Genomic DNA, 56,231 nt, shown 5'->3' on the forward strand with positions numbered 1-56,231 from the left:
GGTGTAGCTACGACGGGTGATACGGGACATAAGGGACCTCCAAGTGCGATCAAAGTATCGCTTCTTGGCGTCCGCTGACGGGGGGCCAGATCAGACACTCCCGCGAACCCAACCCGCCCGCCCTCTGACAGTTTCCTGCGGCCGCCCGCCACGGAAGAAAGAAAGAAGAGCAACAGCGGGTCGCGCGCTTCGCTTGCTTGGAGCGGAGCATGGCTCCGCTCTACAGAAAGCACTGCAGGATCAAACAAAAAGGACGCGGCAAACGCCGCGTCCTTTTTGTTTTTCTTCAGTTCGTCAGTAACCCACGCTCTCGCCCACCGTCACCGGGAAATGATCGGAGGCGGGACGGGTACAGATGGCGGGACCGTCCACGGCATGGATGCCGTGGCCGAGCCCCCAGGGACGGGTTTACGGCGTGTCCCGCCATCTGTACCCGCCCCGCCAAGCCATCAGCAACCCAGAGCCGCTTTGGCTTTGGCTTTGGCTTTGGCTTTGGCTTTGGCTTTGGCTTTGGCTTTGGCTCTGGCTTTGGCTTCTGCCCGCAGCAGGCGGACCACCGCGCGTCAGCGCGGCGCCTCCACATCCAACCCGATCGGGCAGCTCACGCCGGTGCCGCCGATACCGCAGTAGCCGTTCGGATTCTTCGCCAGGTACTGCTGGTGGTAGTCCTCGGCGTAGTAGTACGCCGGTGCCGGGTACACGATCTCGGTGGTGATCGGGCCGTAGCCGGCCGCAGCCAGCTGCGCCTGGTAGGCCTCACGGCTGGCCAGCGCGGCCTTGTACTGGGCCTCGTCGGTGGCATGGATCGCCGAGCGGTACTGGGTGCCGGTGTCGTTGCCCTGACGCATGCCCTGGGTCGGGTCGTGGCTTTCCCAGAACAGCTGCAGCAGCCGCTCCAGGCTCACCACCGCCGGGTCGAACACCACCTGCACCACTTCCGTGTGCCCGGTCAGGCCCGAGCAGACCTCTTCATAGGTCGGGTTCGGGGTGATGCCACCGGCATAGCCCACCGAGGTGCTGTACACGCCCGGCTCGGTCCAGAACTTGCGCTCGGCGCCCCAGAAGCAGCCCAGCGCAAAGCGGATCTGCTGCAGGCCGGCGAAACGGTCCTTCAGCGGATGGCTGTTCACGAAGTGCTGGTTGCTGTGCAGCGGCAGCGGTTGGTCACGCCCCGGCAGCGCCTCTTCCGGGCGCGGCAGGCGCTGCTTGAAGGCGCCGATGCCGAGGATGCCCTGGCCAATTCCCAACATGATGCGCTCCTACGCCGGAAGGCCGGCAATGTCGTCTGCATCGGAAATGGGGTCGGACGGGGCCTGGCCCAAGTCCAGCGCCGCTACGATGTCCTCGGCCTGCGGGCGTGCCGCATCGGGGATCCCGACCCGCAACACGCCGAACAGCGGCAGCTCACCCATGCCGCCCAGCAACGACTCGCCGAACACGAAGGCCGGGATGCCAGCATCCTCCAGCGCGTGCTTGACCAGGTGGGCGTCGAACAGGTTGTCGGCCTTGTACACGATGTGCATGCGGCAGCTCCGTGGGACAGGGTTCCAGCATACGCCCGGGGGCTGAATGGTGGTGGTGACGGCGCATGACCATTCCGCCGGCCAGCGGCCGGCGCTACCCAACTGCACGGCGATTCACATTGCGCCGGCCCGCGGCCGACGCTACCGAGAAGAAGGGCTGGTAGTGCCGGCCGCTGGCCGGCATCCCCACGCCCCAGCGGGCAGCCCTGCCCGGTACGCGCTAGACTGTTGGTCTTTCTGCCTTTCTTTTCGCCGACTCATGTCCGAGCACACCCCCGCCAGCCCCGAGACCCCCGCCGACAGCCACGAGAAGCGCGATTTCATCCGCCAGATCGTGCGCGAGGACCTGGCCAGCGGAAAGCACCAGGCGATCAAGACCCGCTTCCCGCCGGAGCCGAACGGCTACCTGCACATCGGTCATGCCAAGTCGATCTGCCTGAACTTCGGCATCGCCGGCGAGTTCAGCGGCGTCTGCAACCTGCGCTTCGACGACACCAACCCGGCCAAGGAAGATCCGGAATACGTGGCCGCGATCCAGGACGACGTGCGCTGGCTGGGCTTTGAGTGGAACGAGCTGCGCCATGCTTCGGACTACTTCCAGGCCTATTACCTGGCCGCCGAGAAGCTGATCGAACAGGGCAAGGCCTATGTCTGCGACCTGTCGGCCGAGGAAGTGCGCGCCTACCGCGGCACCCTGACCGAGCCGGGCCGTCCGTCGCCATGGCGCGACCGCAGCGTCGAGGAAAACCTCGACCTGTTCCGCCGCATGCGCGCCGGTGAGTTCCCGGATGGCGCGCGCACCCTGCGCGCGAAGATCGACATGGCCAGCGGCAACATCAACCTGCGCGATCCGGCGCTGTACCGCATCAAGCACGTCGAGCACCAGAACACCGGCAACGCGTGGCCGATCTACCCGATGTACGACTTCGCCCATGCGCTGGGTGATTCGATCGAGGGCATCACCCACTCGCTGTGCACGCTGGAATTCGAAGACCACCGCCCGCTGTACGACTGGTGCGTGGACAACGTCGATTTCGCCCATGACGACGCGCTGACCCAGCCGCTGGTCGATGCCGGGCTGCCACGCGAAGCGGCCAAGCCGCGCCAGATCGAGTTCTCGCGCCTGAACATCAACTACACGGTGATGAGCAAGCGCAAGCTGATGGCGCTGGTCACCGAACAGCTGGTGGACGGCTGGGAAGATCCGCGCATGCCCACCCTGCAGGGCCTGCGCCGCCGTGGCTACACGCCGGCCGCGATGCGCCTGTTCGCCGAGCGCGTGGGCATCAGCAAGCAGAATTCGCTGATCGACTTCAGCGTGCTGGAAGGCGCACTGCGCGAGGACCTCGACAGCGCCGCGCCACGCCGCATGGCCGTGGTCGACCCGGTCAAGCTGGTGCTGACCAACCTTCCGGAAGGCCACGAAGAACTGCTGACCTTCAGCAACCACCCGAAGGACGAGAGCTTCGGCAGCCGCGAAGTTCCGTTCGCCCGCGAAGTGTGGATCGATCGCGAGGACTTCGCCGAAGTACCGCCGAAGGGCTGGAAGCGCCTGGTCCCGGGCGGCGAAGTGCGCCTGCGTGGCGCCGGCATCATCCGCTGCGACGAAGTGATCAAGGATGCCGACGGCACCATCACCGAACTGCGCGGCTGGCTCGATCCAGAATCGCGTCCGGGCATGGAAGGCGCCAACCGCAAGGTCAAGGGCACCATCCACTGGGTCAGCGCCGTGCACGGCGTGCCGGCCGAGATCCGCCTGTACGACCGCCTGTTCTCGGTGCCGAACCCGGACGACGAATCGGAAGGCAAGACCTACCGCGACTACCTGAACCCGGAATCGCGCCGTACTGTCACCGGCTATGTCGAGCCGGCCGCAGCCAGCGCCGCTCCGGAACAGTCGTTTCAGTTCGAGCGCACCGGCTATTTCGTTGCCGATCGCCGCGACCACACCGAAGCCAAGCCGGTGTTCAACCGCAGCGTGACCCTGCGCGACACCTGGTCGGCCTGAGGACCTGCGCGGGCGCCGGGATGGCGCCCGCACGACCGCGACCATGATCACCGCCCTGTCCGCCCTGCTCTGGTTCATCTCGCAGCATCCGCTGCTGACGTTCTTTTCGGCAATGGTGCTGGCCGGGCTGGTCTCGTGGTGGCGGCGCTTTCCGGGCTACGCCATCGTGGTGTTCCCGCTGGCGATGCTCAACATGTTCCTCGGCCACTTCCTCAACGCCACCTTCCTCAACCTGGTGGGCGAGCGCGGCGAAGCGGTGATCGTCAAGGCCGAGCGAACCAGCTCGACGCTCAACGAACAGTACATCTGGCGCTACGAAGGAGTGCTGCGTACCGCCGAGGGCCGCGATGTGGACGTGGTGTTCCACACCAACACCGCCTCGCTGTGGCCGCTGGAAAACGCCATCCGCATCCCGGCGCGCGACCAGCCGTTCGTGGTCAAGTACACGCCGGGTTTCCCGCGCAACTTCGTCATCCTCACCAACGAATCACCCCACGGCATTGCCCAGGCCCAGGCCAGTGCGCGCGAGCGCGTGGAGGTAGCGGCGCGCAAGCTGCACTTCAGCCCGGGCAATGCCGAGTTCCGCGCGGACTATCGCCGCGAACTCGAAAGCTGGCTGCGCGACCACGGCAACGACCCGCAGCAGCAGTCCGACGCGCAGCGCTATCGCGCCGAACTTGACGCGCTCGACCGCTAGCACCAGGCCCGGCCTGGATGCTCCACCCGATCCATCCACAGGCCCGACATGACCACGACGTCCACCGCCCTCCTCCCACTGCTGCAGCAGGCGCTGCAGGACGCCAGCGTCGCCAGCCGCATCGACGGCAACGCGCTGCTGCTGGACAGCGGACTGCGCCTGACCCCGCATGCGATGGCCGCACACGCGCGCGACAACGGTGGTTGGCAGACCTCCACCGTCATCGAAAGCCAGCATCCGCAGTTGTTCGCCGATGGCCTGTTCGAGTACCAGCATGCAAATGGTGCCGATGAGCAGGCCTCGCTGTTGTCCGGGTTCCAGACCTGGGTGCGGGTGGACCTGGCGACCCTGCAGACCGCGATCGGCGCCGAAGACGCACAGGGCCTGCCGATGATGGGCCTGACCTATCCGGCCGGCGATGAGGGTCAGGAACACCAGCGCACCGTGGTGCTGGGTCCGCTGGCGCATTACCGCGAGCACGAGGTGGACGCCAGCACCTGCAGCGAAAACGATCATGGCTCCTGCCCCTGCTGCCTGTTCACGCGCAGCATGGAGGCCTTCGACGAGCTGCTGAAAGCCCGCCAGTTCCTCGCCATCCGCCTGTTCGCCTCGCGCGATGCCCACGGCCTGTGCGAGGCCGATTGCCGGGTCAACGGCCACGACTTCGCCGCCGCCCTGCCATTGCTGCGCGCGTATGCCGCCAGCTGGCCGCAAGCCGGGCTGGAGTTCCGCAAGCAGTACGTGGTGATCCGCACCGGCTCGCCCGGCTGACCCACCGCCACACCCGATACAGGCCGGTGCGGCTACACTGCGCGCCGGTTTCCCAAGCAACCGCATTTTCTTCCATCCCTACGAGGCACCCCCGCGATGCTGTACGCGCAAGTCCACCTGACCCTTCCCGCCTGGATCCACGACCAGATCGACCTGGATCGTCGATATCCGGGCGATGAGGCCAAGGTCGCGCTGGCGATCGAGCTGTCGCGGCTGAACGTCGAGCACGCCAGTGGCGGCCCGTTCGGCGCCGTGGTGTTCGGCCCGGATGACAAGGTGATCGCCGCCGGCGTGAACCGGGTGATGCCGCACGCCACTTCGCTGGCGCATGCCGAGAACATGGCCTACATGCTGGCCCAGCAACGCCTGCAGACCCCGCGCCTGAACGCGGTGCTGTCGCCGGTCACCCTGGCCACCAGCTCGCAGCCATGCTGCCAGTGCTACGGCGCCACCGTGTGGGCCGGCATCGACCGCCTGCTGATCGGTGCCAGTGCAGCCGATGTCGAGGAACTGACGCCATTCGACGAAGGCCCGCTGCCGGCCGACTGGGTCGGCGAGCTCAACAAGCGTGGCATCGAAGTGGTGCAGGGCCTGAACCGCGACGCCGCGCGCAGCGTGCTGCGTGCGTATGGGGAAAGCGATGGCGCCCGTTACTGAAACCGGCATCGGCCTGCTGTGCCTGTGCCGGCAGGGTTTCGAGCCCGAGCTGGCCGGCGAACTGCAGTTCCGTGCCGGCGAAGCCGGTTTCGCCGGTTATGCGCGTACCCAGCGCAATGACGGCTACGTGCTGTTCATGTGCGACGAGGCCGCGGCGCTGGCACCGCGCCTGCGCTGGCGCGAACTGATCTTCGCGCGGCAGAAGCTGGTGGTGCTGGCCGAGCTGCCACAGCTGGATCCGGCCGACCGCATCACGCCGATGCTGGAGGTGCTGGCCGACGCGCCCCGCTTCGGCGACCTGTGGGTGGAGCATCCCGATTCCGACGCTGGCAAGCCGTTGTCCGGGCTGGCGCGTGCCTTCGGCAACGCGCTGCGCCCGGCGCTGCGCAAGGCCGGCAAGCTCAGCGACAAGCCGAACACCCGCCTGCCGCGCCTGCATGTGGTGTTCGTCAACGGTACCCACGCCTTCGTCTGCGTGGCCGACCCGGCCGACAGCGCGCCGTGGGCACTGGGCATTCCGCGCCTGAAGCTGCTGCCCGAAGCGCCTTCGCGTTCGGCGCTGAAGCTGGACGAAGCGCTGCTGACCCTGCTGACGCCGGAAGAACGCGAGACGCTGGCCAAGCCCGGCATGCGCGCGGCCGACCTTGGCGCCGCCCCAGGTGGCTGGACCTGGGTGCTCACCCGGCAGCACATGCACGTGCTGAGCATCGACAATGGTCCGCTGCGCCAGCACGTGCTGGACACCGGCCTGGTCGAGCACCTGCGCGCCGATGGCTTCCATTGGCATCCGGAGCAGCCGCTGGACTGGATGGTCTGCGACATGGTCGAGCAACCGCGCCGCGTCGCCGAACGCATGGCCACCTGGTTCCGCGAAGGCTGGTGCAGGCATGCGATCTTCAATCTGAAGCTGCCGATGAAGAAGCGCTGGGACGAGACCCGGCTGTGCCTGGACCTGTTCCAGGACCAGGCCGGCAAGCCGCTGGAGGTGCGCGCCAAGCAGCTCTATCATGATCGTGAAGAGATCACCGTGCTGGCCTCGCCGCTGCGCTGATCCGTCATCGGCGGCACAGGTTGCCGGGAGTACGCTCCCGGTACCCTCTGGCAAGGAGCCTGTCATGAACCTTCCCCGTTCCGCCGTGCTGGTGGCCACCCTGCTGGCTTCGGTACCGGCGATGGCCCAGCATGGCCCGTCCACCCCTGCGCAGAGCCAGCCGCTGGGCCCGACCGGCGGCGCCATCCGTCAGCAGCCGCTGGATGCCGGCCGGGTCAGCGGCAGTGTCGATATTCCGCAGCCGGCCGGCGAGGCACAGGTGACCGTGCGCTCGCTGGAACCCAGCAGCGTGGTTGGCCAGTACCGCATCCGCTTCAGCGACCTCGACGTGAATGGCGACGGTTTCATCAGCCGCGAGGAAGCACAGGCCAATCCGGCGCTGGCCGACGAATTCAATTCGCTGGACCGCAGGCACCGCGGCAAGCTGGACCGCACCGACCTGGCCGGCTGGCTGGTGGACTGAAAAAGGGGACGGAGGGGATTAAGTCGTATGTGCACAAACGACTTAATCCCCTCCGTCCCCTTTTTGCTTCAGACGCCGGCGGCGCGCTTCCAGAACGCCTGCACCAGCGGCGGCCATCGGCCGACGCAGCCCAGCGCACGGCCCCGGGCCAGGGTCAGGTGCATCTCGTCGTTGGAAAACAGGCGGTTGATCGCATCGAAGCTGTAGGCGGCGACGTGGTTGTCGCTCCGCCGTTCGCGTGCCCAGCGCTGCAGGCGCTGCGGCGACAGCCGCGGTTGGCCGCGTCGCTCTGCCGAGGGTGCCAGCCACTGCTGCAGGGCGGCGACATCACGCAGCCCCAGGTTCACGCCCTGCCCGGCCAGCGGATGCACCACATGCGCCGCGTCACCCAACGCCAGCACACGACCGGCCACGTAGTGACGGGCCAGCTGGCGGCGCAGCGGGAATGCCGCACGCGATGAGGCCAACCGCAGCTCACCCAGGCGTGCCGCGAAGGCGCGGGTCAGTTCGCGGTTGAAGCTGTCCTCGTCCAGCGCCAGAACACGCGCCGCCTCGTCCTCGGGCAGGGTCCAGACGATCGAGCTGCGGCGTTCGGCCACCGGCAACAACGCCAGCGGCCCGCTTGGCAGAAAGCGCTGCCAGGCCGTGGCCTGATTGGGAAGATCGCTGTCCACGTAGGCCACCACGCCGCGCTGGTGGTAGTCATGCTTTTCAACCTCGATCCCGGCCAGCTGGCGCAGGGTCGATTCGGCTCCGTCGGCGGCCACCGCCAACGCCGCTTCCAGGCGGCGCCCGTCATCCAGGCGCAGCCGCACGCCGTCCTCGTCCTGCTCCAGCGCGTCCACGCGTGCCGGGCAGTGCAGCTGCACACCCGCCGCCGGCAGCGCCGACCACAGGCGGTCCTGCAGCAGCCCGTTCTCGACGATGTAGCCCAGTTCGCGACGGCCGAAGCGATCGGCGTCGAACAGCAGATCCTCGCCACCGGCCGCGTCCCACACCTGCATGCGCCGGTAGGGCCATGCACGGGCCTGCGCGATCGCCGGCCACACGCCCAGGCGGTTCAGCAGCTGTACGTTGTCGGCAGCGAAGGCGAACACGCGCAGGTCCGGCTGTGCGGCCTGCCACGGCGCCGGTTCGCGACCTTCCACCAGCGCCACCGACAGGCCGGCATCAGCCAGCGCCAGCGCACAGGCGGCACCAACCACGCCACCGCCAACGATGGCCACATCAAGACGCGTACGCCGGCTCATGCCGCTTCTCCACGGCACAGCCGCGGCACCTCGCCGCGGAAGCCCATCGCACCACCGACCAGCATCGATTGCACCGAGGCGCGCTGCGCGGCCACCAGGCCGAGGCTGCGCAGCGGCCGCATCAGCGGCGCCGGGTTGCTGGTCAGGCGCGCCAGCCCGCCGGAGAACGCCACCGTCTGCCGGCGGTCCTCTTCGCGGCGCGCGACATAGGCCTGCAGCAGTGCATCGCTGCCGGCATCCTCATGCGCATCCTCCAGCAGTTCGGCCAGGGTCAGCGCATCGCGCAGGCCCAGGTTGAAGCCCTGTGCACCCAGCGGATGGATGGTCTGCGCGGCATTGCCGAGCAGCACCGCGCGCTCTCCGGCCAGCGCGCGCGCCAGCACCTGGATGAGCGGATACGCACTGCGCGGGCCGGATTCGAGCAGGCGGCCTGCGCGCCAGCCGATCGCGTTCTGCAGGCGTTGCAGCCAAGCCGCATCGTCCAGCGCCATCACCGCATCGGCCTGGTCGCGCGCCACACCGTGCACGGTGCCGAAGTGGCGATCACCACGCGGCAGCAGGGCGGTCGGGCCGGTATCGGTGAAGCGCTCCCAGGCGGTGCCGTCCGGCGCGCGCTGGCTGCGCACGCGGGCCACGTACAGGGTCTGCTGGAAATCATGGCGGTCGACCTCGATGCCGAGCGCGCCGCGCACGCCACTGGTCGTGCCATCGGCCCCTACCACCAGCCGGGCCAGCAATACGCGCTCGCCGGTCTCGTCGGCCACCCGCACCTGGCGGTAGCCGTCGACCACCTCGCCCAGGCCCAGGAAACGCATCGGCCGGTAGCGCCGCAGCCGCGGCAGCTCCTGCAGGCGCGCTTCCAGCGCCTGGCCGAAGTCCCGCGCCACCACCACCTGGCCGAACCACGGCCGGTCGTAGTCGGAAGCCTCCAGCTGCACCCGGCCGAAATCGCCGGCGCGGCTGACGTGGATGCGGCGGATCGGGCCCGGCGCCATCGCCAGCTTCTGCATGACCCCCAGCGCGGTCAGCGCATTGACCGTGGCAGCGGCAAAACTGAGGTTGCGCTGGTCGAATACCGCCGGCAGCTCGCCGGCCGGGCTGGCCTCGAGCAGGCCCACATCTCGGCCCAGGCGGTCCAGGGCGATGGCCAGGCTGGCACCGACCAGGCCACCACCGACGATCAGCACGTCATGTCGTTCACTCATGGTGTTCATGATACGCGCTCGCCCTGCCCGAACACCCAACATCACCCGACCTGCGCCAACCGGCGCGGCGGGCTAGAATGAAACCTGAATCCGCTCCGGGCCCGCTGCCATGTCCGCCACCGCCAACCGCGCCTTTGTCCTGTCCGTCCTCGTGCTGTTGCTGGCGGCGACCCGGGTCAACCACTTCGCGGCGATCCCCGATGCCTCCTGGGCGGTGTTCTTCATCGGTGGCTTCTACCTGGCCACGTGGACACGCTGGGCGTTTCCGCTGTTGATGGTGTTCGCCGTGCTGGTGGACTGGATCGTGATCCGCAGCAGCGGCCTGGATTTCTGGCAGCACTACTGCGTGTCGCCGGGTTACTGGCTGCTGCTGCCGGCATACTTCTCGCTGTGGGCCGGCGGCATGCTGCTGGGCCGCAACTACCAGGGCGCACGCTGGCCGGTGCTGGCCAAGGGTACGCTGCTGCTGGTGGCCTCGGTGGCGGTCTGCCACCTGCTGGCGCAGGGCGGTTTCTACTGGACCACCCGCAACGTGGCCGAGCCGACGCTGGCCGGCTGGGCGCAGAACTACGCACAATGGTTCGGCCCCTACCTGCGCACCACCGCGATCTACGTGGCGCTGGCGGCGGCATTGCAGCTGGCCGTGGAGCAGGTACTGAAGCTCCAGCAGGCCCGCCGCGACATCCGGCACTGAGCCGCGCCATGGGTCATCGCCTCTCGCGCATCTATACCCGCACCGGCGACGACGGCAGTACCGGCCTCGGCGACGGCCAGCGCGTCGCCAAGGACGACGCCCGGGTGGCGTCCTACGGCACCGTCGATGAAGCCAACGCTGCGCTCGGCCTGCTGCTTGCCACCGCGCTGCCCGAGGATGTCCGCGCGCTGGTGGTGCATCTGCAGCACCAGCTGTTCGACCTGGGCGCCGAGCTGTGCATCCCCGGCCACGCCGCCATCCACGCCGCCGATGTCTCGGCACTGGAACAGCAGCTGGACCACTACAACGCCAACCTGCCGATGTTGAAGGAGTTCATCCTGCCGGCCGGTGGCGAGGCCGCCGCACGCTGCCACCTGGCCCGCACCATCGTCCGCCGCGCCGAGCGCGAGACGGTCACCCTGGCCCGCCACGAAGCCGTGCGCAGCGAGGCGTTGCAGTACCTCAACCGGCTGTCGGACCTGTTGTTCGTGCTGGCCCGCGTACTGGCCCGCGCCGACGGCCATGGCGAAGCGCTGTGGCAGCCACAGCAGCGCCAGCGCTGAGTCGGCACGATGCTGGTCTTCACCCATCCGTCCTGCCTGCTGCATGATCCCGGCCCCGGCCATCCGGAGTGCCCGCAACGCCTGCAGCAGGTACTCGATGCCCTGCACACCGCGTTCCCCGGCCAGCTGGACTGGCGCGAGGCGCCGCCGGCCAAGTTCGGCGAACTGACCCGGGTCCACGACAGTGCCCTGCTCGACTTCGTGCTGCAGCCGCAGACCGCGCCGCTGCGCCAGCTGGACATGGACACCTGGACCTCGCCGGGCTCGGCCAGTGCCGCCGTGCACGCCGCCGGCGCCGGGGTGGCCGCGGTCGATGCGGTGATGCTGGGCGAGGACCCGCTGGCCTTCTGCGCGGTGCGGCCGCCGGGCCACCACGCCACCAGCAGCACCGCGATGGGCTTCTGCCTGCTCAACAACATTGCCATTGCCGCGGCCCATGCCCGCGACCGCCATGGGCTGGAGCGGATCGCGGTGGTCGATTTCGATGTCCACCATGGCAACGGCACCCAGGACATCTTCCAGCACGACGCCCGGGTCTCGTACTACAGCACCCACCAGGCCGGGCTGTTCCCCAATTCGGGCCTGCGCCGCGACCGCGGTGCCGGCAACCTGATGAACATCCTGCTGCCCCCGGGCAGTGGCGGTTTCCGCTTCCGCAACGTGTGGGCCGACGAGATGCTGCCGGCCATCGACGAGTTCCGCCCGCAGCTGCTGCTGATCTCGGCCGGCTTCGATGCCCACCTGCGCGACCCGCAGGCCGACCTGATGCTGGAAACCGACGATTTCGCCTGGATCACCCGGGAACTGCATGCGCTGGCGCGCCGCCATGCGGCCGGCCGGGTGGTCTCGATGCTGGAAGGCGGCTATGACCTGCAGGCCCTTGCCGAGTGCAGCGTGGCCCATGTCCGGGCCCTGCTGCTGCCCCCTCCCGGCAGCGTCTCCGGATGAACCCGAGCCGGCAGGCTCCGGCGTCCTTCATTGCCCCTATGCAAGGGATGGGGCAAGCTACCGTCCGTTTTCGCCCGAATCCGAACCGCGTGCGCCGAGCCCTCCGCCTGCTTCCCCTGCCTCTGAGCATCGCCATCTGCCTGCCGGCAATGGCCGATGAAAAGCCGCTCAACTGGGGCCTGTGCCCGGCTACCGACGTGATTCCCGCGTTCACCGATGCCCCCACCCCGGTCCCGGGGCAGGACAAGGCCGCCGCCAGCGCTGCGCGCGAGCAGCAGCCGACCGACATCGAGGGTGACCAGCTGCTGGGCACGACCACCGTGCCGCAGTACGAAGGCAACGTGGCCCTGCGCCGCGGCGACCAGTTCGTCGGCACCGACAAGCTCAGCTTCGATACCGAGAGCGGCAACTACATCGCCGACGGCAATGTCCGCTACCAGGACTCCTCGATCCGTATGGTCGCCAAGCGCGCCGAGGGCAACCAGGAAAGCGACACCCACAAGATCACCGACATCAAGTACCAGCTGGTGTCGCGCCGCGGCAACGGCGATGCCGAGTCGGTCGACCTGCAGGGCGCGGTCGGCCAGATGCACCGCTCCACCTACACCACCTGCGACCCGTCACAGCCGGTGTGGAAGCTGTCGGCGCCGCAGATCGAAGTGGACAACGACGAGGGCTTCGGCACCGCCCGCAACGCCGTGCTGCGGATCGGCAAGGTGCCGGTGCTGTGGGCGCCGTACTTCAAGTTCCCGATCGATGACCGCCGCAAGACCGGCCTGCTGTTCCCGCAGCTGGGCATGTCCGGGCGCAACGGATTCGACTACGCACAGCCGATCTACTTCAACCTGGCGCCGAACTACGACGACACGTTGACCCCGCGCTACATGAGCCGGCGCGGCCTGATGCTCGACAACGAGTTCCGCTATCTCTACAACGGCGGCCGCGGTGAACTGCTGACCGCGTTCATGCCCAACGACAAGCTGCGCGACCGCGACCGCGGCCGGGTGATGTTCAGCGGTTACCACAACGTGGACAGCCACTGGCAGGCCCGCGCCAACCTGGCCTGGGTCAGCGACGAGCGCTATGTCGAGGACTTCGCCAACCGCCTGGTCGGGGTGACTGCCTCGAACCTGCAGAGCACCGTAGGCCTGTACGGCACCGGCAGGAACTGGACGGCCGGCATCATGGCCGACCGCTGGCAGCTGACCGACTACACGCTCAATGAAAGCGCGCTGCCGTACAACCGCCAGCCGCGCCTGTACCTCAACTGGGACAAGCCGGTCCTGCCGTGGCTGGAAACCGGCATCTATGCCGAAGCCGTGCGCTTCACCCACGACGACATCAACTTCAAGTACGGCGCCGATGCGGGACCCGACCTGCAGTACACGCGCGATGGTCGCCGGAAGACCGAGGGCTTGAATGTGAGCGGCGGCTCGCGTCTGGACGTGAAGCCGTACGTGTCGTTCCCGATCAGTGGCGCGGCCTGGTACATCACGCCGACCCTGGCCTACCGCTATACCGCCTACCAGCTGGATCGCGGCCTGGCCGACGGCGTGGACGGTATCCGTGGCCAGATCCTGCGTTCGCAGGGCATCGACCCGAACACCGCCACACCGGAACAGCTGCGCGGCAACACCTCGCCCAGCCGCAGCCTGCCGATCGGCAGCATCGACGCCGGCCTGTTCTTCGACCGCGAGACCCGTATCGGCGGCAAGTCCTTCCTGCAGACCCTGGAACCGCGCCTGTTCTACCTGCGCACGCCGTACCGCAACCAGGACGAGCTGCCGATCTTCGATACGCGTGACTTCACCTTCAGCTGGGGCCAGCTGTTCCGCGACTCGCGCTATACCGGCGCCGACCGCCAGAACGATGCCAACCAGCTGACCTTGGCACTGAGTACCCGGTTCATCGACCAGACCACCGGCAAGGAACGGTTCTCGGCTTCGATCGGCCAGATCCAGTACTTCGACGAGTCGCGGGTGACCGTCACCCCGGGCGGCGCGCCGGTGGAAAAGGGCAAGTCGGCGTGGATCGCCGACGGCAACTACATGATCAACGACCGCTGGACCCTGGGTGCCACCTACCAGTGGGACCCGAAGTACAAGCGCGAGGATCTGGCCAGCGTCCGTGCCCGCTACCTGATGCCCAACGATGGCGTGATCAACCTCAGCTACCGCTACCGCATCAACTCGGGCGCCCCGGCCACCGCCAACAAGCACGACCGTACCCTGCTGGAACAGGCCGACCTGTCGTTCCTGTACCCGCTGAATGCGCGCTGGAGCCTGGTCGGCCGCTACTACTACTCGCTGCAGGACAAGGAACCGCTGGAAATCATCGCCGGCGTCCAGTGGGACAGCTGCTGCCTGGCCGTGCGTGCGGTCGCCCGCCGTTACGTCCGCAACCGCGAAGGCGAGATGAACAACGCCATCCAGCTGGAGTTCGTGCTCAAGGGCCTGAGCTCTCTGGGGCAGGACACGGACCGTACCCTGCGCCGTGCTATCCTCGGCTACAACCGCGACGACCTCTATCTCGTGCCGCCGAGCAACACCGGGGCGACCCGGGATGACTACGATCCGAACCTGATCCCATGACCAAGCGCTTCCCCGTTCTTCTCGCCTCGCTGCTGGCGGTGTCCAGCGTGTCCGCCCCCCTGCAGGTGCTTGCCCAGGAGGCGCAGCCGCTTGACCGCATCGCCGCCGTCGTCGATGAGGACGTGATCCTGCAGAGCGAGCTCCAGCGTGCGATCGCCAACATCAAGGCGCAGTATGCCGGCCGCGAAAACCAGCTGCCGCCGGAAGACGTGCTCAGCCGCCAGGTGCTCGAACGCCTGGTGCTGGTCAAGCTGCAGGTGGCCCGCGCCCAGGGCAGCGGCATCCGTGTCAGCGACCAGGAGCTGAACCAGGCGATGAACGCCATCGCCCAGCAGAACGGTTCGAACCTGGATGCCCTGCGCCAGCGCCTGGCCCAGGACGGTATCGATTTCAACGATTTCCGCGCGTCGGTGCGTGACGAGATCACCGTGCAGCGCCTGCGCCAGAGCTTCGCGCAGAGCCGCATCAGCGTCAGCGAGGGTGAAGTCGACGCCGCGCTGAAGCAGCAGGCCACGGTAGGCAACCAGTACCATTTGGCGCACATCCTGATCGCCCTGCCCGACGGTGCCAACGCCGACCAGATCGCCACCGGCCAGAAGAAGGCCGATGGCGTGAAGGCCCTGCTGGACAAGGGCGAGCTGGACTTCAACGCGGCGGCCGTGCGCTATTCGGACAGCCCGAACGCACTGGAAGGCGGCGATCTGGGCTGGCGCAGCCTGGATGAAATCCCGCAGGCCTTTGCCCAGTTGATGGAAAGGATGAAGCCGGGCGAGGTGGTCGGCCCGATCCGCGGCCCGAGCGGCTTCCAGCTGCTGAAGCTGGTGGAAGTGCGTGACAGCAGTTCCGCCGCCGGTGAGCAGACGGTCACCGAGTACCACGGCCGCCACATCCTGGTCCGCGTGGACGACAACCAGACCGATGCCGCTGCCAAGGCCAAGATCGATACCCTGCGCGCCCGCATTGCTGGCGGCGCCGACTTCCAGACCGTTGCCAGGGAGTCCTCCGAGGACAACAACAGCAAGGGCCAGGGCGGTGATCTCGGCTGGTTCCCGGCTGACGCGTTCGGTCCGGCCTTCGGCCAGCAGGTGAGTGGCCTGCAGGATGGTGGCGTCAGCCAGCCGTTCCGCACCGACGCCGGTTGGCACATCGTGCAGCGCGTGGCGACCCGCCAGACCGACGTGACCACCGACAACCAGCGTGCCCAGGTCCGCGAGACCATCGGCCGTCGCAAGCTGGAAGACGAGTACAACCGCTTCCTGCAGGAACTGCGTGGCGAAGCCTACGTCAGTTTCCGCAGCGGCGACCGCGCGGAAAACACCGCCACTCCGCCGCAGTCCTGACCGATGCGCCCCGAGCTCGCTCTGGTACCGGGCGAGCCCGCCGGGATCGGCCCGGAGCTGTGTGTCCGCCTCGTCCAGCAGCCGCGTGAAGATTGCCGGCTGCTGGCCTTCGCCGACCCGGACACCCTGCGCGCGGCCGCGGCCGCGCTGAACCTGCCCCTGCAACTGCTGCCCGAGGACGCCGAAGCACGCGTCCCGGGCGATCTGCGCCTGCGCGCCGTCCGCAACGCGGCGCCCAGCCACTTCGGCCAGGCCGATCCGGCCAATGCCAGCGCGGTCATCGGTGCCCTGCTCGGCGCCGGCCAGGCCTGCCTGTCCGGTGAGCTGCACGGTGTGGTGACCGGCCCGGTGCACAAGGCGGTCATCAACGAAGGCGGCATTGCCTACAGTGGCACCACTGAACTGCTGGCCGACCAGGCCGGAGTGAAGGTGGTGATGATGCTGGCCAATCACATTGTCCGCGTGGCGCTGGCCACCACCCACCTGCCGCTGCGCGAGGTGGCCGATGCGATCACCGCGCCCAGCCTGGAACACACCCTGCGCACGGTGCATGCCGCGCTGCGCCGCGAGTTCGGCCTGCCTGCGCCGCGCATCGCGGTGCTCGGGCTGAACCCGCATGCCGGCGAAGACGGCCACCTGGGCCGCGAAGAACTGGACCTGGTCATCCCGCTGCTGCAGCGCCTGCGCGCGGAGGGCATGGACCTGGTCGGCCCGCTGCCGGCCGACACCGCCTTCCTGCCGGCCAAGCTGGCCGGCTTCGACACCGTGCTGGCGATGTACCACGACCAGGGCCTGCCGGTGCTGAAGTATTCCGGCTTCGAGCAGGCGGTGAACCTGACCCTGGGCCTGCCCTACCCGCGCGTGGCGGTCGACCATGGCACCGCGCTGGACCTGGCCGGCCGCGGCATCGCCGATCCTTCCAGCCTGCAGGCGGCAACGACGCTGTGTGCGCAGCTGGCGCGGCAACGTACACTGAGCGCATGAATTCCCCGCATTCCCCCTCCGGCCCGGTGTTCACCGCACCGGCCAAGAAGCAGCTTGGCCAGCATTTCCTGGCCGATCGCCACTACATCGACAAGATCGTGATGGCGGTCAACCCAAAAGAGGGTGACCGCCTGGTCGAGATCGGACCCGGCCAGGGCGCGATCACCCTGCCGCTGCTGCGCGTGCACCCGAAGCTGACGGTGATCGAGTTCGACCGCGACCTGATCGCGCCGCTGACCGCCGCCGCCGAGCCGCTGGGCGAGCTGACCATCGTCCACCGCGACGTGCTGCGCGTGGACTTCACCGAACTTGCCGACGGCCAGCCGATCCGCCTGGTCGGCAACCTGCCCTACAACATCTCTTCGCCGATCCTGTTCCATGCGCTGGAGCATGCCGCGGTGATCCGCGATATGCACTTCATGCTGCAGAAGGAAGTGGTCGACCGCATGGCGGCTGGCCCCGGCAGCAAGGTGTATGGCCGCCTCAGCGTGATGCTGCAGGCCTACTGCCAGGTGACCTCCCTGTTCGTGGTGCCGCCGGGCGCGTTCCGGCCGCCGCCGAAGGTCGATTCCGCCGTGGTGCGGCTGGTGCCGCGTGACCCGGCCTCGATCAGCATCAACGACCACACGCGCTTCGCCGAGGTGGTCAAGGCCGCCTTCGGGCAGCGCCGCAAGACCCTGCGCAATGCCCTGAACAATGTGGTGTCCGCCGAGCAGTTCATCGCTGCCGGCGTGCGTCCCGATGCCCGCGCCGAACAGCTGGACGTGGCCGAATTCATCGCTTTGGCCAATGCCTCCTGATTACACTGCCGGTATGGAAGACGCTGACGTATATGCCATCTCCGTCGAAGTCGCGCCGCGCTTCCTCGACGATCAATCCGCGCCGGAAGACGGTCGCTTTGCGTTCGCCTACACGATCCGCATCCACAACCAGGGGCGGGTCGCCGCACGCCTGGTCGCACGCCACTGGCGCATCACCGATGCCAATGGCCGTGTCGAGCATGTCGATGGCGACGGGGTGATCGGCGAGCAGCCGCGGCTGCGCCCCGGTGAAGACTTCCGTTACACGTCCGGTGTCATGCTGGGAACCGATCACGGGACCATGCAGGGGCACTACGACATGGTCGCCGACGATGGCACCGAATTTGCCGCGCCGGTCGCACCGTTCGTGCTGGCCGTGCCGCGTACCCTGCACTGACACGGAGGCCGAACGATGAGTGTGTGGGCGATCGGCGACCTGCAGGGCTGCTACGACGTTACCCAGCGGTTGCTGGAGAAGATCCGCTTCGACCCGGCCCAGGACACCCTGTGGTTCTGCGGCGACCTGGTCAACCGTGGCGGCCAGTCGCTGGAAACGCTGCGGCTGGTGCATTCGCTTCGCGAGCACAGCGTGGTGGTGCTGGGCAACCATGATCTTTCGCTGCTGGCCGTCGGTGCACGCACCGAAGAGGAGCAGCGCAAGGTCAACCCGGACCTGCTGCGCATCGTGCAGGCCGAGGACCGCGACGAACTGCTGGACTGGCTGCGCCTGCAGAAGCTGGTGCATGTGGATCGCGAGCTGGGCTGGATGATGGTGCACGCCGGCCTGGCGCCGAAGTGGACCACGCAGATGGCAGAGAAGCACGCTGCCGAAGTCGAGGTGCAGCTGCACGGCGCCGGCTACCGCAAGCTGTTCCGCAACATGTACGGCGACAAGCCAAGCTGGGCGCCGAACCTGTCCGGCTACGACCGTTCGCGCGCGATCATCAACGTGCTCACCCGCATGCGCTACTGCACCCCGCGCGGGCGCATCGGCATCGAGGACAAGGGCACCCCCGGCACGCAGGAACAGGGACTCTACCCCTGGTTCGAAGTACCGGGCCGGGTCGAGCGCGACCTCAAGATCGTCTGCGGCCACTGGTCGGCGCTGGGCCTGACCATCACCCAGGGCGTGCACGCCATCGACACCGGCGCAGTCTGGGGCGGCAAGCTGACCGCGATCCAGCTCGATACCGACGAGCTGCGCGTGGTGCAGGTGCCGGGCCGCGATGTACCGGCACCCGTACCTCACGCCCGCCCGCCGGCGCGACCGGCGCACGAGCGCCCCGCCGCTGCGGTGCAGGGCAAGGAACCGGGCGGCGGCAACGCCGCTGCTGCCAACCCGGGCAACCGTGGTCCGCGCCGTCGTCGCCGTCGAGGTGGTGGCGGTGGGGGCTCCGGTGGACCCCACAACAACGGCGCCGCGCCGCAGGCATGACGCGACGCGGCTGGGCACCATGGAGGGTGCTGCTGCTGACGCTGGCCCTGGCCAGCGGCTGCCAGCCTGCTTCGGCCCCGGCTCCCACCGGCGGCGGAAACGCCGGCCGCACGCCATCGCAACCGCAGGCGCCTTCGCCGCCACTGGTGGCTGCAGCGCGCGCGCAGATCGGCGTCACCACCCGTTACGATCCCGCCTACCAGGTCCTGTCCTATCCTGGCGGCGACGTCCCGCTTGATCGCGGCGTGTGCACCGACGTGGTGGTGCGCGCCCTGCGCAGCCAGGGCCTGGACCTGCAGGCGCGCGTGCATGAAGACATGCGCGGCAACTTCAGCGCGTATCCCGCGATCTGGGGCCTGTCACGGCCGGACCGCAACATTGATCATCGACGTGTGCCGAACCTGATGCGCTGGTTCGAACGGCAGGGCTGGCAGCAACCGGTCACCGCCCTCGCCACCGACTATGCGGCCGGTGACATCGTGGCCTGGAAGCTCAACGGCAACGGTCTGCTGCATGTCGGCATCGTCTCCGACCGGAGGCTGGCCAATGGCACACCGCTGGTGCTGCACAACATCGCACGCGGCACGCGTGAAGAGAACCTGCTGTTCCAGCACGCGATCATCGGGCACTACCGGATGCCGTAGGCCCCTGTAGAGCCGGGCCATGCTCGGCTACGGGAGGTGTCAGGCAACAGCAGCCGAGCATGGCTCGGCTCTACAGGAAACCATCCTCAGCGGCGCACGTAATGCACGAAACGGAACGCATAGGCGTGGCGGTCATCGGCCGGATGCGGCTCGCTGCTCACTTCCCGCCAGTCCTGCACGTCCACCTCGGGGAAATGGGTATCGGCGGGGACTTCGGCATCGACCCAGGTCAGGTACAGGTCGCTGGCCTGGTCCAGCAGCTGGTGGAAGATCTCGCCGCCGCCGATGATGCACAGCTCGCTGGCGCCCTCGCCTTCGGCAATCGCCTTCGCCTCATCCAGCGACGCCACCGCGCGCATGCCCGCGAACGGCACCTGCCCGCTGCGGGTCAGCACCAGGTTGGTCCGCCCCGGCAGCACGCGGCCGATCGACTCGGCCGTCCTGCGCCCCATCAGGATCGGCTTGCCCAGGGTGAGCGCCTTGAAGTGCTTGAAATCATCCGGCAGGTGCCAGGGCATTGCATTGCCCTGGCCAATGCCACGGTTGCGGTCCAACGCCACGATCATCGAGAGCTTCATGGCACTCACACCGCCACCGGCGCCTTGATCGCCGGGTGCGGGTCATAGCCGTCGATGCGGATGTCGTCGAACCGGAAACCGAACAGGTCGGTCACCTCCGGGTTCAACCACAGCTTCGGCAGCGCGCGCGGTTCACGCGAAAGCTGCTCGCGCGCCTGCTCGAAGTGGTTCGAATACAGGTGCGCGTCGCCCAGCGTATGCACGAAGTCGCCCACGCCCAGGCCGGTGGCCTGCGCCACCATGTGGGTCAGCAGCGCATAGCTGGCGATGTTGAACGGCACGCCGAGGAAGATGTCGCCGCTGCGCTGGTACAGCTGGCAGCTGAGCTTGCCGTCCACCACGTAGAACTGGAACAGGTTGTGGCACGGCATCAGCGCCATCTGCGAAAGCTCGCCCACGTTCCAGGCGCTGACCACCAGCCGGCGCGAATCGGGGTTGCGCTTGATCTCGTCCACCAGCCACTGCATCTGGTCGATCTCGCGGCCATCGGCGGTGGCCCAGCTGCGCCACTGCCTGCCATAGACCGGGCCGAGGTCGCCGTTCTCGTCGGCCCACTCGTCCCAGATGCGTACCTGGTTGTCTTTCAGGTAGCCGATGTTGGTATCGCCCTTCAGGAACCACAGCAGCTCGTGGATGATCGAGCGCAGGTGCAGTTTCTTGGTGGTGACCAGTGGGAAGCCGTCGGCCAGATTGAAACGCATCTGCCAGCCGAACACGCTGCGGGTACCGGTGCCGGTGCGGTCGCTCTTCTCGGCGCCGTGCTCGAGCACGTGCGAGAGCAGGTCCAGGTAGGCCTTCATGCCTTGCCCTCCGCAGCCATCACCGGTTGCGGCTGCAGCACCGGCGCGCGGCGCGACATCGCCAGCAGCACCAGGCCGAAGGCGATGAGCGGCAGGCTGAGGATCTGGCCACGGGTCAGCCAGTCGAAGGCCACGTAGACGCCGTTGTCGGGCATGCGTACGAATTCGACGGCGAAGCGGAACAGGCCGTACATCAGCGCGAACAGGCCGCCGACCAGGTAACGGTGGCGCGGCCTGGCCGACACCGTCCACAGCACCACGAACATCACCAGGCCTTCCAGGAACGCTTCATACAGCTGCGAGGGATGGCGGGCGAACTGGTTCAGCGCGCCGGTGGCGAACTGCGCCTGCAGGGTCGCGTGGTCCAACTGGTTCAGCGGCGCCGGCAGGCCCGACGGGAACACCACGCCCCACGTGCCGTCGGTGTACTTGCCCCACAGCTCGGCGCCGATGAAGTTGCCGATGCGGCCGAAGCCCAGGCCCAGCGGTACCAGCGGCGCCATGAAATCCATGGTGTCGAAGAAGTGCAGCGCGTGCTTGCGCGACCACCACCAGCAGGCACCCAGCACGCCCAGCAGGCCGCCATGGAAGCTCATGCCGCCGTCCCACACCTTGAACAGCAGCAGCGGGTTGTGCAGGAAATCGCCCAGCGCGTAGAACAGCATGTAGCCGATGCGCCCGCCCAGCACCACGCCAAGCATGGCGTAGAACAGCAGGTCGGAGAAGCCGTTGGCGTCGACGCCCGGCAGGCGACCGGCAGCGATGCGCGTGCGTCCCAGCAGCCAGGCAGCGGTGAAGCCCAGCAGGTACATGATGCCGTACCAGTGCACCTTGATCGGCCCCAGCGAGAGGGCGATGGGGTCGATGTCGTGGAAATAGATCATGGAAGGTGCCTTGCGGTTGAACGCCTATTCTCGGGCCAGTGCCGCCCCGGCTCAACCAAGAAGCTGGGGCGAGTTCGGCAACGCGTCATCGTTCGACCGCGTCGAGGCCGGGAAGTGCCCTTCGATCAGGCTGGAGACCTCGTCGATGGCATCCTGCAGCGCTTCCACCGGATTGGAACCACGCAGGCCCTCGCGCAGATGGGTGCAGACCCGCTGCCACTGCGCCGGGCTGACCCGGCCATGCAGGCCGCGGTCGGCGACGATCTCGATGGCATGGTCGGCCAGCAGCAGGTAGATCAGCACCCCGTTGTTGTGAGCGGTGTCCCAGGTGCGCAGGCGTGCGAAGGCATGCTCGGCGGCCTGCCTCGGGGTGACCTTGTGCCACAACGCGGCCAGCGGCAGATCGGCCTCCACCGCGAACATCACCTGACCGCCGTGGCGCTGCTCACCGGCCGCGATGGCCTCGGTGATCGCCTGCAGCGTGGCTGGCGGGAACGCGCGACGTACCGACGGCGAACATACATGGCGGAACAGACGTTGGATCATCACCAGCCTCCCGAAGCGCCACCGCCACCGGAACGGCCACCGCCGCCGCCCCAGCCGCCACCACCGCCGAATCCACCACCACCGCCGAAGCCGCCTCCCCCGCCCCAGCGGCCGCCGCCCCAGCCACCACCGCCGGCAAAGCGCCCCGGGTGGCCGGACAGCATCGCCACGATCAGGCCAACCACGCCGGCCAGGCCACTGGCCAGCAGGGTGGAGGTGAACAGGAACGCCGCCAGCGCCGCACCGGCACCGCCGAGCAGGCCGCGCAGCGGTCGCGGTACGCGCGAGAACACGCCGCGCAGGATGCTGCCGGCGAACACGCCGATGAACAGCGCCAGGAACCAGGTGTCGCCGCCACCGCCGGGCTCGCGCCCGCGATGACCGCTGACCGGGGCCGGCAACGCTTCGCCATCGATCAGCTTGACCAGCACCGCAGTTGCATCGGTGATGCCACCAGCGTAGTCGCCGGCGCGGAAACGCGGCACCAGGTATTCCTGGATGACCCGGTTGGCGATGGCATCGGGAATCGCGCCTTCAAGACCGTAACCCGGCTCGATCCGCACGCGCCGGTCGTCCTTGGCCACCACCAGCAGCACGCCGTCATCCACGCCCTTGCGGCCGATCTGCCACTGGTCGAAGACCCGCGTGGTGTACTGCGCGATGTCCTCCGGCTGTGTGGTGGGTACCACCAGCACCTGCAGCTGGCTGCCCTTGCGCTGTTGCAGGTCCAGCGCCTGCTGCACCAGTGCCTGCTTCTGCGCAGCCTCCAGCGTGCCGGTGGTGTCGACCACCGGCGAGTCCAGCGCCGGAATCGGCGCCAGCTGCTGAGCCTGTGCCGCCAGCGGCAGCCACAGCAGCAGGGCCAGCAGCGCAGTGGCCAGGCGCATCGGTCAGTGGCCCGGCTGCGGTGCCGGCTGCTGCTGCGGCGCGTTGCCGAAATCCACCGCCGGTGCGTTGGAGATCTGCGCTTCGTTGTCCACCGTGAAGTTCGGCTTGGTCTTGTAGCCGAAGATCTTGGCGGTGATCACCTGCGGGAACGAACGGATGTAGGTGTTGTAGTCCTGCACCTGCTGGATGTAACGACCACGCGCAACCGTGATCCGGTTTTCGGTGCCTTCCAGCTGGGCCTGCAGGTCGCGGAAGTTCTGGTCGGACTTCAGCACCGGATAGTTCTCGGTCACCACCAGCAGCCGCGACAGCGCACTACCCAGTTCGCCCTGGGCCTGCTGGAACTGCTTGAGCGAGGCTTCGTCATCGGCGTTGACGTTGATCTGGCCGACACGCGAGCGGGCGTTGGTGACTTCGGTCAGCACGCGCTCTTCCTGGCTGGCGAAACCTTTGACGGTCTGCACCAGGTTGGGCACCAGGTCGGCGCGGCGCTTGTACTGGTTGAGCACTTCGGACCAGCTGGCCTTGACCGCCTCGTCCTTCTGCTGGATGGCGTTGTAGCCGCAGCCGGACAACAGGGAGGCCAGCAGCATCAGGGGCAGGACACGGGTGAACAGGCGCATGGCGGAGGTTCCGGGTGGGCTTGGCGCCGAGCATGCCATGGTTCGGGTGAAAGACCGGCCATCGGGCGCCGCCCCCTCTGCGGTGTGGTCCAGCCAGCTCGGGGTGGGCCGGGAGGGTGGGTCGGCTGGGGGCCGCTGCAAGTACGTCCATGTAAGCTCGGTCGCCGCATCCATGCGGCTCACGCCCCCAGCCGACCCACCCTCCCGGCCACGGACAATTTCCTGCGCACCGCGGGAAGATCAAAAGAAAAATCAAAAGCAAAAGCCGGTGCTTCAGGCATTCGTGTCGACCAAGGTCGACACCTACCAAAGCAGAACGCCGTTCCGACCGATCGCGGCAATCTGTCGGAGGTGGGGCGGTGCGGGTTGGCAGGACCGTTGGCGCCATGGATGGCGCCATCGAGCCCCCATGATGGGTTCACGGCGTGTCCTGCCAACCCACACCGCCCCGCCCAACCCTCAGAAAACCAGCGCCGGCTGTTGCGGTTGCTGTTGCTTCGGCGGTTGCCTTCGCCTTTAGCGGGTGCAGGGCTGCAAGCCCTGCCGGAACCCCATATCACTCAGCAGGCCTCAGCCAGCGCAGTGCGGCTACGCCCCAACCATGCCAGCAGCAGGCCCGACGCGGCCAGCAGGCCACCGGCCACCGGAATGGCGGCGTAGCCCAGGCCCAAGCTGATCACCGCACCACCCAGCGCCGCACCCACAGCATTGCCCAGGTTGAATGCACCCACGTTGATCGACGACGCCAGGCCCGGCGCCTCGCTGGCCACCTGCATCACCCGGATCTGCAGCGGCGGCACGAGGGCGAAGGTCGCCGCACCGAACAGCAGTACACCCAGCGCTGCGGTGGCGTGGTTCATGAAGGCCAGCGGCAGCACGAACATCAGCACCGCCAGGGCAGCCAGCAGGATACGGGTGGCGCCATCGAGCGACCAGTCAGCCATGCGCCCACCGATGCCGTTGCCGAGGGTGAAGCCGATGCCGATCAGGGCCAGCGACACCGCGATGAAGGCATTGGAGGCGCCGGTCAACTCGGTCAGCACCGGTGCGACGTAGGTGTACAGCGTGAACATCGCACCCGCACCAAGCACGGTGGTGGCCATGGCCAGCAGCACCTGCGGCTGCAGGATCGCCTTCAGTTCGCGGCGCACGTCCGGGCGCGGTCCCGGCGCGGACGCCGGCAGCGCGAAGCCCAACGCAGTGATCGCGATCAGGCCCAACGCCGCAGTACCGGCGAAGGACAGGCGCCAGCCCAGCTGCTGGCCGACCCAGGTCGCCAGCGGCACGCCACCGATGTTGGCGATGGTCAGGCCCATGAACATGGTGGCCACGGCAGCAGCCTGCTTTTCCTTTGGCACCAGGCTGGCGGCGACCACCGCACCGATGCCGAAGAAGGCACCGTGGTTGAGGCTGGTGACCAGGCGCGACAGCAGCAGCAGCCCGTAGTTCGGCGCCAGCGCGGACAGCAGGTTGCCGACCACGAAGATCGACATCAGCAGCATCAGCGCGGTGCGCTTGCCGAAACGGCCCATCAGCAGGGTCATCACCGGCGCGCCCAGCATCACGCCCACGGCATAGGCGGTGATCAGCATGCCCGCAGTGGGGATGCCAACGCCGACGCCGTCGGCGATGACCGGCAACAGGCCCATCGGGGCAAACTCGGTGGTTCCGATGGCGAAGGCGCCAACGGCAAGCGCCAGCAAGGCGGCTCTGGAATTCATGGGAGAGTCCTGGGGGGGGCGGGAATCGGGAGTGCGTAGCCTGCGCGCTTTGCTGCGCCGGATTAAGCCTCGCCCCGGGAAAACACTGTTGATCCTGGTTCACAAGTGGAGGCCGGAACGCAGCCACAAGTGCAAAAGCCGCAGTGCCGGTGTAGAGCCGAGCCCATGCTCGGCTGCTTCCTGCCGGTCAGCCGAGCACGGGCTCGGCTCTACAAGGCAGAACGAAGAACCCCCGGCGTTGGCCGGGGGTTCGGGGTCATGCGCTTACCAGTTACCGGCGCCCGGCACGTTGTGCTCGCGAGCGCGGCGGCGCATCAGCAGGTTCAGCCACTCCACCAGCACCGAGAAGCCCATCGCGGCGTAGATGTAGGGCTTGGGAATGTGCACGTCCAGGCCATCCAGGATCAGCACCGCACCGATCAGCAGGATGAAGGCCAGCGCCAGCATCTTCACGGTCGGATTGGCGTCGATGAAGCGGCCCAGCGGGTTGGCGGCCAGCAGCATCACCGCCACCGACAGCAGGATCGCGGCGACCATCACCGGCACGTGGTCAGCGATGCCGACCGCGGTGATCACCGAGTCCAGCGAGAACACGATGTCGATGACCGCGATCTGCGCGATCACGTAGCCGAACACGGCCGAGGTCTTGGTCGTGCTCGGATCTTCATCCTCGCCACCGGTGATCATTTCCTTGATCTCCATCCAACCCTTGATGATCAGGAACAGGCCACCAACGATCAGCACCAGATCGCGGATGGAAATACCCATGCCGGCCACGGTGAACAGGTTCGCCTGCATGTGCGCCAGGTACGCCAGCGATACCAGCAGGCCGATACGGGTGATACAGGCCACCGCGATGCCGAGCCGACGCGCGAACGGGCGGCGGTGCTCTGGCAGCTTGCTGACGGCGATGGAGATGAACACCAGGTTGTCGATGCCGAGCACGATTTCCAGCGCGCTCAGCGTGAACAGGGTCAACCAGACATTCGGATCGGCAAGAAACTCAAGGGACATGGGAAGTCTTCAACAAGGGGGAATGAGGGATCAGCCGTATTTGCCGGCCATTGCATGCGGGACCACGACCAGCGCCCAGCACAGAAGCACGTTCATCATCAGCACGAACACCGCCGCCGAGCCCATGTCCTTGGCGCGGCCGGCCAGCTCATGGATCTCGCTGCCGTAACGTTCGATCACCGCTTCGATGGCCGAGTTGGCCAGCTCCATCGCCAGCACCAGCAGCATCGAGCCGATCAGCAGCGCGCGTTCGACCGGCGTCTGGCCCAGCCAGATCGCGATCGGCGTCAGCAGGATCAGCAGGTAGACCTCAAGCCGGAACGAGGACTCGTGCAGCCAGGCAGCGCGCAGGCCCTGCCAGGACCAGCGGGCGGCTTGGAAGATGCGGCGCGGGCCGCGCGGCAGGTGGCCGAACTGATCAGCCACGGATGGAACATCCAGCAACGGGGGCGCGGCGCAGCGACCGCTCAGACGCACGGCAGGGAATCATGGGTGCACAGGAATAGGCAGATGGCGGCCATTTTGCCACAAGGCCGCCAACCGCAGCCCGCGCCGGCCCTCTGAACGGCCTGCCAGGGGCAAGCAACGGCCCGGCCATGCTCCTATGATGGATGCCCCCCTTGCCTGCTGGAGCGCCTGATGTCCCGTCGCCGTACCTGCCTGCTGATGCTGGGCCTGCTGACTGCCGCACCGCTGGCCCAGGCGCTGAGCCCGGCCAAGTCGCCGCGGGTGCCCGAACAGGTCTCCAACGTGGCCTGGGCCGGCGACATGGCCCGCTTCGCCGGCGCCGACCAGTCCAACCCGCCGCCGCGCGGTGGCATCGAGTTCATCGGCAGCTCCTCGATCCGCTTCTGGGAAAGCCTGGCCACCGACTTCCCTGGCCAGCCAGTGTTCAACCGCGGCTTCGGCGGCTCGGAAGTGCGCGACAGCACCTGGTACGCCGACCGCATCGTGGTGCCGTATGCGCCCTGCAAGGTGTTCTTCTACGCGGGCGACAACGACCTCAACAGCGGTCGCAGCCCCGTGCAGGTGCGCGACGACGTGGTCGCCTTCGTGCAGCGCGTGCATCGCGACCTGCCGAAGACCAGGGTGGAGTACCTGTCGATCAAGCCGAGCCCGTCGCGCGCGCACCTGCTGCCGGCGATCAACGAGGCCAACACGCTGATCAAGGCTGCACTGGCGAGGCTCCCCAATACCGGCTTCACCGACATCTACACGCCGATGCTCGGCGCCGATGGCCAGCCGGATGCGACGCTGTTCCGCGAGGACATGCTGCACATGACCCCGGCCGGCTATGCGATCTGGACCAGGGCGCTGGCGCCGAAGGTCAACTGCAACTGAGGGACTGCGGACGCCGGGCATGGCCCGGCGCTACTGCAACCCCATCCACGCATGGCGTGGATCTACTGAATCACGGGCAATGGGGTCGGAGGATCAGCGGAACACCACCGTGGCCTCGGTGCCCTTGCCCGGCTCGCTGGCCAGGCTGACCTTCCAGCCGAAGCGGTCGCACAGCCGGCGCACGATCGACAGGCCCAGGCCGGTGCCCTGCGGACGGCTCGGCTCGGCGCGGTAGAACGGTTCAAACGCGCGCGACAGCGCCTCGGCGGACATGCCGATGCCGGTATCGCGCACCACCACCCGGTCATTGAGCACGTGCACGTCGATACGCCCTTCGTCGGTGTAGCTGCAGGCATTGCGCACCAGGTTGCTGACCACCACCTGCAGCACCCGCGGCGGTGCGTGCAGCTGTACCGGGCCTTCGCCGTGCAGGTGCACCGATACGGGCCGGTTGCCCAGCAGCTCGTTGGCGTTGTCCACCTCGTAGCGGACGATGTCGTTGACGTCGAACAGCTCGATCTGCGGTTCGACATCGGCCTCGCGGGCCAGGATCAGGAACGCGTCGATCACCGCTTCCATGTCACGGCCTGCACGCTGGATGCGCTGCAGGCTGCGGCGCAGGCGCGGCTGCAGGGTTTCATCGCCCAGGGCCATGTCGCTGGCCACGCGGATGACGGTCAACGGCGTGCGCAGCTCATGGCTGGCATCACGGGTGAAGTTGCGCTCGCGCGCCACGTGCGCGCTGACCCGGTTGGCCAGTGAATGCAGTGCGGCCGCCAGCTGGCGGGTCTCGCCCTGCATGTCCGCCGGCAGCTTGTTCGGCTCCAGATCGGCCGCTTCGGGGTGGCCCGGGTCCCAGCGCGAGACGCGCCGCGCCAGCCAGTTCACCGGCGACACCAGTCGTTTGGAGGCACGGTAGGTGACCCAGCTGGCGCCATACACCGCCAACAGGGTCAGCAGCACCGGCACGATGCCGAACCAGAACGCCAGCATCTCCGCGCGCGAGCGCAGGAACACCAGGTACAGGCGACCGGCAGGGCGCACGTCGACCAGCACCAGCTGGTCGTCCTGGGGCAGCTCGTGGAAGCCAGGCTCCAGGGTGCGCAGGTTGGCCGGCAATGACAGTGCCGACTGCCCGCTTTCCAGCAGGTAGCCGCGGATGTTGTGGGTGTTGGGCGGCGGCTGCACCGGCGACGCCTCGTGCAGCGTCCAGTAATAGGCCGCTTCCTCGCGCAGGGCGGCGCCGACCAGGCTGTGCTTGATCACCAGCGAGACCAGCCAGGCACCGAGCAGGATGCCCAGGCTGGCCAGGACTGCCTGCAGGATGAAGGCGATACGGATCTTGCGCGGCAGGCCGTGCGGCATTGCGGGGTCCCGGTCAGAGCGCTGCGATTATAGGCAGCGCGCTGCGCCGTCGTCGTGCACGGAGGATGACCGGCGGCAACGCCGGCCGGTCATCCGTGCCCGGTGCGGGGTCGTTGCCCGGCCGGGCCTGATGCTGCACAGGCCGGGCCCCGATCAGGCCATCGGCTGGGCAATATCGGCAATGCGGTAGCCGGCGCTCTGCACGGTGTGCAGCAGCGGACGGTCGAACGGCTTGTCGATGATCTTGCGCAGGTTGTACAGATGGCTGCGCAGGGTGTCCGAATCCGGCAGGCCATTGCCCCAGATCTCGCGTTCGATCTCCTGGCGGGTGACCACGCGCGGCGATTCGCGCATCAGGATGGTCAGCAGGCGCAGGCCGATCGGCGACAGCTGCAGCTCGGTGCCGGCACGGGTAGCCCGCATGCTGACCGGATCGAGGACCAGGTCGGCGACCTTCAGCACCTCCGAACCGACCTGGCGGCGTTCGCGACGGATCAGCGCGCGCAGGCGGGCTTCCAGCTCCTGGATCGCGAACGGCTTGGTCAGGTAGTCATCGGCGCCGAACCCGAGGCCGGTGAGCTTGTCGTCCAGCGTGTCGCGTGCCGTGAGCATCAGCACCGGCGTGGACTTGCGCGCATCGTTGCGCAAGCGACGGCACACTTCGATGCCGTCCAGGCGCGGCAACATGAGATCGAGCACCACGACGTCATAGCTGTTCTCCGCCGCGAGGCGGTAGCCATCCAGGCCGTCCTGTGCATAGTCGACTTCGAAGCCGCGACCTTCCAGGTATTCCCCGATCATCTCGGAGATGTTGCGGTTGTCTTCGACCACCAGCACCAAGCCGGAGGTCTCCTTCGTCTGACGCATGTGATTCCCTCTAACTTCAGCTTTGTGAAACATGCCGGATCGACGGTGGACGCGATGTGAAGTTCCGTCAAGAGGTACACAAACGGTTCAGAGCAGCGGCCTGAGCAGCGGCCAGACGTTGTCCAGCACCTTCGGCTGCGCCTGCGCCGTGGGGTGCAGGCCGTCGGCCTGCATCATGCCCGGCTGCAGGGCCACGCCCTCCAGCAGGAACGGCAGCAGCGGCACCTTGTACTGCGTGGCCAGCGCCTTGTAGGCCGCGGCCAGGCGCTGGCGGTAGGCCGGTCCGTAGTTGGGGGGCACGTCGATGCCCAGCAGCAGCACCTTGGCGCCGGCCTTCTGGCTGGCCTGCACCATTTTTCCCAGGTTGCCCTGCACCTGCGCCGGGGTCAGCCCGCGCAGCGCGTCATTGCCGCCCAGCGCGATCACCACCACGGTCGGCTTCTCCCTGGCCAGCAGGCCCGGCAGGCGGGTCAGCGCGCCGGCGGTGGTTTCCCCGCTCATGCTGGCGTTGACGATGCGCGCCGGGGTTTTCGACTGCTGCCTGACCCGCTGTTGCAGCAAGCTGACCCAGCCGGCGTCGGCAGGGATATTGTGGGCGGCACTGAGGCTGTCGCCGAGCACCAGCACGGTGCCGGCCGGACCTTTGGCACAGGCCAGCCCCGGCAACAGCAGGAACCCTAGCAGCAGCACCATCATCGCGCCGGCTCGCCGGCTCCATCCCGTCTTGCGCATTGGAGTCTCCTCATCGACAGCCTGTCCCCCCGCAGCGCGCCCGTCGCCATCGCCGTCGACCAGGTCGGCAAATCCGTGCAAGGCCCGGAGGGTGAAGTCCACATACTGGACAACATCACCCTGACCGTCCATGAAGGCACCAGCGCGGCCATCGTCGGCGCCTCCGGTTCGGGCAAGACCACCCTGCTCGGCCTGCTGGCCGGGCTGGACCTGCCCAGCCGCGGCCGCATTGCGCTGTCGGGCCAGGACCTGGGCGACCTCGATGAAGAAGCGCGGGCCCAGCTGCGCGCGCGCGAGGTTGGCTTCGTGTTCCAGAGCTTCCATCTGCTGCCGGCGCTGACCGCCGCCGAGAACGTCGCGTTGCCACTGGAGCTGGCCGGGCGCGAGGATCGCGCGCGGGTCGATGAAGTGCTGGCCCAGGTCGGCCTCTCCCATCGTGCTCGCCACTACCCGCGCCAGCTGTCCGGTGGCGAGCAGCAGCGCGTGGCACTGGCGCGTGCCTTCGTCACCCGCCCGCGCATCCTGTTTGCCGACGAACCGACGGGATCGCTGGACCATGCCACCGGCCAGCACGTCAGCGACCTGCTGTTCGACCTCAACGCCGGCAGCGGCACCACCCTGGTACTGGTCACCCACGACCTGCGCCTGGCGCAGCGTTGCCAGTACATCCACCGCATCGATGACGGCCGCCTGCTGCCGGTCGAGCGTGGGGCACAGGCATGAACGTGCTGCGCCACGCGTGGCGCGCACTGCGCCGCGAGGCGCTGGCCGGCGACCTGCTCACCGTGTTCGCCGCACTGGTGCTGGGCGTGGCGGTGATGACCGCGGTGGGCACGCTGGTGAACCGGGTCAACCTGGCGCTGACCGGCAGCGCGGCGGAAATGCTCGGTGGCGATCTCGGCATCGCCGGGCGTGATGACCCGCCGCAGGCATTCGCCGACGAGGCACAACGGCGTGGACTGGCCTACACCCGCATCGCCAGCTTCGGCAGCGTGCTGTTCAACGGCGATGCCAGCCAGATGGCCAGCATCAAGGCGGTGCAGGCGGGCTATCCACTGCGCGGCACGCTGCGGGTACGGGCCACGCCCGGCGGTACGTTGATCACCGATGCCGGCATGCCACCCAAGGGCCAGGCCTATGCCGACCCACGCCTGCTGCAGGGGCTCGGGCTGAGGGCCGGCGATGATCTCGAGTTCGGCGCCGGCACGCTGCGCATCGCCGGCATCATCGAGGCCGAGCCCGACACCGGTGGCGACCTGCTGACGCTCTCCCCCACCCTGCTGGTCAACCGCGCCGACGTGGACGGCACGGGACTGCTCGGCCCGGGCAGCCGCATCAACTACCGGCTGATGTTCGCCGGACCAGCCGATCAGGTTGCCGCGCTGCGCCAGTGGTTGCTGCCGCAGGTGAAAGGCCTGCGCCTGCTGAGCGTGGATGACACCCAGCGCGGCGTGCGCCAGGCCTTCGACCTGGCCGGCCGCTTCCTCGGCCTGAGCGCGCTGCTGGCGGTACTGCTGGCCGGCGTGGCCACGGCGCTGGCGGCCAACCGCTTCGCCCTGCGCCGCATCGACCAGGTGGCGATCCTGCGCTGCCTGGGTGCGCGCCAGCGCGACATCCTGCTGGGCCTGGCACTGCAGCTGCTGATGCTGGCGGTGCCGGCCTGTGCGCTCGGCATCGGCCTGGGCATGGCCGCGCAGGAAGGCCTGGTGCAGGTACTGGGCAGCCTGGTGCCGCAGCGCCTGCCGTTGCCCGAGGCGATGCCTGCGCTGACCGGCGCCGGCATCGGCCTTTTGCTGCTGTTCGGCTTCGGCCTGCCGCCACTGCTGCGCCTGCGTGGGGTGCCGCCGATGCGGGTGCTCAACCGTTCCTTCGCTGCCCTGCCGCCGGCGTCGTTGCTGGCCTATGTGGCAGCGCTGGCGGCCAGCCTGCTGCTGGCGGTACAAGTCACCGGCGACCTGAAGCTGGCGCTGTGGGTGCTCGGCGGCCTGGCCACGCTGGCACTGGCCGCCGGCGTGGTCGGCTTCGTGCTGCTGCAGCTGCTGCGCGGCCTGCAGCATCGCCTGCATGGCCACTGGCGACTGGGCCTGGCCGCACTGACGCGGCGCCGGCTGCTGGCGGTGATGCAGCTGGTGGGACTGTCGCTGTCGCTGTGCGCGCTGTTGCTGCTGGCGGTGACCGGCCCCGGCCTGCTGCAGCAGTGGCGCGAACGCCTGCCTGCGGATACGCCGAACTACTTCCTGATCAACATCCAGCCCGAGCAACGCGACAGTGTGCTGGCCGCATTGCGTGGACTGGGCGCCGGCGACGCCAGCATCGAACCGATGGCGACCGGCCGCCTGATCGCGATCAACGGCAAGCCGCCGCTGCGCGTAGACCGTACGCCTTCGCAGGACGGGCAGCCGTCGCAGGGCGAAGGCCAGCGTGAGGATGATGATGAAAACCGGCCGTTGAACTTCAGCTGGCGCAGCACCTTCCCCCCCGCCAACACGCTGGTCAACGGCACGTTCTGGACGCCCGACAGCACCGCGCCGGAAGCTTCGGTGGAAATCGGCTGGGCCAAGCGTTACGGCGTGTATCCGGGCGATCGCATCACCATTGCAGTGGGCGAGCAGGAACGCGAGTTCACCGTCACCAGCGTGCGCAAGGCCGACTGGAACACCTTCCGGCCGAACTTCTTCGTGTTGCTGAACCCGAATGCGGTAGGCGACACCCCGCACAACCTGCTGTCGGCCTTCCATCTGCCGGCCGGCAAAGCGGCGGGCCTGGGCGAACTGGTACGCGCGCAGCCGAACCTGTCGCTGCTGGACGTGGATGCGGTGATTTCGCAGGTGCGCGATGTGATGGAGCGCGTGGCGCAGGCGGTGCAGCTGGTGATGGTGTTCAGCCTGCTGGCCGGCGTGCTGGTGCTGCTGGCCGCACTGCAGGCCACCGCCGGCGAGCGCCGCTACGACAGCGCGGTGCTGCGCACGCTGGGCGCGACCCGGCGCCAGCTGCGTGGCGCGGTGCTCGTGGAGTTCGGCGCACTGGGCACGCTGGCCGCGTTGCTCGCGGTGGGCGCGGCGGCCGTCATCGGCGTGGCAGTCTCGCAGAAGGTGTTCGAGCTGCCGTTGCTGCCGCCGTGGCCGGGCCTGCTGGTCGGCGGCGTGGTCGGCATCGGGCTGAGCCTGTTGGCGGGTTGGTGGGGTACGCGGGCGATCCTGCATACGCCGCCGGCATTGGCGTTGCGCGAGGCCTGAGGCGGCGCCGGACCGGGGCGCGTGCCGAGCAAGCCCGGCCCCACCGGCAGCCGGTGGATGCGGTGCCGGGTACGCCCGGCCCCCATCTCCATCGCGGCGATCAGCCTTCCTTCGGCGCCTTTTCCACGTACTTGGCGAAGACCTCGTCGATCTGCGCGTCCTTCACCTGCTTGCCGGACTGGATCGCTTCGGCCTGGGTGAACAGCGGAATGATCATCGCCATGCCGTCGATCCTGGTCTTCAGGTGCACGCCCGGGGCCTGGCCGAGGAAACCGTCCCAGCGCTGACGCACCTTGGCCCAGTAACCGGCAGTGGCCTTCCAGTAGTTGCGCGCCGGGGTGAAGTCGACCTCGGTTGTCTTGACGTAGTCGTTGAAGCCGAACTCGCGGGCGATCTCCACCTGGCTGCCGTCGGCGTTGCGCTGCACCTTGGTGTTGAACTGCTCGTGGGTCCAGCCATTGGGCGTGAGCGTGTGGCGGTTGACCACGGCCAGCGCGTTGTAGTCGCTGCGCTTGGTGTACTCACGACGCGGCAGCGGGCGCCAGCTCAGGTCGCTGGTCCAGCTCGGCACATTGTTGGTGTACGTCCATTTGCCGGTGCCACAGTAGCGCGGTGCATCGCTCACTTCATACACGCACTGGGTCCAGGCGCCCTGGTTCACCGCTGCGGGAATGCGGCGTACCTGCCAGGTCTGGTCGGCACTGAACTCGAAGCGGTTGGGCGCTTCGTAGACCCAGTCCTGGCGCCAGTGCTTGGTGATGTGGCCGCTCTTCTCATCGAGCAACAGGTGCTGCAGCACGATGCGCTGCGGGGTGTCCTCGACCACGATGACCACTTCGCTGCCGCCGCTGCGCATCGCCGGCGCACGCTCGTAGCCGGGCTTGAGCAGCACGGTCTCGTCGAACGCGAAGTCGACGGTGTACTCGCCCTGCATGGCCAGGATGCTGTCGTGGTCGCGGGCAATGTCGGAGGGCTGCGCGCTGGCCACGCCGCTGGCAGCGAGCAGCAGCATGACGCTGGCTGTCTGGAACTTCATCGGGTCTTCCTTCGGGGTTGCAGGTTCGTTGAGAGGCCGTCCAGGGCCGGCGGGCGTTCCATCAGGAAAGGATCACAGGCGGATCAGCGGCAGGTCGCCGGGAATACGGGGTGTCGGCCGGCGCGCGGCGTCGGCGCAGCAGCAATCGTCGATCGCCAGCTCGCCTTCGGCACCTTCCAACCGTGCGATGCGACGCGCGGTGGCCGCGCCCAGCGAGGACAGGGTCGACAGGCTGGCCGCCAGCGTGCGGCCCTCGTCCGCGGCATGCAGGCGCAGCGTGCACAGGCGCCAGCGCTGGCCACCGACGTGCCCGGCCAGGCGACGCCACAGGCGTTCGCCGACACTGCCATCGCGGTCGTGCTGCGGGCCCGGCGGCAGCGCCGCGACCAGCCGGTCCCAGGCCAGGAAATCGCTGTCGGGCAGCAGGTACAGGCGCCACACGCAGCGGCCGCGGGCATCAAGGAAACACAGGCTTTCGCGTATGCCCTCGCTGTCCACGCCCTGGCAGGCGTGCACGCGCACCGCCTGGCGCCAGCCACCCAGCTCGTTGCCGTCGGCGTGGTACAGGCACAACACAGTGCCGAGCGTGGCCAGCTGTGCCGGGGTCGGCCAGGCCGCGCTGCCCTGCACGGCGATGGCGTCATTCCTGCGTGCGGACAAGGCTCGGCTCATGAGGTCACCAGGAAACGGCGAGGCTGGCGGAAAGGGTGCGGCCCGGGCTGGTGTAGCGATCCAGCACACGGCTGGTCGGCGACAGCGTCGAACCCACATTGGACCAATCGATGTAGCGCTTGTCGCCCAGGTTGAACACGCCGACGTTGAAGGTCGCGCCCGGGGCGAAGTTCCAGTGCGCCATCAGGTCGGCCACGCCGTAGCCGGCCGGGCGGTACACCGTCGCTGCAGTGACGCGGTCCTTGCGCTTGACGAAGGTACCGGCCAGTTCGACGCCCCAGGCGTCGGTGTCGTACATCAGGCCGACGGTGCCGCGCAGCGGGTCGACCGAATCCAGCGGAGTGTCCTCGGTCTTGTTGTCACCGCGCGACCAGGCCACCGAGCTGCGCAGCGCCCAACCCTGGAGCGCCGGGTTGATCTGGCCGAAGTCAACGCCAGCCTTCAGTTCAGCACCGTAGATGCGCGCATCGGCGATGTTGCGCGACTGGAACACCATCAGGCCCTGCGCGTTGGTACCGACCAGCGACTGCGACTCGATGAAGTCCTTGTACTCGTTGTAGTAGCCGCTGACGCTGACGTAGGCGGCCGGTGACAGGAAGCGCAGGCCCAGCTCCAGGCCGTCGCTGGTTTCCGGCTTCAGGTCCGGATTGGGGATGGCGGTGTAACCGAAGGCGAAGTTGGTGAAGCCCAGGTTGACGTCGTTGTACGGCGGCGAGCGGAAACCATGCGAGTAGCCGGCGAACAGCGACCATTCGTCGGTGAAGCGATAGACCATGCCCAGCTTCGGCGAAACGCTGGTCTTGGTCAGCCTGGCCACCGCAACGCCGGGATTGTCGTCGGCGAAGATGCTGTCCACTTCCGGCTTCAGTTCGTAGCGGTCCACGCGCACGCCCGGCACCAGCGACAGCTTGCCGCCGGACATGCGCATTTCATCCTGCGCATACAGGCCCAGCTCGGTGGTCTTGCTGATCGGGAAATCGCGTACCGGGAAGGCGTCGGGCAGGATGGTGGTGCTGGTCTGGCCATTGGCCAGAACCTGATAGCCATCGCGCTTCTGGCGGATCTCGGTACGCGCGCCTTCGAAGCCGTAGGTGAGCGCATGTTCGACACTGCCGGTGCTGAACGCCTTGTTGAATTGTGCCTGCAGGCCGTACACGCGCTGGTCGAAGTTGAACTCGCGGTGGCGGCGGCTGCGGTTGGCGCGGTCTTCGTCGGTGATCTGGTTGGTCTCGCTGTGCTGGGTATACAGCTGCCAATGCAGGCTGTCGGCGAAGCCCTTGTCCAGCGCATCCATTTCATGGGCGAACGACACGCGGGTGCGGTTCTGCGTGTCGCGCGCCTTCATGCCGGTGGTGGTGGTGCGGTCGATCGAGGACAGCACGTTGGTATCGGTGGTGTCTTCGTTGCCTTCCACGGTCAGGCGGAAGCGCTGGTCCTCGCTCGGTGCATACACCAGCTTGGCCAGGCCACTGCGACCGTCGCGGTCCTGCGGGTTGGGCGCGGTGCGGGTGTTGTCGAGGCTGCGAACATCGCCCTTGTTACCGGTTTCCTGGCCCTGGCGATGGTTGATGTTGACCATGCCGCTCCAGTGTTCGCCGCCGAACGCGCTGGTCACGCCGCCGAGCAGGCCCTTCCACTCACCGTCGTAGCCGAACTTCAGGCCGACGTAGCTGTCCTTGCCATCCTTCAGATAATCGGCCGGATCCTTGGTGACGAAGGCCACCACACCCCCGAGCGCGTCGGAACCGTACAGCGAACTGGCCGGGCCGCGCACGATCTCCACACGCTTGAGCGTGTCCAGATCGGTGAAGTTGCGGTTGGCGTTGGAGAACGAGCCGATGTTGAAGCTGGTGGGCATGGCGATGCCATCGGTCTGCACGCGCACGCGGTTGCCGTCCAGGCCACGGATGCGGATGCTGCCAAGGCCGAAGCGCGCGGCGCTGCGGCTGACCGACAGGCCCGGCTCGTAGCGCAGCAGATCCTTGATGTCCTGCACCAGGTGCCGGTCCATCTGCTCGCGGTCGATGACATCGACGGTGGCCGCCACGTCACTCACTGCCCGCTCGGTGCGGGTGGCGGTGACCTGCACGCGGTCGAAGTCGCGCGCATCGGGCGCGGCGGTGGCCGCGGCAGCAGCATGGGCGGACAGCGGCAGGGCCATCCAGACGGCGAGGCAAAGGGCGGTAGGGCGGGTCATCGGGTTCGTTCGGTCAGGCAGGGGAACCCCCGGTTACCGGCACACCCGGGAGGTGCACGCGGTAGACCGAGGGGGAGAGAGCGGGCGCGGACGGGTCGCCCACCCTGCCGGCGCTGCCGGCAGGAGGGAGGGAGGCGGGCGACCAGGCCGCGGTTACTTGGTCAGGATCAGCTTGTCGTTGCTGGTGTGCCGCAGGCGGTAGAAGCGGTCGCCGTGCTGGATCAGGATTTCACGACGGCCCTTGAGCAGGGCTTCGCTGTCGATCACCTCTTCCGGCGGAACGACACGGACCGGGCGATCGCGGAGGGTCAGCGTTTCGGGGCGCAGCAGTACAGGTTGAGCATTCATGAGCATCTGGACTCGTGCGAGGGACGAGTCAAATGATAATGATTCTCAGTTGACAATCAACAACCATTCTCAATTTGATTGATGGGATTAATGATCGAATTCGAAAATTCAATAGGTGTCATCAATCAAAAGATGGCGCGGCGCTTTTGTAGAGTCGAGCCATGCTCGACTGCTCCTGGCACCGTCGCCTGGCAACGCCCGCGCTGCGCGCGGAGTCGAGCATGGCTCGACTCTACAAAGACCTGGTCAACCTGAAGTCCAGCATGGCTCGACTCCGCAAAGGGCTGTCAGGCGAAGACGGCCTCGACCTGCGCCCAGCCAGCCGCATCGACCTGCTCCAGCACCTCCAGCGCCTGCAGGTTCTGCAGCAGCTGGCTGACCCGGCTGGCGCCGAGGATCACGCTGGAGACGTTCGGATTGCGCAGGCACCAGGCAATCGCCAGCGTGGCCGGGGCGTGGCCCAGCTCACGCGCTGCTTCGCTGAAGCGGCGCACCTGGGCCAGGCGGGCCTCGGAGTCGTCACCCAGCACCAGCGCCTGCAGCCACTCCATGCCCTCGCGGCCCAGCCGCGCATCGGCCGGAATGCCCTGGTCGTACTTGCCGGTCAGCAGGCCCGAGGCCAGCGGCGAGAAGATGGTGGTGCCCAGGCCGGCACCGGTATACAGCGGCGCATACTCGACCTCGACGCGTTCGCGGTGCAGCAGGTTGTACTGCGGCTGCTCCATCGACGGGCCCTGCAGGTTGCGTGCTTCGGCGATGTCCAGCGCCTGCTGGATCTGCGCCGCCGACCACTCCGAGGTGCCCCAGTAAAGGATCTTGCCCTGCCGCACCAGCGTATCCATGGCGTGCACGGTCTCGGCGATCGGCGCGTCCGGATCCGGGCGATGGCAGTAATAAAGGTCCAGGTAGTCCACCCGCAGGCGCTTGAGCGCGGCATGGCAGGCGTCGGTCACATGCTTGCGCGACAGGCCGCGCTGGGTCGGCCGTGGGTCCCTGGCGCTGCCGAAGAACACCTTGCTGGAGACACAGATGCCGTCGCGCGGCAGGCGCAGGTCGGCGATCACATCGCCCATCACCTGTTCGGCGCGGCCGTTGGCATAGCCCTCGGCGTTGTCGAAGAAGTTGACGCCGTGGTCCCAGGCGGCAGCCACCAGGTTGCGCGCCTCGTCGCGCGGGATCTGGTCACCGAAGGTCACCCAGGCGCCGAAGGACAGGGCGGAAATCGGCAGGCCGGTGGAGCCCAGGCGGCGGTATTGCATGCGAATCTCCTGCTGCGGGCCCGCATCCGGGCCGGGATCGAGCCCCATTCTACCTGCCGCCGCCGGCCGCAAGCCCTTGCCGTTGCTGGCCTGATCGGTACCGATGGGCGCGCGCACGCTGCTTTTTCTTGCCCCGGCCCCTGCCCTGCACTAGGCTTCCCGTTTTTCGCGACGCCCCAGGGGAGTCACTCACATGGTCGAAGGTTTGGGCAGGATCGGCTTCGGCCTGTTCGGGTTGGCGGTGCTGATCGGCATCACCTGGTTGTTTTCCAGCAACAAGCGTGCGGTTGACTGGAAGCTGGTTGCCACCGGTATCACCCTGCAGATCGCCTTCGCGGCGCTGGTGATCCTGGTGCCGGGCGGGCGCGACGTGTTCGATGCGCTGGGCAAGGGCTTCGTCAAGGTCCTGAGCTTCGTCAACGAGGGTTCGGGCTTCATCTTCGGCTCGTTGATGGACACCAAGAACTACGGCTTCATCTTCGCCTTCCAGGTGCTGCCGACCATCATCTTCTTCTCGGCGCTGATGGGGGTCATGTACCACCTCAACGTCATGCAGGCGATCGTGCGCGTGATGGCCTGGTCGATCACCAAGGTGATGCGCGTGTCCGGCGCGGAAACCACCAGCGTCTGCGCCAGCGTCTTCATCGGCCAGACCGAGGCGCCGCTGACCGTGCGCCCGTACATCGCCAGGATGACACAGTCCGAGCTGCTGACCATGATGATCGGCGGCATGGCGCACATCGCCGGCGGCGTGCTGGCGGCCTACGTCGGCATGCTCGGCGGTGGCGACCCGGTGCAGCAGGCCTTCTATGCGAAGCACCTGCTGGCGGCGAGCATCATGGCCGCACCGGCCACCCTGGTCGTGGCCAAGCTGCTGATTCCGGAAACCGGCACCCCGCTGACCCGCGGCACGGTGAAGATGGAAGTCGAGAAGACCTCCAGCAACATCATCGACGCGGCCGCTGCCGGTGCCGGTGACGGCCTGAAGCTGGCGCTGAACATCGGCGCGATGCTGCTGGCCTTCATCGCCCTGATCGCACTGCTGAACGCCCCGCTGACCTGGATCGGCGATGTGACCGGCCTGGCCGCTGCCATCGGCAAGCCGACCAACCTGTCGACCATCTTCGGTTACGTGCTGGCCCCGATTGCCTGGGTGATCGGTACCCCGTGGGCTGATGCCACCACCGTCGGTTCGCTGATCGGCCAGAAGGTCGTGATCAACGAGTTCGTGGCCTACACCGAGCTGTCGCAGATCGTGAACGGCCAGGTGGCGGGCGTGAGCCTGTCCGACGAAGGTCGCCTGATCGCCACCTACGCGCTGTGCGGCTTTGCCAACTTCAGCTCGATCGCGATCCAGATCGGCGGCATCGGCGGCCTGGCGCCGGAACGTCGCCACGATCTGGCCAAGTTCGGCCTGCGCGCGGTGTTGGGCGGTACCATTGCCACCTTCATGACGGCGACCATCGCCGGCGTGCTGACGCACTTCAGTTGAACCCCTGGTTGAGAAAAGATTTCCTATGAGCAGCAGTGTCGTTGTCGTCGGTTCCTTCAATGTCGATCACGTGTGGCGGTGCGAGTCGCTGCCGGCACCGGGTGCGACCATTGCCGGCCGCTACAGCACCGGCCCCGGTGGCAAGGGCTTCAACCAGGCGGTCGCGGCCTGCCGCGCCGGCGCCGACACGCACTTCGTGTGCGCGCTGGGCGATGACGCCGGTGGCGCCACCGCGCGCGAACTGGCCGCGCAGGATGGCTTCGGCCTGATTGCCGAAGCCAGCAGCGAGCCGACCGGCACTGCGGGCATCTATGTGGACGCGCGCGGCCGTAACACCATCGTGATCGGCCCGGGCGCCAACGCCGCGCTCAGCACCGACTTCCTGCAACAGCAGCAGGCATTGCTGACCGGCGCCAAGGTGGTGCTGGTACAGCTGGAATCGCCGGTGCAGACCATCGAAGCGGCGCTGGCCACGGCCCGCGAGGCCGGTGTCACCACCGTGCTCAACACCGCACCGGCCGACGCGCCCTCGACCATCGGCCTGCTCAAGCTGGCCGATGTGATCACCCCGAACGAGACCGAGTTCGCCGCGCTGCTCGGCCGCCATGTCGGTGAGCGCGTGGATGCCAACGATGTCGCCGCGCTGGATGGCGCCAGCCTGCATGCGCTGTGCCGCAAGCTGGTCGGCAACGGTACCGTGGTGGTGACCCTGGGTTCGGTGGGCGTGTTCGTCTCGCATGCCGACGAGAACCTGCGCGGCGATACCCAGCCGTACTACCGCGTCGGCGCCGAGCAGGTGCAGGCCATCGACACCACCGGTGCCGGTGATGCCTTCAACGGTGCGCTGGCCGCGTCGCTGGCGCAGGTGGCCGACGCCCCGTTCGCCCGCCACGTGCGCTTTGCCAACCAGTTCGCCGGTCGCTCGACCGAGAAGGAAGGCGCTGCAGCGGCGATGCCGCGCTTCACCCCGGCCGACGCCGAAGCCAAGTAATTCCACGCCACGCGTGGATGACAAGGCCCAGGTGCACAGGCACCTGGGCCTTTCTTTTGCACATTGCCCAGCCCCTGCGACCGCCTGTCGCATTGCCCACATCCTGCCCCTCGCTCACGATCCGCGCAGCTTCCTTGCACGGGCAGGACATGGACGGATTCCCCTGGTTGCTGGTCGCGGCCGCAGGCAGTGCCGCTGCGGCGCTGCTGCATATCGGCTGCATCGCCTTCGGCGCCGCGTGGTACAGATACTTCGGTGCCGGCCAGCGCGTGGTCCGGCTCGCGCATGCGGGGCACTGGTGGCCACCGCTGATGACCGCCGGCATCACTGCCGTGCTGGTGGCCTGGACCCTGTACGCACTGGCCGCCGCGGGCTGGCATTCGCCGCTGCCGGCCAGCCGCCTGGTCCTGCCCGCCATCGCTGCCTTGCTGCTGCTGCGCGCCGCGATGGGCTTCGGCCTGGCGCTGTTCCGGCCGGGGTACAACGGCCGGCGCTTCTGGGTGGTCAGTTCGCTGGCCTGCCTGGGCCTGGGGCTGGCCTTCGCCCTGGGTACCCGCCAGGCCTGGCAGAGCCTGGGTTAGCCACCTACCATCGCCCGCCCTTGGGGGCGGCGGAAGCAACCGTCAAGCATCTGCTGATGCCGGTACGGCATGAGGTCGGTGCCGATCGGCCTGAACCCGGGGCCCGCCGACACCGCCCAGGCCGCGCCCGCGCTCTACAATGGGCGCATGCAGATCGGCCCGTACACCATTGCCCCCAACGTCGTGCTGGCACCCATGGCCGGCGTCACCGACAAGCCCTTCCGCCTGCTGTGCAAACGGCTGGGCGCGGGACTGGCCGCCTCGGAAATGACCATCAGCGACCCGCGCTTCTGGAACACGCGCAAGTCGATCCACCGCATGGACCATGACGGCGAACCGGCACCGATCAGCGTACAGATCGCCGGCACCGAGCCGCAGCAGCTGGCCGAAGCCGCGCGCTACAACGTCGACCACGGCGCGCAGATCATCGACATCAACATGGGCTGCCCGGCCAAGAAGGTGTGCAACGCCTGGGCCGGCTCGGCGCTGATGCGCGACGAGCAGCTGGTGGCACGCATCCTCGAAGCCGTGGTCAACGCGGTGGACGTGCCGGTCACGCTGAAGATCCGTACTGGCTGGGATTGCGACCACCGCAATGGCCCGGTCATTGCCCGCATTGCCGAAAACAGCGGCATCGCCGCGCTGGCCGTGCACGGCCGCACCCGCGACCAGCATTACACCGGCCAGGCCGAATACAGCACCATTGCCGAGATCAAGGCCGCGCTGCGCATTCCGGTGATCGCCAACGGCGATATCGATTCGCCGCAGAAGGCCGCCTACGTGCTGCAGCAGACCGGCGTGGACGCGGTGATGATCGGCCGTTCCGCACAGGGCCGGCCGTGGATCTTCCGCGAAGTGGCGCACTACCTGGCCACCGGCGAGGAACTGCCGCCGCCATCGCTGGCGGAAGTGCGCGACATCCTGCTCGGCCACCTGCATGCGCTGCACGCGTTCTACGGCGAACCGCAGGGCGTGCGCATCGCGCGCAAGCACCTGGGGTGGTATGCCAGGGACCGGCCGGAGAATGCCGCTTTCCGTGCGGTGGTCAACCGTGCCGAAGACCCTCAGAGCCAGATCGCGCTGACCACCGAGTACTTCGACCGCCTGATTGCCGGGGAACCGGCGCTGCCTTCGGCGGCCTGACCGCACTGCCGCGTCACAACGTCGAGCCTGCTCGACCGAATTGAACTCCCAGAGCCCGCCTCCATGACCCCGCCGATCTCCTCTCCGACCTACCTGCACGGGTTTTCCGGCACCGAACAGCAGCGCCTGATGACCCAGGCGCGCCTGCTGGAATCGAGCATCTTCGGCCAGATCGACTACAGCGGTGCACGGCGCCTGCTGGAAGTCGGCAGCGGCGTCGGTGCGCAGACCGAGATCCTGCTGCGCCGCTTCCCCGAGCTGCACGTGACCGGCGTGGACCTGAGCGAAACGCAGCTGGCCACGGCGCGCGAGAACCTGGCGCGCACGCCGTGGTGCAGCGACCGCTACACCCTGCAGCAGGCCGACGCCGGTGAGCTGCCATTCGAGGCGCGCAGCTTCGATGCGGCGTTCCTGTGCTGGGTGCTGGAACACGTCCCCTCCCCTGCCCGCGTGCTGAGCGAAGTGCGCCGCGTGCTGGCACCGGGTTCGCCGGTCTACATCACCGAAGTGATGAATGCCTCGTTCCTGCTCGACCCGTACTCGCCGCACATCTGGCGTTACTGGATGGCCTTCAATGACTTCCAGTACGACCATGGCGGCGATCCATTCGTCGGCGCCAAGCTGGGCGACCTGCTGCTGGCCGGTGGCTTCCGCGACGTGCATACCGAGATCAAGACCATCCACCTGGACAACCGCGAACCGGCGCGTCGCAAGACCATGATCGCGTTCTGGGAGCAGCTGCTGCTGTCGGCGGCCGACCAGCTGCTGCAGGCCGGCTCGGTGGACGAGGACACCGTGGAAGGCATGCGCCGCGAGTTCCGCCTGGTGCAGAACGACCCGAATGCGGTGTTCTTCTACTCGTTCGTGCAGGGCCGCGCCACGGTGTATTGAGCCGGTGTTCTGCTGCCGATTGAGGGCGTAGAGCCACGCCATGCGTGGATCCACTGATCAATGCACGGCGGTGTGGTCGGCCGCGCCCGGCACCGCCGCCGGCTCCTGCCAGATCCGCTGCCACATCGCCGCCAGGCGGCGACCAGCGTCGGCACGCGCGGCGGGACTGCTGTAGTCCACCCGCACCTGCTCGGGAACGATCGCCCGCCACTGCCCGTCGGCCTGCCCGGCCACGACGAAATTGAAGGTGTAGTCCGGCTCCAGCCCCATACGCAGGTCGCTCAGCACCAGCCTTCCGTCCACGACCTGCGCACGCATGAAGCCACGGTTGAACCATTGCAGCTGCTGCACCGCCGGGATGGCCTGCGCTTCGCGCAAGGCCTGTACGTTGGACGCATGGCCTTCGAACCGCATCGGCCCGTGGTCGGCCAGCAGCGAACGGTCAGCCACCACGTAGCCGCTGGGTGTCATCGCCACCACCCGCCACAGCAGGGTGTTGAACGGCATCGGCACCGAGAAGCGCGGCGCATCGCCCAGGCCCATCGCGGCCAGGCTCTGCTGCGCGGCCCGATCGACCTGCGCCTTGGCGATCAGCCCCCAGCCCAGGTAGCCACTGCTGAGCAGCAACGCCGCGCCCAGCACCTTGCCCGCCCAGGGCCGCGCACGACCGAACCAGGCCAGCACGCAGCCCAGCAGCAGCCACACCGTGTAGCCGGGGTCGATGATGAAGACGCTGGAGCCCATGGTTGGGTGTGGCCGCAGCGGCCACCACAACTGGGTACCGTAGACGGTGAACGCATCCAGCACGGGATGGGTGACCAGCGCCAGCTGGATCGCCCAGAACCAGCGCAGCGGTGACTGCGCGACCCGGCCGTTGCCGAAGCGCTTGAACAACCACCAGATCAGTGCGGCCACCCAGGGCAGCACCAGCAGCGAATGGCTGAAGCTGCGGTGTTCGGTCATGTTCGCCACCGGGTCGGCCGCAGTGAAGCCAAGCCACAGGGCGTCGAGGTCCGGCAAGGTGCCGAGCGCGGCACCGGCCAGCAGGGCCGCGCGGCGATGGCCGGGCGGAGCGATGGCAGCAGCGACTGCGCCACCGAGCACGATCTGGGTCAGGGAATCCATGGACCGATGCTAGCGGCTTGCGCGCGGTGTATGTAGAGCCGAGCCCATGCTCGGCTGCTCTTCGTTGCGCGTAACGTCAGCCGAGCATGGACTCGGCTCTACAGCGGGACGGACGCGGGCTATGCCGCTTGCGACAACCGCGCGCCGGGCAGTTCCAGCAGGGTCTGGCCGCTGTGGTCGAGCAGGCGCAGCGCGCCGTCGTGGTCTTCGACCAGCGCGGTCAGGCTTTCCACCCAGTCACCATCGTTGGCATAGACCAGGCCATCGCGTTCGACCAGCGCGGCGCGGTGGATATGCCCGCAGACGATGCCGTCCAGGCCGCGTCGGCGCACGTCGTCCAGCCCGGCCTGCACGAAACGCTCGATGTAGCGTTCAGCGGCGCCACTGCGCTTCTTCAGGAACTCCGACAGCGACCAGTAGCGCATGCCCAGCCGCCGCCGCACTGCATTCAAGGCCTGGTTGCCGGTGAGGATGCGGTAATACAGCCAGTCGCCGAATTTTTCCTGCAGGCCGCCGAAGTGGGTCACGCCGTCATACTCGTCGCCGTGCGCGACCAGCAGCCGGCGGCCATCGGCGGTCACGTGGATGGCGCGGCGGCGCACCTGCATCGCCGGCAGCATCAGACCGCAGACCTGGCGCAGCGAAGCATCGTGGTTGCCCGGAATGTAGATGATCTCGGTGCCGGCACGGCGCAGCGCGTGCAGCGCCTGGATGACCTCGCTGTGCGACTGCCGCCAGGTGGCACGGCGGTGCGCCATCCACCACAGGTCGATGATGTCGCCCACCAGGTACAGCCGTTCACAGCGCAGCTGCGAGAGGAATCGCGCCAGCTCGGTGGCATGGCAATGGCGCGAGCCCAGGTGCACGTCGGAGACGAACACTGCGCGCCGGCGCGGCGACAGGTTCGCCAGCGTGCTCATGCCGGCGTCCCCGCGTCGCGCAGGTAACGTTTGCGCTTGTTCGGCCGGACCGCGCACAGGTCCACCTCGATCAAGCCGTCGATCGAATCGCTGAAGTCAGGGTCGACGCCGAACGCAAGGAAACGCGCGCCTCCGGGTTCGCACAGATCGGTGTACTGGCGGTACAGCGTGGGGACGCCGGTACCGAGCGCAGCCAGGTTGGCCTTCAGCACGTCGAACGCAGCGCTTGCATCCAGCTCACCGAAACTGGGCGGCGCAGCGAAGTACTGGAAGGGGCGGTTCGATTCGGCCAGGCCCGCGCTACCGCTGTAATAGCGCTGGTAGTACGCCACCAGCTGCTCGCGTGCGTCGCGCGGCAGCGCCGCACTGATCGACACCGCGCCGAACAGGTAGCGGATCCCCGGCCGGCACTGCAGGTAGGCACCGATGCCCTGCCACAGGTAGTCCAGGCTGCGGCTGCCCCAGTAATCGGGCACCACGAAGCTGCGGCCCAGTTCCAGGCCCTCGGCGATGTGGGTGATGGCATCGTCGGAATAGCGGAACAGCGACGCGCTGTAGAGCCCGGACAGGCCGTGCCGGGCCAACGCGTGGGCACCACGCATGATCCGGTACGCGCCAGCGATGCGCTGCGCGGCGGCGTCCCAGATCACGATGTGCTCGTACTGCGGGTCGTAGTTGTCGAGGTCGCGGCTGCGGCCGGTGCCCTCACCCACCTGGCGGAAGGTCAGTTCGCGCAGGCGGCCCAGTTCCAGCAGCAGTGGCGAATCGGCAGTGCAGGTGGCCAGCAGGATCTGCTTGCCGTCGGCGGTCTGGCCCAGCTGGGTGGCGGCAGCAATGCCAGCGGCGACCTGCGAAGGTGGCACCGGGGCGGCCAGCGGCTCAGGGCCCGCGCAGGCAGCGGCATTGCCGGCCGCGCCATTGCGGCCCAGCGCATAGAGTGCGCGGCGTACCGCCAGCAGTTGGGCACCCGGGTCACCGCCATCGCCCAGCCGCATCGGCTCGCCGATGCTCAGCCGCAGCGGGCGGCCACGACGGGTGAACATCTCGCGCGCCAGGAGCGCGGTACCGGCCGGCTTGAACAGGGTCGAGGCGCCATAGAACAGTGCCGAGTTGCGCGCTTCCACCCGCACCGGCAGCACCGGTGCACCGGCGGCGCGGGCAAAACGGACAAATCCCCGCTGCCAGCGGCCATCGCGGATGCCGCGCAGCGACAGGCGCGAGACCTCGCCAGCCGGGAACACGATCACGCACTGCTCGGCGGCCAACGCCTGCTCCACCGCATGCAGACTGCCGCGCTGCACCTTGCCGCCCAGGATGCGCACCGGCAACAGCAGATCCTGCAGCGGAGCGATCGCCCCCAGCAGGTCGTTGGCCACGATCCGCACATCGCGGCGGATACGGCCGACTGCGTCCAGCAAGGCCAATGCGTCCAGCGCCCCGGAAGGGTGGTTGGCGACAATCAGCAGGCGGCCGGTGGCCGGAATCTTCGCCAGCGCAGCCGGATCCACCTGGTACTGGCCGCCGATGAACTCCAGGCCGGCGGCGACGAAACCGAAGCCGCGCAGGCCTGAGCTGCGCTGCAGGAAGGCTTCGATCTGGTCCAGGCGCGACCAGCGGCCGACGCTGCGCAGCAGCGGCCGTGCCAGCTGGCCACGGCGGCCATGGAACCAATCGGGGAAACGTTGCTGGAGACGCTGTTCGAGTTCCTGCATGGCGGATCCACTGATGCCCGGCGGCCGGATTGGCCGACAGCCTGCGCCCGGCAGGCGGCAGCCAGATGGCGGTTTCGGGGCAGAACGATGACGGCCGGCCCTCTTGACGGCCGGGTCGCGGCCTGCGCGGTCGGGGGTTGGGCAGCCCCGTCTGTTGTCACGCTGGTGGAACACTGGGCCTCGAGGCCGGCCCCCAATCCCGTCGTGACGGCCCCTGCCGGGCCTACGCGGGCTTAACCACCGGCAACCGGTACGGGTTCACAATGCACAGGCGGCGCACCCCGTGTATCATGCGCGCCCATCTTTCCATCCGAATCAAGGGATATTACGCCTGATGTCCAGCTATCTCTTCACCTCCGAGTCGGTCTCCGAAGGCCATCCGGACAAGGTTGCCGACCAGATCTCCGATGCGGTGCTGGACGCGATCCTGACCCAGGACCAGCGCGCCCGCGTGGCCTGCGAGACCATGGTCAAGACCGGCGTTGCCATCGTGGCCGGTGAAATCACCACCAGCGCCTGGATCGACCTGGAAGCGCTGACCCGCAAGGTCATCACGGACATCGGTTACGACAGCTCCGACGTCGGCTTCGACGGCGCCACCTGCGGCGTGCTGAACCTGATCGGCAAGCAGTCGCCGCACATCGCCCAGGGCGTGGACCGCAAGAAGCCGGAAGAAATGGGCGCTGGCGACCAGGGCCTGATGTTCGGCTATGCCACCAACGAGACCGACAGCTACATGCCGGCCGCGATCCACCTGTCGCACCGCCTGGTCGAGCAGCAGGCCAAGATCCGCAAGAAGAAGAACTCGCCGCTGTCGTGGCTGCGCCCGGACGCCAAGAGCCAGGTCACCCTGCGCTATGAAAACGGCGTGGTCTCGGCCATCGACGCCGTGGTCCTGTCGACCCAGCACGCCCCGGGCATCAAGCAGAAGGACCTCATCGAGGCCGTCCGCGAAGAGATCATCAAGCCGGTGCTGCCGGCCAAGTGGCTGCACAAGGGCACCAAGTTCCACATCAACCCGACCGGCAAGTTCGAGATCGGCGGCCCGGTGGGCGACTGCGGCCTGACCGGCCGCAAGATCATCGTCGACACCTACGGCGGCTGGGCCCGTCACGGTGGTGGTGCTTTCTCCGGCAAGGACCCGTCCAAGGTCGACCGCTCGGCCGCCTACGCGGCCCGCTACGTCGCCAAGAACGTGGTTGCCGCCGGCCTGGCCGACCGTTGCGAAGTGCAGGTCTCCTACGCCATCGGCGTGGCTGAGCCGACCTCGATCTCGGTCACCACCTTCGGCACCGGCAAGATCAGCGACGACAAGATCGAGAAGCTGATCCGCAAGCACTTCGACCTGCGCCCGTACGGCATCATCAAGATGCTGGACCTGATCCACCCGATGTACCAGCAGACCGCGGCCTATGGCCACTTCGGCCGCAAGCCGAAGGAGTTCAGCTACCTCAACGGCGAAGGCGAGACCGTCAACGCCACGGCCTTCTCCTGGGAGAAGACCGACCGCGCCGCCGCCCTGCGCGCCGATGCGAAGCTGAAGTAAGCAACACGAAGGGCCGCTCACGCGGCCCTTCTGCTTTCTGTAGAGCCGAGCCCATGCTCGGCTTTCTTTTTCCTGCGACAAGAGCAGCCGAGCATGGGCTCGGCTCTACAAGAGCTACGCCACGCCGATACAATCGCCCCATGTCGACCGAACTGAAAACCCACCAGCTGTCCATGACCGTGCTGATGTCGCCGGAGATGGCCAATTTCTCCGGCAAGGTCCATGGTGGCGCCATCCTGCGCCTGCTCGACCAGGTCGCCTACGCCTGCGCCAGCCGCTATGCCGGCAGCTACGTGGTCACCCTGTCGGTGGACCAGGTGATGTTCCGCCAGCCCATCGCGGTGGGCGAGCTGGTCACCTTCCTGGCCTCGGTGAACTACACCGGCACCTCATCGATGGAGATCGGCATCAAGGTGGTGGCCGAGGACATCCTCAAGCGCAGCGTGCGTCACGCCAACAGCTGCTTCTTCACGATGGTGGCGGTGGACGAGGAAGGCCGGCCGACGCCGGTACCGCCACTGCAACCGGCCACCTCCGACGAGAAGCGCCGCCAGGCCGCCGCACAGATCCGCCGCCAGCTGCGCCAGGAAATGGAACAGCGGCACCTGGAACTGCTGGCGTCGAATCCGCCGTCGCCGGAGGAGTGAGGGCGTGCGGGGCACGCCCCGCACCCACCGAGGCAGGTAGCGCCGGGCCATGCCCGGCGGATACGCATCACCCGGTGTTCTGCACACCCTGCGAAACGCCGTTCACGCACGCCACCAGGGCGCGCAGCAGATCGTCATCCTCGCGCCCGCTGGCCCGCCAACGCTGCAGCAGATCCACCTGCAGCACGCTGATCGGATCGACGTAGGGATTGCGCAGGCGGATCGACAGCGCCAGCCGCGCATCGTGGTCCAGCAGCGTCTGCTGGTCCATCAACGCCAGCAGCCAGCGCCGCGTGAGCTCCAGTTCGCGCTGCACCTGTGGGAAGAAGCGCCCGTGCAGTTCACCCGACAACAGCGAGAACTGCTCGGCGATGGTGATATCGCCCTTGGACAGCACCATCGCGATGTCATCCAGGAAGGTACGGAAGAACGGCCAGTCCCGCGCCATATCGCGCAGGGTCTGTTCGTGGCCGGCATCGACCGCGGCCTGCAGGCCACTGCCCACGCCGTACCAGCCGGGAATCACCGCACGCGCCTGGCTCCAGGCGAACACCCAGGGAATCGCACGCAGGTTGCCCAGTGCGGCGTCCTGGCCGAGACGACGCGACGGCCGTGAGCCCAGCGTCATCCGCTCGATCACGTCGATCGGCGTAGCGGTGCGGAAGTAGTCCATGAAACCGGGCTGGCCGACGAACGCGCGATACACCTCGCTGCTGGCCGCAGCCACCGCATCCATCACCGGCCGCCAGTCATCCTCGCGCGGCTCGGCGGCACGCGGGCGCAGGCTGGCGCGCAGCACTGCACCGGTGGCCTGTTCCAGCGAGCGCAGGGCCAGCGCGCGGATGCCGTACTTGCGATGGATCACCTCGCCCTGCTCGGTCACCCGCAGGCGGCCATCGATGCTGCCGCGTGGCGACGCATCCACGGCGTGGGTGGTCTTGCCACCACCACGGCTGATCGAGCCGCCCCGGCCATGGAAGAAGGTCAGGCGGATGCCGGCCTCGGCCGCCACCTCCAGCAGTTCCACCTGCGCGCGTTGCAGGCCCCAGCGCGAGGCGGCGATGCCGCCGTCCTTGCTGCTGTCCGAATAGCCCAGCATCACCATCTGCACGTCGTCGCGCGCACGCAGATGGGCGCGGTAGACCGGGTCGGCCAGCAGGTCACGCAGGGTCGCCGTACCGCGCTTGAGGTCATCCACCGTCTCGAACAGCGGCGCGATATCCAGCGGTACTGACCCGTTCTCTTCCACCAGGCCGCCACGGCGTGCCAGCGCCAGCACCGCCAGCACGTCGCTGCGGTCGTGTGCCATCGAGATGATGTAGCTGCCCAGTGCATCCCCGCCATGCCGCGCACGGGCATCGGCCAATGCAGCGAACACGGCGTCGAGCCGCCGGTTGCCTTCGTCGTCGCCTTCCGGCAACGGCACCTCACCGCTGGCATGCGGTGCCAGCAGGCGCGCGCGGCCCAATGCATCCAGGCCCTCCCACGCCGGGTCGCCGCCCAGCACCGCCGCCAGCGCGCGCGCATGCACGCTCGATTCCTGGCGCACGTCCAACCGCGCCAGATGGAAGCCGAAGGTCTTCACCCGCCACAGCAGGCGTTGTACGGCGAAGCCACCGGCATGCTCGCCGCGGTTCGCGCGCAGGCTGTCGAGGATCAGCTGCAGGTCGTCGATCAGTTCATCCGGGCCGGCGTAAGCGCCCTCGCCGTCTTCCAGCGTGGCCTGCAGGCGCGCGCGCATGCGATCGTTGAGCAGGCGGTAGGGCATGTCGGCATGGCGCGGGCGCGACTGCACCTGCGGCAGCAGCTGCTGGTAGTGCGCCACGCGCGCCTGCAGCGCATCGCTCACGCCCACCCGCTCGGTGGACTGGCTGAGCAGGCTGGCCAGCTGCAGCAGTTCCTTCTGGTAGCGCGCCAGTACCGCCTGCCGCTGCGCATCCAGCGTACTGCGGATGGTGTGGGCATCCACGTTCGGGTTGCCGTCCATGTCCCCGCCCACCCACGTACCGAAGCGCAGCAGGCGCGGCAACGGCAGTTCTTCACCGTAGGTATCGCGCAGCGCCTGCTGCAGAGATTCGTACAGCACCGGAATCACGCGGTACAGCACCTGCACCAGATAGAAGCCGACGTGCTCGCGCTCGTCATCGACAGTGGGCCGCACCGGCGAAGAGTCAGTGGTCTGCCACGACGCGGTCAGCGCCATGCGGAAGCGCGCAGCATCGGCGGCCGCTTCCCCCGGCGTGCGCTGGCCGTCGAGGTTGTCGACCAGGCTGGCCACCATCAGCTGCTCTTTCTCCAGCAGCGCACGGCGCACCGCTTCGGTCGGGTGCGCGGTAAACACCGGTTCGATATCGATGCGCGGCAGCCACTGCGCCAGCTCGTCCAGGCCCACGCCCTGCGCCTTCAGGTGCTGCAGCGCATCCTGCAGGCCGTCGGGCTGCGCCCCTGCCGTACCGGCACGCTGGTAGTCACGGCGGCGGCGGATGCGATGTACGCGCTCGGCAATGTTGACCACCTGGAAGTACGTGCTGAAGGCCCGCACCATGGTCTCGGCCTGCTGCGGCGTGCGCCCGGCCAGCCCTTCGGCCAGCTCCGACAGTGGTGCCTGGTTCTCGCGGCGGGCGATGGCGCGGGTGCGCACGTCCTCGACGTCGTCGAGGAAAGCCGCTGATACCTGCTCGACCAGCAGGTCACCGACCAGTGCGCCGAGCCGGCGCACGTCATCGCGAAGCGGAAGATCGGGAGAAGCAAACTCGATGCTGCTGCGGTACTCGTTCATCGGCGACGCACAGGCCTCGGTCAACGGATCCAGACCCCAAGCCTAAACCAGATTGCGCACGATGCTGCGATGCGGAAATGGTTTCATCTGCACGTATCTGCACGTATCTGCAGCAGAAGCAGCCGAGCGTGGGCTCGGCTCTACAGACATCATCACGCGCTATACCGTGTAGCGCCCGAGCCCATGCTCGGGCGGCGGCGCAGCCGCACAGGCGGCCCCTGTTGCAGGGGCCGCCCTCATGCAGGTATCAGCGCTTTTTCTTCGCCTTGCCCTGCTCGGCCGGGCCGATGGTCTGCTCCAGCCAGCGCTCGCTCTCGGCCAGCATGGTCATGATCGATTCGCGTGCGCGGTAGGCATGCGATTCGTTCGGCAGCATCACCAGCCGCGCGGTACCACCCAGGCCCTTCACCGCGGCGAACATGCGCTCGCTCTGGATCGGGAAGGTGCCGGAGTTGTTGTCGTCCACGCCGTGGATGAACAGGATCGGATCCTTGATCCTGTCGGCATAATTGAACGGCGCCATCTTCTGGTAGACGTCCTGCGCCTGCCAGTAGTTGCGTTCCTCGGCCTGGAAACCGAACGGGGTGAGCGTGCGGTTGTAGGCACCGCTGCGCGCGATGCCGGCCTTGAACAGGCGGGTGTGTGCCAGCAGGTTGGCGGTCATGAATGCACCGTAGGAGTGGCCACCGATGGCGATGTGCTCGCGATCGGTCACGCCACGCCGCACCACTTCATCCACCGCCGCCTGCGCATTGGCCACCAGCTGTTCGATGTAGGTGTCGTTCGGCTCCTTGTCGCCCTCGCCAATGATCGGCATCGACGGGCTGGCCAGCACCACATAGCCCTTGGCCAGGAACGCCTGCGGGCCCCAGTAGCTGACCGCATTGAAGCGGTACGGCGAATCGGTCACCTGGCTGGCCGCCGCCGCGCTCTTGAACTCACCCGGGTAGGCCCACATCAGCAGCGGACGCGGACCATCGCGCTTCGGGTCGTAACCCGGCGGCAGCAGCAGGGTCGCGGTCAGGTCGACCCCATCCTTGCGCTTGTAGCGGATCTGCTCCTTCTGCACGCCCTTCAGCTGCGGCAGCGGATGGGCGAAACGGGTCAGCGCGCGCGGTGCGGCACCGGCATCGGCCAGCGACTGCACATAGAAGTTGGCCGGCTCATCCGGGCTTTCACGGCTCAGCAGCAGCGAGCTGCCCTGGTCGTCCAGCAGCGCCACTGGCGCGGCGTAGCTGGGCGCCTGCGAGTGGAACAGGCGGGTGGCCTTGCCCGTGGCGATGTCGAAGCGGTCCACGAACGGGCGGTCGCCCTCCGGCGAAGCACCGGCGCCGGCCAGGTACAGGCTGCTGCCATCCGGGCTGGTCTGCAGCAGCGAGCGACCACGTTCATCGCTGGCCAGCAGCGGCCGCCCCGGATCGGCATAACGGTCCTGCGCGTCACGATCCCACAGCAGGCGCGGCTCGGCACCGGCGTTGTCCGGGGCGATCAGCCAAGTCTTGGTCCTGCGGGTCTTCCACCACGACTCGGTCAGCAGGGCCAGGTCGCCACGGCCCCAGTTGATACCCACCAGACGGCTGCCGAGCTGGGCCAGGGTGACCGGCGGCTTGTCGAACGGCGCGGCCTGCATCAGCACCGCATCGCGCACCTTGGCCTCCCGGTTCGGATCACCACCGTCCTGCGCTTCGGCCCAGACCAGGGTGGCATCGGCATCACCGCGCCAGCTGATGTCGCGCACGCCGGTCACTTCGGCGTCGTTGCCGGTCGGCAGGCCTTCCACCAGCGGGCGCACCGCCACGGTATGCACCAGCTTGCCGGTGGCACGGTCGATCACTTCAATGCGGCGCGGAAAACTGCTTACCGGCACCACGTAGGAGTACGGACGCTGCACCGGCTGGCGCAGCACGAAGCGGCCGTCAGGCGACACCGAGAAGCCCATGAAGATGCCGGCCGCACCGATCGCGCGGGTACTGCCATCCAGGCCGACTTCCATCGGCTGGGTAGTAGCGTAGTAATCGAACTGGCGAGCGTCGGCTTCGTTCTTCAGCAGGTCCTGGTAGGTGCGGATCGACACCACGCCGCCGCCCTGGCGGGTCTGCTGCACGGCAGGGCCGGTCGGGACGCCGTCGGCGGCCGGGGCTGGCCCCAGGTTGGCCGGGCGGGTGAACACCACCAGCCCGCGGCTGTCCGGCAGCCACTGGTAGCCGCTGCCGATCACCGTGTTCAGGCCGGCAACCAGGCGACGGGCACTGCCACCGGCCACATCCACCAGCCACAGTTCATTGGCGCCACTGGCGGCATCGACCTGGTTGAACGCCAGCCACTTCTGGTCCGGCGACCACATCACACTGGCGATCGACAGCGTGGCCGGCAGGCCACTGATCTGCCGCTCCTTGCCGTCGGCAACGTTCATCAGCCACAGCTTCTCGCCGAAGCTGAAGCGGCTGTCGGAGAACGTGCGCGGGTTGATGCGCAGGCCGGCCAGCTTCAGTTCCGGCTGCGCCACCACCTGGATCGACGGCAGCGACGGCATCTGCATCATCGCGGCCACGTCGCGGCGCGGCGACAGGAACAGCGACGGCGCGCGCGGGGCGTCGACCACCGCCTGCAGTGCGGCCGATGGCAGTTCGTAGCCATTGACGCCCTGCGCCTGCGCGGCAACGGGCTGCGAAG

Annotated in this window: 52 protein-coding genes (1 of these 52 running past the window's edge); 26 read left to right on the forward strand and 26 right to left on the reverse strand. The window is 67.9% G+C overall.

Annotated features, from left to right (window positions below):
* Positions 1-563: 563 nt before the first annotated feature.
* Together msrA and AC2A1N_RS00010 are read right to left on the reverse strand one after the other, a co-directional pair.
* The gene (gene msrA, locus AC2A1N_RS00005) at positions 564-1,229 is read right to left on the reverse strand and encodes a peptide-methionine (S)-S-oxide reductase MsrA (RefSeq protein WP_032953954.1); all 666 of its coding nucleotides are present in this window, start codon (positions 1,227-1,229) and stop codon (positions 564-566) included.
* A gap of 30 nt (positions 1,230-1,259) precedes the next feature.
* Positions 1,260-1,523 (reverse strand): putative signal transducing protein, encoded by a 264-nt coding sequence (locus AC2A1N_RS00010; RefSeq protein WP_106550103.1) that lies wholly within the window; start codon positions 1,521-1,523, stop codon positions 1,260-1,262.
* 259 nt (positions 1,524-1,782) lie between these two features.
* Here AC2A1N_RS00010 and AC2A1N_RS00015 point away from each other — a divergent pair, with 259 nt between their 5' ends.
* The 6 genes from AC2A1N_RS00015 to AC2A1N_RS00040 all read left to right on the forward strand — a co-directional run bounded on the left by AC2A1N_RS00015 (position 1,783) and on the right by AC2A1N_RS00040 (position 7,170).
* A complete protein-coding gene (locus tag AC2A1N_RS00015; RefSeq protein WP_100477608.1) occupies positions 1,783-3,531 on the forward strand; it encodes a glutamine--tRNA ligase/YqeY domain fusion protein in 1,749 nt (582 codons plus the stop codon).
* A 43-nt stretch (positions 3,532-3,574) separates the two neighbouring features.
* Positions 3,575-4,228, forward strand: a complete 654-nt coding sequence (locus tag AC2A1N_RS00020) for a hypothetical protein (RefSeq protein WP_242894136.1) — start codon at positions 3,575-3,577, stop codon at positions 4,226-4,228.
* Between the two features lie 48 nt (positions 4,229-4,276).
* Positions 4,277-4,999: a DUF6348 family protein gene (locus tag AC2A1N_RS00025; protein WP_242894134.1), complete on the forward strand. Its 723-nt coding sequence runs from the start codon at positions 4,277-4,279 to the stop codon at positions 4,997-4,999.
* 96 nt (positions 5,000-5,095) lie between these two features.
* Positions 5,096-5,656 carry a nucleoside deaminase gene (locus AC2A1N_RS00030; RefSeq protein WP_005415358.1) on the forward strand — a complete coding sequence of 187 codons (561 nt, stop codon included), beginning with the start codon at positions 5,096-5,098 and terminating at the stop codon, positions 5,654-5,656.
* The gene (gene rlmM, locus AC2A1N_RS00035; RefSeq protein WP_154350255.1) at positions 5,640-6,707 is read left to right on the forward strand and encodes a 23S rRNA (cytidine(2498)-2'-O)-methyltransferase RlmM; all 1,068 of its coding nucleotides are present in this window, start codon (positions 5,640-5,642) and stop codon (positions 6,705-6,707) included. The genes AC2A1N_RS00030 and rlmM overlap by 17 nt, the downstream gene beginning before the upstream one ends.
* Before the next feature lie 64 nt (positions 6,708-6,771).
* Positions 6,772-7,170, forward strand: a complete 399-nt coding sequence (locus tag AC2A1N_RS00040) for an EF-hand domain-containing protein (protein ID WP_061478342.1) — start codon at positions 6,772-6,774, stop codon at positions 7,168-7,170.
* Positions 7,171-7,238: 68 nt separating this feature from the next.
* Here AC2A1N_RS00040 and AC2A1N_RS00045 read toward each other — a convergent pair whose 3' ends face one another.
* Together AC2A1N_RS00045 and ubiH are read right to left on the reverse strand one after the other, a co-directional pair.
* Positions 7,239-8,420, reverse strand: coding sequence for a UbiH/UbiF family hydroxylase (locus AC2A1N_RS00045; protein ID WP_242894132.1), 1,182 nt, complete (start codon positions 8,418-8,420; stop codon positions 7,239-7,241).
* A complete protein-coding gene (ubiH, locus tag AC2A1N_RS00050) occupies positions 8,417-9,625 on the reverse strand; it encodes a 2-octaprenyl-6-methoxyphenyl hydroxylase (protein ID WP_242894130.1) in 1,209 nt (402 codons plus the stop codon). The genes AC2A1N_RS00045 and ubiH overlap by 4 nt, the downstream gene beginning before the upstream one ends.
* A gap of 109 nt (positions 9,626-9,734) precedes the next feature.
* Here ubiH and AC2A1N_RS00055 point away from each other — a divergent pair, with 109 nt between their 5' ends.
* From AC2A1N_RS00055 to AC2A1N_RS00100, 10 genes are all read left to right on the forward strand, one after another.
* On the forward strand, positions 9,735-10,319 hold the full coding sequence (locus AC2A1N_RS00055; RefSeq protein WP_069139530.1) for a hypothetical protein: 585 nt from the start codon (positions 9,735-9,737) through the stop codon (positions 10,317-10,319).
* Positions 10,320-10,327: 8 nt separating this feature from the next.
* Entirely contained in the window at positions 10,328-10,882 is a 555-nt protein-coding gene (locus tag AC2A1N_RS00060; protein WP_061478346.1) for a cob(I)yrinic acid a,c-diamide adenosyltransferase, read from the forward strand.
* A gap of 9 nt (positions 10,883-10,891) precedes the next feature.
* A complete protein-coding gene (locus tag AC2A1N_RS00065; RefSeq protein WP_154350253.1) occupies positions 10,892-11,830 on the forward strand; it encodes a histone deacetylase family protein in 939 nt (312 codons plus the stop codon).
* 89 nt (positions 11,831-11,919) lie between these two features.
* Positions 11,920-14,421 (forward strand): LPS-assembly protein LptD, encoded by a 2,502-nt coding sequence (gene lptD / locus AC2A1N_RS00070; protein ID WP_484371173.1) that lies wholly within the window; start codon positions 11,920-11,922, stop codon positions 14,419-14,421.
* The gene (locus AC2A1N_RS00075; protein WP_484371175.1) at positions 14,418-15,761 is read left to right on the forward strand and encodes a peptidylprolyl isomerase; all 1,344 of its coding nucleotides are present in this window, start codon (positions 14,418-14,420) and stop codon (positions 15,759-15,761) included. The genes lptD and AC2A1N_RS00075 overlap by 4 nt, the downstream gene beginning before the upstream one ends.
* Positions 15,762-15,764: 3 nt before the next feature.
* Positions 15,765-16,745, forward strand: coding sequence for a 4-hydroxythreonine-4-phosphate dehydrogenase PdxA (pdxA, locus tag AC2A1N_RS00080; RefSeq protein ID WP_111008015.1), 981 nt, complete (start codon positions 15,765-15,767; stop codon positions 16,743-16,745).
* Positions 16,742-17,545: a 16S rRNA (adenine(1518)-N(6)/adenine(1519)-N(6))-dimethyltransferase RsmA gene (gene rsmA / locus AC2A1N_RS00085; protein WP_134969481.1), complete on the forward strand. Its 804-nt coding sequence runs from the start codon at positions 16,742-16,744 to the stop codon at positions 17,543-17,545. Before pdxA ends, rsmA begins: the two co-directional genes overlap by 4 nt.
* A 13-nt stretch (positions 17,546-17,558) precedes the next feature.
* Positions 17,559-17,942 carry a Co2+/Mg2+ efflux protein ApaG gene (gene apaG, locus AC2A1N_RS00090; RefSeq protein WP_008268668.1) on the forward strand — a complete coding sequence of 128 codons (384 nt, stop codon included), beginning with the start codon at positions 17,559-17,561 and terminating at the stop codon, positions 17,940-17,942.
* 15 nt (positions 17,943-17,957) lie between these two features.
* The gene (locus tag AC2A1N_RS00095) at positions 17,958-18,980 is read left to right on the forward strand and encodes a symmetrical bis(5'-nucleosyl)-tetraphosphatase (RefSeq protein WP_111201128.1); all 1,023 of its coding nucleotides are present in this window, start codon (positions 17,958-17,960) and stop codon (positions 18,978-18,980) included.
* The gene (locus tag AC2A1N_RS00100) at positions 18,977-19,624 is read left to right on the forward strand and encodes a DUF1287 domain-containing protein (protein ID WP_242894118.1); all 648 of its coding nucleotides are present in this window, start codon (positions 18,977-18,979) and stop codon (positions 19,622-19,624) included. The genes AC2A1N_RS00095 and AC2A1N_RS00100 overlap by 4 nt, the downstream gene beginning before the upstream one ends.
* Positions 19,625-19,710: 86 nt before the next feature.
* Here AC2A1N_RS00100 and AC2A1N_RS00105 read toward each other — a convergent pair whose 3' ends face one another.
* The 9 genes from AC2A1N_RS00105 to AC2A1N_RS00145 all read right to left on the reverse strand — a co-directional run bounded on the left by AC2A1N_RS00105 (position 19,711) and on the right by AC2A1N_RS00145 (position 27,104).
* Positions 19,711-20,202 (reverse strand): dihydrofolate reductase, encoded by a 492-nt coding sequence (locus AC2A1N_RS00105; RefSeq protein WP_111178738.1) that lies wholly within the window; start codon positions 20,200-20,202, stop codon positions 19,711-19,713.
* Between the two features lie 5 nt (positions 20,203-20,207).
* Entirely contained in the window at positions 20,208-21,002 is a 795-nt protein-coding gene (locus AC2A1N_RS00110; protein WP_061478354.1) for a thymidylate synthase, read from the reverse strand.
* Positions 20,999-21,886 (reverse strand): prolipoprotein diacylglyceryl transferase, encoded by an 888-nt coding sequence (lgt, locus tag AC2A1N_RS00115; RefSeq protein ID WP_099494710.1) that lies wholly within the window; start codon positions 21,884-21,886, stop codon positions 20,999-21,001. The genes AC2A1N_RS00110 and lgt overlap by 4 nt, the downstream gene beginning before the upstream one ends.
* Before the next feature lie 51 nt (positions 21,887-21,937).
* Positions 21,938-22,432 carry a TPM domain-containing protein gene (locus tag AC2A1N_RS00120; protein ID WP_005415340.1) on the reverse strand — a complete coding sequence of 165 codons (495 nt, stop codon included), beginning with the start codon at positions 22,430-22,432 and terminating at the stop codon, positions 21,938-21,940.
* Positions 22,432-23,319: a TPM domain-containing protein gene (locus AC2A1N_RS00125; RefSeq protein WP_484371179.1), complete on the reverse strand. Its 888-nt coding sequence runs from the start codon at positions 23,317-23,319 to the stop codon at positions 22,432-22,434. The genes AC2A1N_RS00120 and AC2A1N_RS00125 overlap by 1 nt, the downstream gene beginning before the upstream one ends.
* A 3-nt stretch (positions 23,320-23,322) precedes the next feature.
* Complete coding sequence (locus AC2A1N_RS00130) at positions 23,323-23,943, reverse strand: LemA family protein (protein WP_005415338.1); 621 nt, start codon at positions 23,941-23,943, stop codon at positions 23,323-23,325.
* Between the two features lie 560 nt (positions 23,944-24,503).
* Positions 24,504-25,664 carry an MFS transporter gene (locus AC2A1N_RS00135; protein WP_484371181.1) on the reverse strand — a complete coding sequence of 387 codons (1,161 nt, stop codon included), beginning with the start codon at positions 25,662-25,664 and terminating at the stop codon, positions 24,504-24,506.
* 264 nt (positions 25,665-25,928) lie between these two features.
* On the reverse strand, positions 25,929-26,678 hold the full coding sequence (locus AC2A1N_RS00140) for a TerC family protein (protein ID WP_061478359.1): 750 nt from the start codon (positions 26,676-26,678) through the stop codon (positions 25,929-25,931).
* 30 nt (positions 26,679-26,708) lie between these two features.
* Positions 26,709-27,104 (reverse strand): diacylglycerol kinase, encoded by a 396-nt coding sequence (locus tag AC2A1N_RS00145; protein WP_061478360.1) that lies wholly within the window; start codon positions 27,102-27,104, stop codon positions 26,709-26,711.
* 213 nt (positions 27,105-27,317) lie between these two features.
* Between AC2A1N_RS00145 and AC2A1N_RS00150 the strand changes: the two genes are divergently transcribed.
* Positions 27,318-28,019 carry an SGNH/GDSL hydrolase family protein gene (locus tag AC2A1N_RS00150; protein WP_484371184.1) on the forward strand — a complete coding sequence of 234 codons (702 nt, stop codon included), beginning with the start codon at positions 27,318-27,320 and terminating at the stop codon, positions 28,017-28,019.
* Between the two features lie 93 nt (positions 28,020-28,112).
* Here AC2A1N_RS00150 and AC2A1N_RS00155 read toward each other — a convergent pair whose 3' ends face one another.
* The 3 genes from AC2A1N_RS00155 to AC2A1N_RS00165 form a co-directional block, all read right to left on the reverse strand.
* Positions 28,113-29,384 carry a sensor histidine kinase gene (locus AC2A1N_RS00155; RefSeq protein ID WP_154350247.1) on the reverse strand — a complete coding sequence of 424 codons (1,272 nt, stop codon included), beginning with the start codon at positions 29,382-29,384 and terminating at the stop codon, positions 28,113-28,115.
* A gap of 153 nt (positions 29,385-29,537) precedes the next feature.
* Positions 29,538-30,251, reverse strand: a complete 714-nt coding sequence (locus AC2A1N_RS00160) for a response regulator transcription factor (protein WP_002811889.1) — start codon at positions 30,249-30,251, stop codon at positions 29,538-29,540.
* 87 nt (positions 30,252-30,338) lie between these two features.
* Positions 30,339-30,983: an arylesterase gene (locus tag AC2A1N_RS00165; RefSeq protein WP_061478363.1), complete on the reverse strand. Its 645-nt coding sequence runs from the start codon at positions 30,981-30,983 to the stop codon at positions 30,339-30,341.
* A gap of 75 nt (positions 30,984-31,058) precedes the next feature.
* On the opposite strand from AC2A1N_RS00165, the gene AC2A1N_RS00170 reads away from it, so the two are divergent.
* Together AC2A1N_RS00170 and AC2A1N_RS00175 are read left to right on the forward strand one after the other, a co-directional pair.
* The gene (locus tag AC2A1N_RS00170; RefSeq protein WP_061478364.1) at positions 31,059-31,706 is read left to right on the forward strand and encodes an ABC transporter ATP-binding protein; all 648 of its coding nucleotides are present in this window, start codon (positions 31,059-31,061) and stop codon (positions 31,704-31,706) included.
* Positions 31,703-34,219: an ABC transporter permease gene (locus AC2A1N_RS00175; protein WP_231352552.1), complete on the forward strand. Its 2,517-nt coding sequence runs from the start codon at positions 31,703-31,705 to the stop codon at positions 34,217-34,219. Before AC2A1N_RS00170 ends, AC2A1N_RS00175 begins: the two co-directional genes overlap by 4 nt.
* Before the next feature lie 100 nt (positions 34,220-34,319).
* Here the strand turns inward: AC2A1N_RS00175 and AC2A1N_RS00180 are convergent, their stop codons facing one another.
* From AC2A1N_RS00180 to AC2A1N_RS00200, 5 genes are all read right to left on the reverse strand, one after another.
* Entirely contained in the window at positions 34,320-35,255 is a 936-nt protein-coding gene (locus tag AC2A1N_RS00180; protein ID WP_154350244.1) for a DUF6607 family protein, read from the reverse strand.
* 72 nt (positions 35,256-35,327) lie between these two features.
* Positions 35,328-35,927 carry a ChuX/HutX family heme-like substrate-binding protein gene (locus tag AC2A1N_RS00185; RefSeq protein ID WP_242891004.1) on the reverse strand — a complete coding sequence of 200 codons (600 nt, stop codon included), beginning with the start codon at positions 35,925-35,927 and terminating at the stop codon, positions 35,328-35,330.
* Positions 35,928-35,931: 4 nt separating this feature from the next.
* Positions 35,932-38,124, reverse strand: coding sequence for a TonB-dependent hemoglobin/transferrin/lactoferrin family receptor (locus AC2A1N_RS00190; RefSeq protein WP_429001053.1), 2,193 nt, complete (start codon positions 38,122-38,124; stop codon positions 35,932-35,934).
* 153 nt (positions 38,125-38,277) lie between these two features.
* Positions 38,278-38,472: a hemin uptake protein HemP gene (gene hemP / locus AC2A1N_RS00195; protein WP_005412278.1), complete on the reverse strand. Its 195-nt coding sequence runs from the start codon at positions 38,470-38,472 to the stop codon at positions 38,278-38,280.
* Between the two features lie 287 nt (positions 38,473-38,759).
* On the reverse strand, positions 38,760-39,731 hold the full coding sequence (locus AC2A1N_RS00200) for an aldo/keto reductase (protein WP_154350242.1): 972 nt from the start codon (positions 39,729-39,731) through the stop codon (positions 38,760-38,762).
* A 193-nt stretch (positions 39,732-39,924) separates the two neighbouring features.
* Here AC2A1N_RS00200 and AC2A1N_RS00205 point away from each other — a divergent pair, with 193 nt between their 5' ends.
* The 5 genes from AC2A1N_RS00205 (at position 39,925) to AC2A1N_RS00225 (ending at position 44,829) form a co-directional block, all read left to right on the forward strand.
* The gene (locus tag AC2A1N_RS00205) at positions 39,925-41,223 is read left to right on the forward strand and encodes a NupC/NupG family nucleoside CNT transporter (protein ID WP_134969291.1); all 1,299 of its coding nucleotides are present in this window, start codon (positions 39,925-39,927) and stop codon (positions 41,221-41,223) included.
* A gap of 25 nt (positions 41,224-41,248) precedes the next feature.
* Positions 41,249-42,214 (forward strand): ribokinase, encoded by a 966-nt coding sequence (locus AC2A1N_RS00210; protein WP_010481872.1) that lies wholly within the window; start codon positions 41,249-41,251, stop codon positions 42,212-42,214.
* 149 nt (positions 42,215-42,363) lie between these two features.
* Positions 42,364-42,795 carry a hypothetical protein gene (locus AC2A1N_RS00215; RefSeq protein ID WP_061478370.1) on the forward strand — a complete coding sequence of 144 codons (432 nt, stop codon included), beginning with the start codon at positions 42,364-42,366 and terminating at the stop codon, positions 42,793-42,795.
* Between the two features lie 147 nt (positions 42,796-42,942).
* Complete coding sequence (gene dusB, locus AC2A1N_RS00220) at positions 42,943-43,938, forward strand: tRNA dihydrouridine synthase DusB (RefSeq protein ID WP_111200860.1); 996 nt, start codon at positions 42,943-42,945, stop codon at positions 43,936-43,938.
* A gap of 63 nt (positions 43,939-44,001) precedes the next feature.
* Positions 44,002-44,829: a methyltransferase domain-containing protein gene (locus tag AC2A1N_RS00225; RefSeq protein WP_242891008.1), complete on the forward strand. Its 828-nt coding sequence runs from the start codon at positions 44,002-44,004 to the stop codon at positions 44,827-44,829.
* A gap of 57 nt (positions 44,830-44,886) precedes the next feature.
* On the opposite strand, the gene AC2A1N_RS00230 is transcribed toward AC2A1N_RS00225, so the two are convergent.
* The 3 genes from AC2A1N_RS00230 to olsF all read right to left on the reverse strand — a co-directional run bounded on the left by AC2A1N_RS00230 (position 44,887) and on the right by olsF (position 48,586).
* A complete protein-coding gene (locus AC2A1N_RS00230; protein ID WP_061478372.1) occupies positions 44,887-45,954 on the reverse strand; it encodes a metal-dependent hydrolase in 1,068 nt (355 codons plus the stop codon).
* 119 nt (positions 45,955-46,073) lie between these two features.
* On the reverse strand, positions 46,074-46,874 hold the full coding sequence (locus tag AC2A1N_RS00235; protein ID WP_061478373.1) for a UDP-2,3-diacylglucosamine diphosphatase: 801 nt from the start codon (positions 46,872-46,874) through the stop codon (positions 46,074-46,076).
* Positions 46,871-48,586, reverse strand: a complete 1,716-nt coding sequence (gene olsF, locus AC2A1N_RS00240; protein ID WP_242891010.1) for a bifunctional ornithine lipid synthase OlsF — start codon at positions 48,584-48,586, stop codon at positions 46,871-46,873. The genes AC2A1N_RS00235 and olsF overlap by 4 nt, the downstream gene beginning before the upstream one ends.
* A 334-nt stretch (positions 48,587-48,920) precedes the next feature.
* On the opposite strand from olsF, the gene metK reads away from it, so the two are divergent.
* Entirely contained in the window at positions 48,921-50,132 is a 1,212-nt protein-coding gene (metK, locus tag AC2A1N_RS00245) for a methionine adenosyltransferase (RefSeq protein ID WP_005408103.1), read from the forward strand.
* 140 nt (positions 50,133-50,272) lie between these two features.
* A complete protein-coding gene (locus AC2A1N_RS00250; protein WP_005415314.1) occupies positions 50,273-50,779 on the forward strand; it encodes an acyl-CoA thioesterase in 507 nt (168 codons plus the stop codon).
* 67 nt (positions 50,780-50,846) lie between these two features.
* Here the strand turns inward: AC2A1N_RS00250 and ppc are convergent, their stop codons facing one another.
* On the reverse strand, positions 50,847-53,558 hold the full coding sequence (gene ppc, locus AC2A1N_RS00255; protein ID WP_242891012.1) for a phosphoenolpyruvate carboxylase: 2,712 nt from the start codon (positions 53,556-53,558) through the stop codon (positions 50,847-50,849).
* Positions 53,559-53,805: 247 nt separating this feature from the next.
* Positions 53,806-56,231: the 3' portion of a S9 family peptidase gene (locus tag AC2A1N_RS00260; protein WP_242891014.1), read on the reverse strand. The gene runs 91 nt beyond the window's last position; the window shows 2,426 of its 2,517 coding nt (coding positions 92-2,517); its start codon lies beyond the right edge, outside the window; its stop codon occupies positions 53,806-53,808.

The sequence above is a fragment of the Stenotrophomonas maltophilia group sp. SKK55 genome (assembly GCF_057179845.1).

Excerpts from the sequence above, each read along its gene's own strand:
- AC2A1N_RS00250 (WP_005415314.1), top strand. The coding sequence starts at position 50,273 with ATGTCGACCGAACTGAAAACCCACCAGCTGTCCATGACCGTGCTGATG.
- AC2A1N_RS00175 (WP_231352552.1), top strand. The coding sequence starts at position 31,703 with ATGAACGTGCTGCGCCACGCGTGGCGCGCACTGCGCCGCGAGGCGCTG.
- pdxA (WP_111008015.1), top strand. The coding sequence starts at position 15,765 with ATGCGCCCCGAGCTCGCTCTGGTACCGGGCGAGCCCGCCGGGATCGGC.
- rlmM (WP_154350255.1), top strand. The coding sequence starts at position 5,640 with ATGGCGCCCGTTACTGAAACCGGCATCGGCCTGCTGTGCCTGTGCCGG.
- AC2A1N_RS00110 (WP_061478354.1), bottom strand. The coding sequence starts at position 21,002 with ATGAAGGCCTACCTGGACCTGCTCTCGCACGTGCTCGAGCACGGCGCC.
- AC2A1N_RS00065 (WP_154350253.1), top strand. The coding sequence starts at position 10,892 with ATGCTGGTCTTCACCCATCCGTCCTGCCTGCTGCATGATCCCGGCCCC.
- dusB (WP_111200860.1), top strand. The coding sequence starts at position 42,943 with ATGCAGATCGGCCCGTACACCATTGCCCCCAACGTCGTGCTGGCACCC.
- AC2A1N_RS00155 (WP_154350247.1), bottom strand. The coding sequence starts at position 29,384 with ATGCCGCACGGCCTGCCGCGCAAGATCCGTATCGCCTTCATCCTGCAG.
- AC2A1N_RS00060 (WP_061478346.1), top strand. The coding sequence starts at position 10,328 with ATGGGTCATCGCCTCTCGCGCATCTATACCCGCACCGGCGACGACGGC.
- AC2A1N_RS00045 (WP_242894132.1), bottom strand. The coding sequence starts at position 8,420 with ATGAGCCGGCGTACGCGTCTTGATGTGGCCATCGTTGGCGGTGGCGTG.
- AC2A1N_RS00185 (WP_242891004.1), bottom strand. The coding sequence starts at position 35,927 with ATGAGCCGAGCCTTGTCCGCACGCAGGAATGACGCCATCGCCGTGCAG.
- ubiH (WP_242894130.1), bottom strand. The coding sequence starts at position 9,625 with ATGAGTGAACGACATGACGTGCTGATCGTCGGTGGTGGCCTGGTCGGT.
- AC2A1N_RS00160 (WP_002811889.1), bottom strand. The coding sequence starts at position 30,251 with ATGCGTCAGACGAAGGAGACCTCCGGCTTGGTGCTGGTGGTCGAAGAC.
- AC2A1N_RS00215 (WP_061478370.1), top strand. The coding sequence starts at position 42,364 with ATGGACGGATTCCCCTGGTTGCTGGTCGCGGCCGCAGGCAGTGCCGCT.
- AC2A1N_RS00015 (WP_100477608.1), top strand. The coding sequence starts at position 1,783 with ATGTCCGAGCACACCCCCGCCAGCCCCGAGACCCCCGCCGACAGCCAC.
- AC2A1N_RS00210 (WP_010481872.1), top strand. The coding sequence starts at position 41,249 with ATGAGCAGCAGTGTCGTTGTCGTCGGTTCCTTCAATGTCGATCACGTG.
- ppc (WP_242891012.1), bottom strand. The coding sequence starts at position 53,558 with ATGAACGAGTACCGCAGCAGCATCGAGTTTGCTTCTCCCGATCTTCCG.
- AC2A1N_RS00025 (WP_242894134.1), top strand. The coding sequence starts at position 4,277 with ATGACCACGACGTCCACCGCCCTCCTCCCACTGCTGCAGCAGGCGCTG.
- AC2A1N_RS00235 (WP_061478373.1), bottom strand. The coding sequence starts at position 46,874 with ATGAGCACGCTGGCGAACCTGTCGCCGCGCCGGCGCGCAGTGTTCGTC.
- AC2A1N_RS00200 (WP_154350242.1), bottom strand. The coding sequence starts at position 39,731 with ATGCAATACCGCCGCCTGGGCTCCACCGGCCTGCCGATTTCCGCCCTG.
- AC2A1N_RS00165 (WP_061478363.1), bottom strand. The coding sequence starts at position 30,983 with ATGCGCAAGACGGGATGGAGCCGGCGAGCCGGCGCGATGATGGTGCTG.
- AC2A1N_RS00010 (WP_106550103.1), bottom strand. The coding sequence starts at position 1,523 with ATGCACATCGTGTACAAGGCCGACAACCTGTTCGACGCCCACCTGGTC.
- AC2A1N_RS00140 (WP_061478359.1), bottom strand. The coding sequence starts at position 26,678 with ATGTCCCTTGAGTTTCTTGCCGATCCGAATGTCTGGTTGACCCTGTTC.
- hemP (WP_005412278.1), bottom strand. The coding sequence starts at position 38,472 with ATGAATGCTCAACCTGTACTGCTGCGCCCCGAAACGCTGACCCTCCGC.
- AC2A1N_RS00130 (WP_005415338.1), bottom strand. The coding sequence starts at position 23,943 with ATGCGCCTGTTCACCCGTGTCCTGCCCCTGATGCTGCTGGCCTCCCTG.
- AC2A1N_RS00105 (WP_111178738.1), bottom strand. The coding sequence starts at position 20,202 with ATGAAGCTCTCGATGATCGTGGCGTTGGACCGCAACCGTGGCATTGGC.
- AC2A1N_RS00135 (WP_484371181.1), bottom strand. The coding sequence starts at position 25,664 with ATGAATTCCAGAGCCGCCTTGCTGGCGCTTGCCGTTGGCGCCTTCGCC.
- AC2A1N_RS00020 (WP_242894136.1), top strand. The coding sequence starts at position 3,575 with ATGATCACCGCCCTGTCCGCCCTGCTCTGGTTCATCTCGCAGCATCCG.
- metK (WP_005408103.1), top strand. The coding sequence starts at position 48,921 with ATGTCCAGCTATCTCTTCACCTCCGAGTCGGTCTCCGAAGGCCATCCG.
- AC2A1N_RS00225 (WP_242891008.1), top strand. The coding sequence starts at position 44,002 with ATGACCCCGCCGATCTCCTCTCCGACCTACCTGCACGGGTTTTCCGGC.
- AC2A1N_RS00125 (WP_484371179.1), bottom strand. The coding sequence starts at position 23,319 with ATGCGCCTGGCCACTGCGCTGCTGGCCCTGCTGCTGTGGCTGCCGCTG.
- lgt (WP_099494710.1), bottom strand. The coding sequence starts at position 21,886 with ATGATCTATTTCCACGACATCGACCCCATCGCCCTCTCGCTGGGGCCG.
- AC2A1N_RS00055 (WP_069139530.1), top strand. The coding sequence starts at position 9,735 with ATGTCCGCCACCGCCAACCGCGCCTTTGTCCTGTCCGTCCTCGTGCTG.
- AC2A1N_RS00075 (WP_484371175.1), top strand. The coding sequence starts at position 14,418 with ATGACCAAGCGCTTCCCCGTTCTTCTCGCCTCGCTGCTGGCGGTGTCC.
- AC2A1N_RS00040 (WP_061478342.1), top strand. The coding sequence starts at position 6,772 with ATGAACCTTCCCCGTTCCGCCGTGCTGGTGGCCACCCTGCTGGCTTCG.
- AC2A1N_RS00180 (WP_154350244.1), bottom strand. The coding sequence starts at position 35,255 with ATGAAGTTCCAGACAGCCAGCGTCATGCTGCTGCTCGCTGCCAGCGGC.
- AC2A1N_RS00150 (WP_484371184.1), top strand. The coding sequence starts at position 27,318 with ATGTCCCGTCGCCGTACCTGCCTGCTGATGCTGGGCCTGCTGACTGCC.
- AC2A1N_RS00190 (WP_429001053.1), bottom strand. The coding sequence starts at position 38,124 with ATGACCCGCCCTACCGCCCTTTGCCTCGCCGTCTGGATGGCCCTGCCG.
- AC2A1N_RS00030 (WP_005415358.1), top strand. The coding sequence starts at position 5,096 with ATGCTGTACGCGCAAGTCCACCTGACCCTTCCCGCCTGGATCCACGAC.
- olsF (WP_242891010.1), bottom strand. The coding sequence starts at position 48,586 with ATGCAGGAACTCGAACAGCGTCTCCAGCAACGTTTCCCCGATTGGTTC.
- apaG (WP_008268668.1), top strand. The coding sequence starts at position 17,559 with ATGGAAGACGCTGACGTATATGCCATCTCCGTCGAAGTCGCGCCGCGC.
- AC2A1N_RS00205 (WP_134969291.1), top strand. The coding sequence starts at position 39,925 with ATGGTCGAAGGTTTGGGCAGGATCGGCTTCGGCCTGTTCGGGTTGGCG.
- AC2A1N_RS00230 (WP_061478372.1), bottom strand. The coding sequence starts at position 45,954 with ATGGATTCCCTGACCCAGATCGTGCTCGGTGGCGCAGTCGCTGCTGCC.
- rsmA (WP_134969481.1), top strand. The coding sequence starts at position 16,742 with ATGAATTCCCCGCATTCCCCCTCCGGCCCGGTGTTCACCGCACCGGCC.
- AC2A1N_RS00100 (WP_242894118.1), top strand. The coding sequence starts at position 18,977 with ATGACGCGACGCGGCTGGGCACCATGGAGGGTGCTGCTGCTGACGCTG.
- AC2A1N_RS00120 (WP_005415340.1), bottom strand. The coding sequence starts at position 22,432 with ATGATCCAACGTCTGTTCCGCCATGTATGTTCGCCGTCGGTACGTCGC.
- AC2A1N_RS00095 (WP_111201128.1), top strand. The coding sequence starts at position 17,958 with ATGAGTGTGTGGGCGATCGGCGACCTGCAGGGCTGCTACGACGTTACC.